The sequence below is a fragment of the Bacillus litorisediminis genome (assembly GCF_022808645.1).
Lineage (GTDB): Bacteria > Bacillota > Bacilli > Bacillales > JC228 > Bacillus_BF > Bacillus_BF litorisediminis.
This window is the reverse complement of sequence record NZ_JAKZKT010000035.1, coordinates 1-47,788: the sequence shown is the minus strand read 5'-3', so window position 1 is coordinate 47,788 and position 47,788 is coordinate 1. Positions and strand designations below refer to the sequence as shown.

The 47,788-nt window shown below is 37.6% G+C and carries 49 protein-coding genes and 2 pseudogenes; 13 read left to right on the top strand and 38 right to left on the bottom strand.

The window, feature by feature from the left end; all coding sequences use genetic code 11:
• Nucleotides 1-167: 167 nt before the first annotated feature.
• The 18 genes and pseudogenes from MLE14_RS16425 to MLE14_RS16340 all read right to left on the bottom strand — a co-directional run bounded on the left by MLE14_RS16425 (nucleotide 168) and on the right by MLE14_RS16340 (nucleotide 21,251).
• A complete protein-coding gene (locus MLE14_RS16425) occupies nucleotides 168-494 on the bottom strand; it encodes an antibiotic biosynthesis monooxygenase family protein (protein ID WP_243299497.1) in 327 nt (108 codons plus the stop codon).
• 23 nt (nucleotides 495-517) lie between these two features.
• Complete coding sequence (locus MLE14_RS16420) at nucleotides 518-1,222, bottom strand: Type 1 glutamine amidotransferase-like domain-containing protein (protein WP_243299496.1); 705 nt, start codon at nucleotides 1,220-1,222, stop codon at nucleotides 518-520.
• A gap of 87 nt (nucleotides 1,223-1,309) precedes the next feature.
• A complete protein-coding gene (locus MLE14_RS16415; protein WP_243299495.1) occupies nucleotides 1,310-1,816 on the bottom strand; it encodes an NUDIX hydrolase in 507 nt (168 codons plus the stop codon).
• A gap of 119 nt (nucleotides 1,817-1,935) precedes the next feature.
• Nucleotides 1,936-3,441 carry a sodium/proline symporter PutP gene (gene putP / locus MLE14_RS16410; RefSeq protein ID WP_243299494.1) on the bottom strand — a complete coding sequence of 502 codons (1,506 nt, stop codon included), beginning with the start codon at nucleotides 3,439-3,441 and terminating at the stop codon, nucleotides 1,936-1,938.
• Nucleotides 3,442-3,669: 228 nt separating this feature from the next.
• Complete coding sequence (locus MLE14_RS16405; RefSeq protein WP_243299500.1) at nucleotides 3,670-4,644, bottom strand: proline dehydrogenase family protein; 975 nt, start codon at nucleotides 4,642-4,644, stop codon at nucleotides 3,670-3,672.
• A gap of 122 nt (nucleotides 4,645-4,766) precedes the next feature.
• A complete protein-coding gene (locus MLE14_RS16400; protein ID WP_243299493.1) occupies nucleotides 4,767-5,756 on the bottom strand; it encodes an acrylyl-CoA reductase family protein in 990 nt (329 codons plus the stop codon).
• A gap of 267 nt (nucleotides 5,757-6,023) precedes the next feature.
• Nucleotides 6,024-7,394, bottom strand: coding sequence for an MATE family efflux transporter (locus MLE14_RS16395; protein WP_243299492.1), 1,371 nt, complete (start codon nucleotides 7,392-7,394; stop codon nucleotides 6,024-6,026).
• A 108-nt stretch (nucleotides 7,395-7,502) separates the two neighbouring features.
• Nucleotides 7,503-8,120: an NUDIX hydrolase gene (locus tag MLE14_RS16390; protein ID WP_243299491.1), complete on the bottom strand. Its 618-nt coding sequence runs from the start codon at nucleotides 8,118-8,120 to the stop codon at nucleotides 7,503-7,505.
• A 164-nt stretch (nucleotides 8,121-8,284) separates the two neighbouring features.
• Nucleotides 8,285-8,623, bottom strand: a complete 339-nt coding sequence (locus tag MLE14_RS16385; RefSeq protein ID WP_243299490.1) for a zinc ribbon domain-containing protein — start codon at nucleotides 8,621-8,623, stop codon at nucleotides 8,285-8,287.
• 245 nt (nucleotides 8,624-8,868) lie between these two features.
• A complete protein-coding gene (locus tag MLE14_RS16380) occupies nucleotides 8,869-9,132 on the bottom strand; it encodes a hypothetical protein (RefSeq protein WP_243299489.1) in 264 nt (87 codons plus the stop codon).
• 114 nt (nucleotides 9,133-9,246) lie between these two features.
• Nucleotides 9,247-9,869: pseudogene (gene cdaS / locus MLE14_RS16375) on the bottom strand (sporulation-specific diadenylate cyclase CdaS).
• A gap of 90 nt (nucleotides 9,870-9,959) precedes the next feature.
• On the bottom strand, nucleotides 9,960-10,964 hold the full coding sequence (locus MLE14_RS16370) for a DUF3231 family protein (RefSeq protein WP_243299488.1): 1,005 nt from the start codon (nucleotides 10,962-10,964) through the stop codon (nucleotides 9,960-9,962).
• A 224-nt stretch (nucleotides 10,965-11,188) separates the two neighbouring features.
• Nucleotides 11,189-12,160, bottom strand: a complete 972-nt coding sequence (locus MLE14_RS16365) for a DMT family transporter (protein ID WP_243299487.1) — start codon at nucleotides 12,158-12,160, stop codon at nucleotides 11,189-11,191.
• Between the two features lie 205 nt (nucleotides 12,161-12,365).
• The gene (locus MLE14_RS16360) at nucleotides 12,366-17,126 is read right to left on the bottom strand and encodes a pullulanase X25 domain-containing protein (protein ID WP_313897771.1); all 4,761 of its coding nucleotides are present in this window, start codon (nucleotides 17,124-17,126) and stop codon (nucleotides 12,366-12,368) included.
• 1,430 nt (nucleotides 17,127-18,556) lie between these two features.
• Entirely contained in the window at nucleotides 18,557-18,907 is a 351-nt protein-coding gene (locus tag MLE14_RS16355) for a cytochrome C oxidase subunit II (RefSeq protein WP_243299486.1), read from the bottom strand.
• A 37-nt stretch (nucleotides 18,908-18,944) separates the two neighbouring features.
• Nucleotides 18,945-20,594, bottom strand: coding sequence for a b(o/a)3-type cytochrome-c oxidase subunit 1 (locus MLE14_RS16350; RefSeq protein WP_243299485.1), 1,650 nt, complete (start codon nucleotides 20,592-20,594; stop codon nucleotides 18,945-18,947).
• Nucleotides 20,595-21,062: a cytochrome c oxidase subunit II gene (locus tag MLE14_RS16345; protein ID WP_243299484.1), complete on the bottom strand. Its 468-nt coding sequence runs from the start codon at nucleotides 21,060-21,062 to the stop codon at nucleotides 20,595-20,597. It abuts the gene before it with no gap.
• A gap of 21 nt (nucleotides 21,063-21,083) precedes the next feature.
• On the bottom strand, nucleotides 21,084-21,251 hold the full coding sequence (locus tag MLE14_RS16340) for a cytochrome c oxidase subunit 2A (protein WP_313897770.1): 168 nt from the start codon (nucleotides 21,249-21,251) through the stop codon (nucleotides 21,084-21,086).
• Nucleotides 21,252-21,496: 245 nt separating this feature from the next.
• Between MLE14_RS16340 and MLE14_RS16335 the strand changes: the two genes are divergently transcribed.
• Nucleotides 21,497-21,763, top strand: a complete 267-nt coding sequence (locus MLE14_RS16335; RefSeq protein ID WP_243299483.1) for a hypothetical protein — start codon at nucleotides 21,497-21,499, stop codon at nucleotides 21,761-21,763.
• Nucleotides 21,764-21,806: 43 nt separating this feature from the next.
• On the opposite strand, the gene MLE14_RS16330 is transcribed toward MLE14_RS16335, so the two are convergent.
• The 5 genes from MLE14_RS16330 to MLE14_RS16310 form a co-directional block, all read right to left on the bottom strand.
• Nucleotides 21,807-22,529 (bottom strand): Crp/Fnr family transcriptional regulator, encoded by a 723-nt coding sequence (locus MLE14_RS16330; protein ID WP_243299482.1) that lies wholly within the window; start codon nucleotides 22,527-22,529, stop codon nucleotides 21,807-21,809.
• A gap of 179 nt (nucleotides 22,530-22,708) precedes the next feature.
• Nucleotides 22,709-23,347 (bottom strand): DsbA family oxidoreductase, encoded by a 639-nt coding sequence (locus MLE14_RS16325; protein WP_243299481.1) that lies wholly within the window; start codon nucleotides 23,345-23,347, stop codon nucleotides 22,709-22,711.
• 140 nt (nucleotides 23,348-23,487) lie between these two features.
• On the bottom strand, nucleotides 23,488-25,032 hold the full coding sequence (locus tag MLE14_RS16320; RefSeq protein WP_243299480.1) for an ABC-F family ATP-binding cassette domain-containing protein: 1,545 nt from the start codon (nucleotides 25,030-25,032) through the stop codon (nucleotides 23,488-23,490).
• 486 nt (nucleotides 25,033-25,518) lie between these two features.
• Nucleotides 25,519-26,664 (bottom strand): hypothetical protein, encoded by a 1,146-nt coding sequence (locus MLE14_RS16315; RefSeq protein WP_243299479.1) that lies wholly within the window; start codon nucleotides 26,662-26,664, stop codon nucleotides 25,519-25,521.
• A complete protein-coding gene (locus MLE14_RS16310; protein WP_243299478.1) occupies nucleotides 26,661-27,170 on the bottom strand; it encodes an RNA polymerase sigma factor in 510 nt (169 codons plus the stop codon). Before MLE14_RS16310 ends, MLE14_RS16315 begins: the two co-directional genes overlap by 4 nt.
• Before the next feature lie 192 nt (nucleotides 27,171-27,362).
• Here MLE14_RS16310 and MLE14_RS16305 point away from each other — a divergent pair, with 192 nt between their 5' ends.
• Complete coding sequence (locus MLE14_RS16305; protein ID WP_243299477.1) at nucleotides 27,363-27,764, top strand: cytosolic protein; 402 nt, start codon at nucleotides 27,363-27,365, stop codon at nucleotides 27,762-27,764.
• Between the two features lie 207 nt (nucleotides 27,765-27,971).
• Here the strand turns inward: MLE14_RS16305 and MLE14_RS16300 are convergent, their stop codons facing one another.
• Together MLE14_RS16300 and MLE14_RS16295 are read right to left on the bottom strand one after the other, a co-directional pair.
• Nucleotides 27,972-28,274: a hypothetical protein gene (locus MLE14_RS16300; protein ID WP_243299476.1), complete on the bottom strand. Its 303-nt coding sequence runs from the start codon at nucleotides 28,272-28,274 to the stop codon at nucleotides 27,972-27,974.
• A gap of 303 nt (nucleotides 28,275-28,577) precedes the next feature.
• Nucleotides 28,578-29,444 carry a DUF2268 domain-containing putative Zn-dependent protease gene (locus tag MLE14_RS16295; RefSeq protein WP_243299475.1) on the bottom strand — a complete coding sequence of 289 codons (867 nt, stop codon included), beginning with the start codon at nucleotides 29,442-29,444 and terminating at the stop codon, nucleotides 28,578-28,580.
• Between the two features lie 152 nt (nucleotides 29,445-29,596).
• Between MLE14_RS16295 and MLE14_RS16290 the strand changes: the two genes are divergently transcribed.
• From MLE14_RS16290 to MLE14_RS16265, 6 genes are all read left to right on the top strand, one after another.
• Nucleotides 29,597-30,442, top strand: coding sequence for an SPFH domain-containing protein (locus tag MLE14_RS16290; protein ID WP_243299474.1), 846 nt, complete (start codon nucleotides 29,597-29,599; stop codon nucleotides 30,440-30,442).
• Between the two features lie 6 nt (nucleotides 30,443-30,448).
• Nucleotides 30,449-30,628: a toxin-antitoxin system HicB family antitoxin gene (locus tag MLE14_RS16285; protein ID WP_243299473.1), complete on the top strand. Its 180-nt coding sequence runs from the start codon at nucleotides 30,449-30,451 to the stop codon at nucleotides 30,626-30,628.
• 203 nt (nucleotides 30,629-30,831) lie between these two features.
• The gene (locus MLE14_RS16280) at nucleotides 30,832-31,035 is read left to right on the top strand and encodes a DUF1657 domain-containing protein (RefSeq protein ID WP_243299472.1); all 204 of its coding nucleotides are present in this window, start codon (nucleotides 30,832-30,834) and stop codon (nucleotides 31,033-31,035) included.
• Nucleotides 31,036-31,073: 38 nt separating this feature from the next.
• A complete protein-coding gene (locus tag MLE14_RS16275; RefSeq protein ID WP_243299471.1) occupies nucleotides 31,074-31,280 on the top strand; it encodes a DUF1657 domain-containing protein in 207 nt (68 codons plus the stop codon).
• Between the two features lie 19 nt (nucleotides 31,281-31,299).
• Complete coding sequence (locus MLE14_RS16270) at nucleotides 31,300-32,157, top strand: DUF421 domain-containing protein (protein WP_243299470.1); 858 nt, start codon at nucleotides 31,300-31,302, stop codon at nucleotides 32,155-32,157.
• A 229-nt stretch (nucleotides 32,158-32,386) separates the two neighbouring features.
• Entirely contained in the window at nucleotides 32,387-33,730 is a 1,344-nt protein-coding gene (locus tag MLE14_RS16265; protein ID WP_243299469.1) for a sodium-dependent transporter, read from the top strand.
• A gap of 270 nt (nucleotides 33,731-34,000) precedes the next feature.
• Here MLE14_RS16265 and MLE14_RS16260 read toward each other — a convergent pair whose 3' ends face one another.
• Together MLE14_RS16260 and MLE14_RS16255 are read right to left on the bottom strand one after the other, a co-directional pair.
• Nucleotides 34,001-34,369 carry a hypothetical protein gene (locus MLE14_RS16260; protein ID WP_243299468.1) on the bottom strand — a complete coding sequence of 123 codons (369 nt, stop codon included), beginning with the start codon at nucleotides 34,367-34,369 and terminating at the stop codon, nucleotides 34,001-34,003.
• Nucleotides 34,370-34,502: 133 nt separating this feature from the next.
• Complete coding sequence (locus MLE14_RS16255; protein WP_243299467.1) at nucleotides 34,503-35,084, bottom strand: lysophospholipid acyltransferase family protein; 582 nt, start codon at nucleotides 35,082-35,084, stop codon at nucleotides 34,503-34,505.
• A 169-nt stretch (nucleotides 35,085-35,253) separates the two neighbouring features.
• Between MLE14_RS16255 and MLE14_RS16250 the strand changes: the two genes are divergently transcribed.
• Complete coding sequence (locus tag MLE14_RS16250; protein ID WP_243299466.1) at nucleotides 35,254-35,727, top strand: hypothetical protein; 474 nt, start codon at nucleotides 35,254-35,256, stop codon at nucleotides 35,725-35,727.
• Between the two features lie 63 nt (nucleotides 35,728-35,790).
• Here the strand turns inward: MLE14_RS16250 and MLE14_RS16245 are convergent, their stop codons facing one another.
• From MLE14_RS16245 to MLE14_RS16235, 3 genes are all read right to left on the bottom strand, one after another.
• Nucleotides 35,791-36,435, bottom strand: coding sequence for a response regulator (locus MLE14_RS16245; RefSeq protein WP_243299465.1), 645 nt, complete (start codon nucleotides 36,433-36,435; stop codon nucleotides 35,791-35,793).
• The gene (locus MLE14_RS16240; RefSeq protein WP_243299464.1) at nucleotides 36,410-36,901 is read right to left on the bottom strand and encodes a sensor histidine kinase; all 492 of its coding nucleotides are present in this window, start codon (nucleotides 36,899-36,901) and stop codon (nucleotides 36,410-36,412) included. The genes MLE14_RS16245 and MLE14_RS16240 overlap by 26 nt, the downstream gene beginning before the upstream one ends.
• 72 nt (nucleotides 36,902-36,973) lie before the next feature.
• Nucleotides 36,974-38,266, bottom strand: a complete 1,293-nt coding sequence (locus MLE14_RS16235) for a histidine kinase (RefSeq protein WP_243299463.1) — start codon at nucleotides 38,264-38,266, stop codon at nucleotides 36,974-36,976.
• A 553-nt stretch (nucleotides 38,267-38,819) separates the two neighbouring features.
• Between MLE14_RS16235 and MLE14_RS16230 the strand changes: the two genes are divergently transcribed.
• Together MLE14_RS16230 and MLE14_RS16225 are read left to right on the top strand one after the other, a co-directional pair.
• Entirely contained in the window at nucleotides 38,820-38,957 is a 138-nt protein-coding gene (locus tag MLE14_RS16230; protein ID WP_243299462.1) for a hypothetical protein, read from the top strand.
• A gap of 294 nt (nucleotides 38,958-39,251) precedes the next feature.
• On the top strand, nucleotides 39,252-39,902 hold the full coding sequence (locus MLE14_RS16225; RefSeq protein WP_243299461.1) for a glycoside hydrolase domain-containing protein: 651 nt from the start codon (nucleotides 39,252-39,254) through the stop codon (nucleotides 39,900-39,902).
• A gap of 61 nt (nucleotides 39,903-39,963) precedes the next feature.
• Here MLE14_RS16225 and MLE14_RS16220 read toward each other — a convergent pair whose 3' ends face one another.
• From MLE14_RS16220 to MLE14_RS16190, 7 genes and pseudogenes are all read right to left on the bottom strand, one after another.
• Entirely contained in the window at nucleotides 39,964-40,392 is a 429-nt protein-coding gene (locus MLE14_RS16220) for an NUDIX hydrolase (RefSeq protein WP_243299460.1), read from the bottom strand.
• Nucleotides 40,393-40,851: 459 nt separating this feature from the next.
• On the bottom strand, nucleotides 40,852-42,264 hold the full coding sequence (locus MLE14_RS16215; RefSeq protein ID WP_243299459.1) for a hypothetical protein: 1,413 nt from the start codon (nucleotides 42,262-42,264) through the stop codon (nucleotides 40,852-40,854).
• A complete protein-coding gene (locus MLE14_RS16210; RefSeq protein ID WP_243299458.1) occupies nucleotides 42,239-42,775 on the bottom strand; it encodes an RNA polymerase sigma factor in 537 nt (178 codons plus the stop codon). Before MLE14_RS16210 ends, MLE14_RS16215 begins: the two co-directional genes overlap by 26 nt.
• Before the next feature lie 191 nt (nucleotides 42,776-42,966).
• Nucleotides 42,967-43,599 carry a LysE family transporter gene (locus MLE14_RS16205; RefSeq protein ID WP_243299457.1) on the bottom strand — a complete coding sequence of 211 codons (633 nt, stop codon included), beginning with the start codon at nucleotides 43,597-43,599 and terminating at the stop codon, nucleotides 42,967-42,969.
• Nucleotides 43,600-43,774: 175 nt separating this feature from the next.
• Nucleotides 43,775-44,301, bottom strand: a pseudogene (locus MLE14_RS16200) (GNAT family N-acetyltransferase).
• A 3-nt stretch (nucleotides 44,302-44,304) separates the two neighbouring features.
• Nucleotides 44,305-44,487 (bottom strand): hypothetical protein, encoded by a 183-nt coding sequence (locus MLE14_RS16195; protein ID WP_243299456.1) that lies wholly within the window; start codon nucleotides 44,485-44,487, stop codon nucleotides 44,305-44,307.
• A 129-nt stretch (nucleotides 44,488-44,616) separates the two neighbouring features.
• Complete coding sequence (locus MLE14_RS16190) at nucleotides 44,617-44,946, bottom strand: class I SAM-dependent methyltransferase (RefSeq protein ID WP_313897631.1); 330 nt, start codon at nucleotides 44,944-44,946, stop codon at nucleotides 44,617-44,619.
• Between the two features lie 355 nt (nucleotides 44,947-45,301).
• On the opposite strand from MLE14_RS16190, the gene MLE14_RS16185 reads away from it, so the two are divergent.
• Nucleotides 45,302-46,123 (top strand): dimethylarginine dimethylaminohydrolase family protein, encoded by an 822-nt coding sequence (locus tag MLE14_RS16185; RefSeq protein ID WP_390629056.1) that lies wholly within the window; start codon nucleotides 45,302-45,304, stop codon nucleotides 46,121-46,123.
• A 195-nt stretch (nucleotides 46,124-46,318) separates the two neighbouring features.
• On the opposite strand, the gene MLE14_RS16180 is transcribed toward MLE14_RS16185, so the two are convergent.
• Nucleotides 46,319-46,978: a Type 1 glutamine amidotransferase-like domain-containing protein gene (locus MLE14_RS16180; protein ID WP_243299453.1), complete on the bottom strand. Its 660-nt coding sequence runs from the start codon at nucleotides 46,976-46,978 to the stop codon at nucleotides 46,319-46,321.
• A 118-nt stretch (nucleotides 46,979-47,096) separates the two neighbouring features.
• Here MLE14_RS16180 and MLE14_RS16175 point away from each other — a divergent pair, with 118 nt between their 5' ends.
• Nucleotides 47,097-47,621 carry a YfiT family bacillithiol transferase gene (locus tag MLE14_RS16175; RefSeq protein WP_243299452.1) on the top strand — a complete coding sequence of 175 codons (525 nt, stop codon included), beginning with the start codon at nucleotides 47,097-47,099 and terminating at the stop codon, nucleotides 47,619-47,621.
• The last annotated feature ends 167 nt before the right edge of the window (nucleotides 47,622-47,788 follow it).

The following is a 47,788-nucleotide window of genomic DNA, read 5'->3' as shown; positions in this document are numbered from 1 at the left end:
AAGAAATGGGAAGGTGGACACATCCAACAATGGGCCATGATCATGAATCAACTATTAGTTCACGACCACCTGAAGAAACGTGTGAAGAAATATCTAGAATAACTTACACACTTTTCTTGACAAGCCCTCCTTTTCTTATTTGTACTTTGGCATCATAAAATGATTGTCTATATTTCAAAAAAACTCTGCCGTTCTACTTTACAAACTCTTAAGGAATAACTTTGATACCACTCTGTTTTACCTTTGTCTTGTGCTAATTTATGAACTGAGTGTTCTTTCCAATTCCTGATGGCTTCTAGTGATTCCCAATAGGAGACAGTTATGCCTAACTCATTGTCACGTGCGCTTTCTATTCCCAAGAACCCCTTTTGTTGTGAAGCAAGCTCTACCATTTTTTCAGACATTTTACCGTACCCTTTATCACCCTCCGTACGCTGTGAAGAGAAAATGACAGCGTAATAAGGCGGCTCAGGTGTTTTAGCGATCTTTCCCATACATATCCCTCTTTTATATTTTTTTATTGAGAGGAATTCCCCAAAAACTCGGGATGTAATATATCCTCTCTGATCCCATTATCAAAGTAAACCTTATAAGCTTTTGCATTTGGCCGCGAGCTAACAATCTTACTGATATCCTGATCCATATAATGGATCGCTACCCCATCATCAGCAGCTATGCCGGGCAGTATTTGCTTAGCTTTGATGAACTTTTGATAAGCTGGTCGTCTCTCTGCTTCCCCATCATAATGCGGGCAGTTACTTCCCTTTAAAAAACCTAAACATTTAATGGGTTCAAGCCTATCACCAAATGAATCAGTAATCCCATCTTCGAACCAGCAAAGTGAACCTGCGCTAATTCCCGCTAATAAAACTCCTTGATCCCATGCTTTTTTAAGGAATGAATCTAACCCCCATTCCTTCCATAAAGCCAACAGATTTTTAGTACTCCCTCCCCCGACATAGATAATATCCTTCTCTAAAATAAAGTCTTCTAAATCTCTTGTCGGAGGTCTAAATAATGATAAGTGAGATGGCAGACATTGCTGTTTAGTAAAAAAGGAACAAAACCTTGATATATAGTCTTCTGAATCCCCGCTTGCTGTTGGGATAAAACATATTTTGGGGTTTTCCTTTTTGGATTGATTTAATATATATGTATCTAATAAAGGGTTTTCCGATTCCATTGAAAAACCTCCGCCACCCAGTGCAATGATTTGTCTCACGCCGATTATCCTCCCGTTAAATCCTATTTATCTGGAGTGGAATATAAAGACTCAATTCAGTTACGATCGAGAATGAATACCTCGTTATCATTTTATTAAACTACCACCTTTGTCCATGTTTAAAGTTAAAGCATCAGCTAAAATTAATTGCGAAAGTTCATGGTCATGAATCACATATTGAACTTCACTAGGTTCTACCCATATTCTCGTAACCGATTCGTGTTCTCGCAGAAAAGGGTAACACTCTGTGATATTCATTCGGTAAAACGCCTGATAGCCAATTAAAGGATATTGTCCATTAGGATCAAATGCGGGGTTTTCCTCGTGGTTTACTTCAATAGCACCGATATATTGTATCGATCCTTTAACATATCCTTCTTCATATGCTTCACGTAGTACGGCTTTTTCTAATTCCTCTCCAGGGTCCACATGTCCGCCAGGATAATTAAATCCTCTATTTTTTATGTGAACTAACATAACATTACCATCAAGAATACAAACTGCATGAACACTTGTTGATTCTGTTATTTTCATTGCAGGAATCCAAGTTAGCTTTACAAAATGTTCTCCCCAATCAGCAAAAATACTTGCCATATTAAGCCCTCCTGTAACTCTACTAACCATATTCAATTTAACTGCTTCATTTACCTTCTTAAGGACCTTCAAAAATTACAAATACAGCCCCAGCATAGACTGGGGCCAATATAATATTCTTATTTTTTCAGACTAACAGATTCTTTTTCCTGTTGTAAAAGCTCCATGGTTTCATCAAATTCTTTTTCGATTTCTTCATTTCGTTTATAGGTTAACTTACTTACAGCAACAGTTACTAGAAGACTTAAAATAAATCCAGGGACAATTTCATATAAAGATTTTGTAAGTACTTCTATATTACCCCAGATCATGACAGTTACGGCTCCAGCTACCATTCCTGCCAATGCCCCGGAAGCCGTAATTTTTCTCCAATACAATGAAAGAAGAATGACCGGTCCAAATGATGCTCCAAATCCTGCCCAAGCAAACGATACGAGATCTAATATCGTTTCATTTTTGGTCCACGCAAACACCATTGCTATAATGGAAACCACCAAAACGGAAAGTCTCCCGAGGAATACGTATCTCGCATCGGATGCATCTGACTTAAATACAGCTTTATACAAATCTTCTATTAATGCAGAAGACGTTACAATAAGCTGAGAAGAAATCGTACTCATAATGGCAGCAAGAACAGCTGCCAGCATAATTCCTGCAATAAACGGATGGAAAATAATCTGTCCTAATTCAATAAATACAGCTTCTTCATCTACAAGGGTTGCACCTGGGTTTTGCTGAAAATATGCAATTCCGACTAATGCGGTTGCAATTGCTCCAGCTAAGCTTAAGATCATCCACCCGATTCCTATTCTTCTCGCTTGTTTGGTTTCTTTGACCGATTTGATTGCCATAAATCGGACAATAATGTGAGGCTGACCAAAATATCCGAGCCCCCATGCAGCCGAAGAAATAACACCTGCTACTGTTGCACCAGAAACCAGACTTAAAAGGTTAGGATCGACTTCTCTGATAGTTTGAGCTGTTTCCGAAAACCCGCCTGTTAAAAAGACACCCACTAATAGCACTAAAATAAGTGCTAAAAACATAATAAGACCTTGTACAAAATCAGTGTAACTAACGGCAAGGAATCCGCCAAAAAGCGTATATGCGATTACCACCGCCGATACAATAAGCAGACCAGTATGGTAGTCAAAACCAAAGGAACTCTCGAAGAACACTCCGCCTGCAACCATTCCGGATGAAACATAAAATGTAAAGAAAATTAAAATAATTGCACCGGAAGCGATTCGCAATATTTTTGAATTGTCTTTTAATCTATTATCCAAGTAACTAGGAATCGTAATAGAGTTATTAGATACTTGCGTATACATCCTTAGACGCGGAGCAACATATAACCAGTTTAAATAAGCACCAATTGTTAAACCAATGGCAATCCATGCTTCTGCGAGACCCGATAAATAGATGGCTCCAGGAAGACCCATTAATAGCCAGCCTGACATGTCGGCAGCTCCCGCACTTAGTGCTGTTACCGCAGGTCCTAATGATCGCCCGCCAAGCATATAGTCGGTTAGATTAGTTGTACGCCGATATGCATACCATCCTATAATGAGCATCGCTGCCATATAAATGACAATAGCAATTGCTGTGTAAACATTACTTGTCATCCTTTTTCCTCCAATTCGTGTTTAATTTTAAGAATCTAGTATCGGTTCCCAGCCTTGCCTGCTTATTCACGCTTCCCCATAAGCAGAAAGAACCATTTTATTATATCAAAATTCTGAAATAATTTGAAATTCAATTTCTATTCTGGTTTTACATAAATAAAGAGGCGCCCAGTTGGCTGCCTCTTTTGAGGTCTATTTTGTTTTAAGAATATGCCTAAAATCACGTACTTATTTATTTCTTTTCTTACTCAATCTTCCTAGTAAAAAGGCACCGGCTGCAACTCCAAGAATCGCGTTGGTCTTTTTAGTAAATACTTGCTTTGCAACTAGATTTATGTTTTGAGGTCTCTCTGCAAGACGACGCATAAAATATCCATACCAGTCACTTCCGAATGGTACATAAGTGCAGAAATTGTAGCCTTCACGTGCTAATTGCAGCTGAAGATCTTTCCGAAAACCAAATAGCATTTGAAATTCAAATTTGTCATTTGGTATATTGTGTTCTTTGACAAATTTTTTCACATGATTAATGATATTATGATCATGTGTTGCGATGGAAGTGAACTTTCCATTTAACAAATGGTACTCAATCAATTTAACAAAGTTCGCATCTATATCCTTTTTATCTTGATAAGCAACCTCTTCAGGTTCCTTATACGCACCCTTCACGATTCGCAGACGATAATTTCTATATTTTTCAATGTTTTCTTCTGATTGATAAAAATAAGCCTGTATTACGGTACCGACATTATCGTATTCCTTTGAAAGTTCATCCAAAATATCGAAAGAAGGCTGAAGTCTTGCATAATCTTCCATGTCAATATTGATAAATATCCCATATTGATACGCCTTACTTACAATTTCTTGAAGGTTGTTTAAACAAAAATTATAGTCTATGTCTAATCCTAATTGAGAAGGCTTTAGGGAAATATGGGCATCTAGTTTATTGGTATAAATAGCTTCAATGACTTCTAGAATCTGTTCCTTTGCTTCTAGAGCCTCTTCTTCTTTGTAGACAAACTCTCCAAGATTATCAACCGTACAGGAAATTCCATGCAAGTTTAGCTCTTTTATACTTTTAATCGCCTCTTCTAAATTGGTACCCGCTACAACACTTTGTGCTCCTAATTTTAATCCGTATTTCTTAGCTGCAGTGTTCATAAATTCATTCTTTGATAAGCCAATAAAAAGATTTTTAAGCATAGACATAAGCATTACTCCTAAGAAGTGATTATTTTTTAATTGTAGTTTATCATAATTTTGAAAGAATAGACTATACTAAATAGTTTTGGTATAAAATGAAAAAAATTGTTGCAGCAGATGGTTTATAATTTTACTAGAATTCTCCCTCTAACTTGCCCTTCTAATAAAGTTTGGAAAACCGAAGGCAGTTGTTCCAATGTTACTTCCTGATAAATAAAGTCTTCTAGATTCACAGGCTTATAGTCCGATGCCAACCGCTCCCAAGTGTGTAAACGCTCATCCATTGGACAATAAGCCGAATCAATGCCTAGGAGATTGACGCCTCTTAGAATGAACGGGAACACGTACGCCGGAACTTGTTTGCCACCTGCTAATCCACTTACTGCCACTGAGCCGCCACGCTGAATTTGACTTAATATAGAGGCTAGCGGTTCCCCTCCAACCGGATCCACAGCAGCTGCCCATTTTTGTTTCCCTAATGGTTTAATTTCACCATCATAAATTTCTTTCCGCGAAACAACGGTTGTGGCTCCAAGTTTTTTCAAGTAATCATATTCTGTTACTTTTCCAGTACTCGCTTCCACTTCATACCCCATTGCGGATAAGATAGAGACAGCAAAGCTTCCAACTCCACCGGTTGCCCCTGTAACCAGGATTTTTCCTGTTTCCGGTGTTATATGATGCTCTTGAAGGCGCTGAACCGACAAGGCAGCCGTAAAACCAGCAGTTCCGATAATCATAGATTCTTTTAAGGTGAGTCCTTTCGGCAAAGGTACCACCCAATCCGCAGGAATTCGGGCATATTCACTGTAACCGCCAAAATGGGATGTCCCTATTTCATAGCTCGTTGCAATGACTTCATCTCCTTCTTGAAATCGCGGGTCTGATGATGCAACAACGACGCCTGCTAAATCTATCCCCGGAATGAACGGATAAAATCTGACAATATTTCCATTTGGAACAGTAGCAAGACTATCTTTATAGTTTACTCCGGAATACGCAACACGAATGAGAACTTCTCCCTTTGGTAAATCATCAAATGTTAACTTTTTTAATTCAACCAATACCTGTTCATCTACTTTGTTAACCATGAGGGCTTGAAATGTTGTCATTTTATATCGATCTCCTTCCTGCATTTAGTAATGATGACTTCAGCTATTTTATTTAATCATTGGCTCTTGCAGTAGTAAACTTAGTTTATGGCTGATGACAGGCACTATATATCCCCCTTATTTCCTCTATCCTCATATTCGATACAGCCATACTCACATTCTTTTTTCTATATGTATCACCGTAATTCCTTTAATTTACTTTCACTTATAGCTTAAAATATAGCAAACTAAAAAACCTAGTTCGGTGTACACCAAACTAGGTTAACCTTACTCCCCAGAGACAGAAACTTGCGGATTATACTTTGTCTTTTGAATATAAAGGAGCCTGGACGACAAACCTAAACCCGCAGCAAGTAACCCGATCGTTAATCCGAGCCAATATCCCGTTGCCCCCATTTCAGTAAAATTAGCAAGTACGTATCCAACTGGCAAACAAATCGCCCAATAAGCAATCAAGGTCATAATAAAAGCGATATTAACATCTTTATACCCTCTTAGGGCAGCTTGAGCAGTAACCTGCAACGCATCTGAGATTTGGAAGAATAAAGCATAAATGAGAAAATGAGCAGTGAGCGAAATAACAGCCGCTTCATCTGAATAAATACCTGCTACTTCATCACGGAACAGTACAATACAAAGTCCCGTAACAAGCGCAATAATCATTGATAAATAAATTCCTAACCAGCTATAAATCTTTGCATCTTTATAACGTCTTGCCCCAACCTCATATCCGACTAAAACAGTAAGCGCCATTGATATACTAGTTGGTATCATATACAGGAAGGAAACAATATTTAAAGCTGATTGATAGGCTGCAATCGTTGTAACACTGTATTGACTTAAAAAGATTGTCACCACTGCAAACATACTGGTCTCAAAAAATGTGGACAACCCCATCGGTACTCCAATTTTTAATATCTCCTTACATTTAGCAAGAGAAAACTGAAGCGAACGGGAAAACACATGAAATGCTGCAAATGGTTCCTTCGTTTTAATAATAAAAATCGTGACTCCCAGTATGAACCAGAATGTAACAGCCGTTGCATATCCGCCGCCAGCTCCGCCAAGCTCCGGAAATCCAAGGTTTCCGAATATAAGAGTATAGTTTAAAAAAAGATTTAAAGGTAACGCAGAAAGCAAGATGACCATGACTACCCGCGTCTTCCCTAGTGCATAGATAAATGATCTCAATACATTATAGACAAATAAAGGAATAATCCCAAAACTAAGACCAACTAAATAATTATAAGCGGGCTCTCGTACTGCATTCTCTAGATTCATCTGATCAAGAAATGGATTTAAAAGAAACATTCCCAGGATAATAACCATTATTCCAATTAGAATCGCTAAAATCACTCCATTCTTAACAACTGCTGAAACATCCTCTTCCTTTTTTTCACCAAAGCGCTGAGCTACAATCGGCGAGACAGCGAGTAGAATGGTACTTAAACCTGTAAAAATAGGGTTCCAAATCGATGATCCTATGGCTACTCCCGCCAAATCGGAAGAATTATATTTTCCTGACATAATTGTGTTAAAAAGAACCATCGAAAACATTCCGAGCTGGGTTATTAAGATAGGTACTAATAATATAAAAATGAGTTTCGTTTTCTCTCGTAATGTAAAGGTTTGTTTCATATTGTTCCTACTCCTTACACAAAAAAAGCACGCCCTTTAATAAGGACGTATTTAAACTCTTATTATCTTACAGCAAAAAATGGCAGAAGAGAACCGAAATCATAAGTTTTAGTCAAAATATATAGGGGCATGAGGATTTTTCAAGTGCTCAAACGCAAGTTCAATTTGGTTTTTTGTTATCCTGTGAATTGATAACGGAGGCAATTGATGTTTATCGAAGAATTGAACGTCATTTGTCTCAATACTGTTTTTTGCATTTCCTCCACTTAATTCACATAAGAACATGATTTTATAAACATGGTAAGGAGATGGCGGATGAGGGTGACATTTCTTGTCAAACACAGCAATCAGCTTGATTGGTTTTACATCATATCCTGTTTCTTCTTTCACTTCTTTAACTGCTATTTCAGCAGGTGAATAGCCAATATCGGCCCAGCCTCCCGGCAATGACCACTTGCCATCAGATTTTTCTTGAACCATTAGGATTTGTTCCTTATGAAAGACAGCTGCGCGAACATCTACTTTAGGAGTTGGATACCCCGTTTCATTAGCAAATAAATCTTTGATTTTATTTACTTCCATGTCCGTATGCCGTGATAAGATTTCTAAGCTTATGTTTCGTATCATTTTAAACCGTTCAATATCAAATACATCTTTAGAATAAGCTAATCCTGCTTGTGCAATAGCTTGAAGCTGCTTAGCCCATGTAAGCCACTGTTCTTCCAAAGAAGCACCCCCTTTTGTTCAATGCATTTACATCATACTTTCGCCAGATACTTGTTCGTAGCATTCTATGTATAAAAATGATCCATGATGTAGACGATTCATCTATTTTGGTAAAAACTATGTCGTTTTTTAAGTATTGTGTATCTATCAGGAAAAGTAGAACTTTACTGGGGATTCCCACAAATAGAACAAAATTTTGCTTGTTTTTCAATCAAATCTCCACAATTCGAACAAAATTTTTTGTTATCTTCATAGAATCCTTCTCTGAATGCCTCACCCATTATTTTCATTTGTTCGCGCAAGATCTCTTCATTTTGTTTCAGATATTTTTGCTTTATAGCAGGCATGCTCAAGACGGCTCCTATAAAGATAACAGGCATTGACGCAAAACCGACCCAAAAATATTTAGGTTCTTCAAAAAAATCTGATGACGCGAAATCAATTAAAAAAATAACAAAACCAGCTAAACCGATAATTAAAATAAGGGGACCAAATTTTTTCATCTTATCTCTCCTTATTTTTTTAAGAATAATAATAGTGCGAAAAATATAATGATGAATCTATGGAGAGTTTAGATTAGAACTGCTTGTGACACCCAGCCATTATGCCTGCAAAAAGCAGAATGATTCGTTTTATATTCACTCCCCCTTACATTTAGACGTTTCATAACAAAAAAAGTTCCAGGATTTCATGAAAAAAGCGATTCTTCAATTGCAAGAATCGCTTAATAATGAAATTATTTATAATGTTAATGATAGTGTGATTGAACCATTTCTAAATCATTTAAAAACAATCGAATTTCTTCCTGACTTAATCTTAGCGGGATCTGATCATTAAGAACGATTACCTGTCCATCTAAATCATCCTGATGCTTTATCAGATACTGATATAGCATCTGTAATTGCTTTTCTTTTATAGTAGATTCTATTGTCAAATGCTTCACTTCTTGGAGCGAGAATTCATTCATTTCTTCATCAAATTCACCAGAAATTAGGTTCCCTTTGAGAATCATTTGGATCACCTCTAGGATGTAAAAATTTTAATGATTTCTTAGAATATGGCTAATCTGTAATATGCCTTTATTCAAATTTTTTAAAAGGTATCACCCCATTCCATCTACACACTGTTATACGGATGAACTGGCCGTTGCTATTCGGTAAAGGTTCCCTCCCATCGCAAAGGAAACTCTCCCTGTTTCTTCAGATACAACCAAAGCTAATGCATCGCTTTTTTCGCTAATTCCTAAGGCAGCCCGATGACGCGTTCCTAGTTTTTTTCCGAATACAATTCGTTCTGATAAGGGAAGAACATTGGCTGCAGAAACAATTTCATTACCGCGAACCAGTACGGCTCCATCATGAAGAGGATTACCCGGATAAAAGATGGATTCTAAGAGAGAAGAAGTTAGAGTTGCTCCAACTGGGGTTCCTTGGCGGATTATAGAATCTAGGCGAATTCTTCTTTCAATCACAATCAAGCCGCCATGCTTTTGATGCGAAAGGTTTTGTACACATGTCGATAAATCTAAGTATTTTTCTGTAAATGGGGACAAATAACAATTTAAATAAAAGGAGGCTGCTACTGTTTCGATTTGTTCAAACTGTTCTTTAAGATCTTCTAATTTTCCTAAACACATTCATTATCATTCTGCAAGGTTCTTAATCCCTCATCTATTTCAGAAGAAATCGTTTCAAGACGTTTGATAATGTCCTGTTTTAAAGAAGAAAAATCACATGTTGGCTGAAACACACTTAAGTCCCCCTATTTTAACCGTGTCAAGTGAATGTACATTTTATATCATTTCATTTTATTCCATCTTTACCTGCAGAATCAGTCAATCTAATTCATAGCCAAATCATCCCGATCTGCAGCTAATGGAGGCTGTTCTAACCATTCTTCATCGATTAAAATATTTAATCCGTCTTCTGCATACTTCATTATTTCTGCCGTTAATCCTGAGAAACTAGCAACTAAATCCCTGCGCTGGCAAGATGAGATCGCCACTCCATAATTCCCGATTCCTGAGTAATTCATAAGTCCGAAATGATACATCATCAATTTATCTGAAAATGGAGCTGCCTGCCTAACGGTAATTTCATGATCCCAAGTCATCGGAACAGGCAAATTTTCTTCTCGTAAAAATGAAGAAAAGATTCCAATATGTTTCTCTGCAATTTCCTTTCCTCTTAAAAAATAGTTTCTGACATTTTTATTTTCAGTAACTTGAGAAAATGCAATAGCTAAAGATTCGCCTAACATATTTGTTTGTATATTTGAATAGAGTTGGGTAATTTCGATGCCGGTAAGCGGTCGCTTTTCACCTAAAAAGCCCTTTAAAAAAGATTGCTTGCGAACAAATTCAATTTGCTGCGGATAAGGAATATAAGGCGGCCTTACGGCTAAGCCCTTTTCTAATAAAAGTTCAGTAGACACCTTATTTATTTCCATTGTAGAAGTGAGGGATTTGTTGTAAAAGGCAAGGATATCCTCCCTGAAAATTTGCGGGAGAATCAATCCATAATTGGATAAACCGCCCTTTGTCATGTTTTTCAGATAATATAAGCAAAAGGTATCCGAAAATAAACGTTCAGCATTAAGGTTTACATCCTGTTCAGTAAAACCCAATGGAATGGGAAGTGATTCTGCTTTAAAAATACTCCTTATTATTTCAACATGCTGATGCGATACATCTAAGGCATGTTCAATTACTTTTTTGATTTCTTGATCTTGGATAATTTCTTTCATATATTGAAAAACACAAATAGACATTGTATCGTTTAAGTAATTTTGGAATAAGGCTGAAATTTCGGCAGATGTTAACTTAATATTATTATTCCTTTCCATTGCAGACCTCGCTATTCGTAAAGATTTACTGTTAGGTTCCCCTTGCTTGCCCAATTTATTAAGAAATACGTTTTTGCAGAAACAAAAAAAGCCTCTTAGAAGGCTTTCTTGTAAAGCAATTTCATAACTGCTAATTCGTTATCTGTTCGGTTAACCAGCAAGGCATAGCATAAAGGAAGAAAAAAACGATACAAATCCGCATCATAGCCATGCATGTTTAATTCTCAAACACCCATTGAAGATTGTTCTTTTAAGTCTTGTTTTTGGTTTGACACATAACTATGGAGAATAATTCCGATAATTACTGTAAAGATACCAAGCCATGATAGGGTTGTTGGCAAGGCAATGGATAAAACGATAATTTCCCCAACTAATGCAAACAGGACTTCCATCGATTGGGTTGCTTCAACTGCAGCTAATTTTTGCATATTACCCCTAACTAAATCAGTGGCTTTAAAAAACAAAACAGTAGCTACTACTCCAGAACATATAGCAACTATCAATGATTGAAATCCCTGTCCTGTACTAGGCGGTCCAACTGTAAAAAGCCCATATACAGATAGAAAAAACCAGAGCGGAAGACTTGCTAGTGTCATACCAAGCACCCGCTGATACGCATCTAAACGGCCTTCACATACTTCCATCATTTTTCGGTTTCCTAATGGATAGGCAAACGATGCAACTAGAACAGGGATAAAGCCGAGTAAAAACGAATTTATCGTCAGCTTTTCAGCATGTTCAAATTGCATCAGCAGGATTCCTAACAGAATAATCATTGACATCAGAAGACCTTTAAAAGGAATTTTACCTCTTACTTGAATTGGACCGTTTTTGGTATCAATTGTTTCAAAAAACAAAGAGGATAATAAAATCCCGGATACAATGGTAATTTGCCATGTCCCTGCAATTAACCACCCAGGTGAATAGGCTGCTGCAAAACATAATGGTGCATAAAAAAGACCAAACCCTACAAAGCTCCATAGCATCCAAGTTCCTGGCTTTTTTCTCATTTCAAGGAAGAGCGATTTTAAATTTCTCCTGGCTATCACAATACATAGGAGAAATGGAATCATAAAAATATATCTAAGGGATGCGCTCCAAATCCAGCTGCCACCCGAAACCTCCATTGAAGCATTCAGCACAAAAGTGAACGCGAAAAAGAAGGATGCCAAAATACCAATTAAAATAGGGCGCACGTGAAGTCACCTCAATTTATGTGTTATTCACCCTAACACATGTTAATTTTTTCACATAACTTTAAAAAGATGAATGAGTTTAATAACTATTGTGAGATAATGAATCCATCAGCTCTTCTTTTCTAAATTATCAAAATGTTGGAAAGTCTGTAAACCCTTTTTTATAACTCATACAAATTAGAGGCGTGCATGGCACGCCTCTATTCTAATCTTCTATATTCCCCTTTACAATGATCGTTACATTTTCTTTCGTCAAAATGAGAGTTTCATTGTTTTTCCGATTACCAAGCTGAAATTCATTTACACCGAAGTCGACATATTGTTCTGCTAGCTGAATGCGAAGAATGGCTTCTTCATTTTTCTCTTTGAGCATTTGTAAAATTTCTTGATGGATGTTTAGTTCTACTAGTTCTTCCTTATTTGCAGTACCAACTGGGAAGATGAGCCAATCTATTTCTTCGGCTCCCTCAATTGATGCTTTAACGAGCCCATTCTTCAAATGAATTGAATAGGTTTTTTGCCCATCCTTTGATTGCTTTTCACTTATGTTTAAAGCTTTTTTATCTAGTGTAATCAATGATTTTGCATCGTAGTTAACAGTGAAAGAATATTGCTTTGTACTTTTGGCAATAGCTTCACTGTTATTGTTAAAAATAGTTTGCTTCACTTCGTCTGATGGTTCAATCGAAACTACAATCGTATTTTCACCTTCTTGCAGCTTCACAACATGTGCAAAACTCATATCTTCCCGGACCGTTACTTGTTCTCCATTGATCATCAATATTCCGCCTTTGATGGCATTCCCTTTTACTGTTAAAGCATCTGTATCAACAGTTGCTTTATTTTCAGGTGTAGTTATCACAACAGGCTGATCAATCCAGCGGAAAATTTCATCATTGACGATCATTTTATTGTTTCCTTGATTAGTAACTGTAATTTTCAAATCCGTTCCAATCGCTCCATACCCATAATAACTAGTATCGTCATCTGTTTTGTCATTTGGAGTATGATCTGGAAGTCCTTCCCCTTCCCAAGATCCATTCTTTACATATTTATATGTGATCTCGGTTCCTTCTGGGAATTCTTTTGTAAAGGTCCAGTCTGTTGTCACAGCACCGTTCCGTGACATTTCCCACGCCCCTGTATTCCAGCCATTCTCACTGCTTGGAATGGTTATTTTAGTATCCAGTGGTGTGTATGCTGGCGCATGAACAACAAAGGTGACTTCAACCATGACAATATCCGGGGTAATTGTAATAGGATTAGAACTTACCTTGTTTCCGAAGCGGTCATAGTATGTCACTTTATACGTATAGGTCGTGCCGTTTTCAACATTCCGGTCGATAAAACCAGTTGCTTCAGTATCATTTAATATCATTAAAAGTTCTCCATCACGCTCTATAGCAATCAGATAGGCGTCAGCCTCAACTGGATTGATGACGCTCCATGTCAGATTGACTTGACCAGATTCAACCAACGGCTGCGCTAATGTAACTTTTTCTGCCGGAGGAATTGAATCTTCCGGATTCGGGGCAAATTGTATCTTCACTTCATTTGTATATTTCCAGGTAGCGCCTTGATCCGTTGTAAAAGCGAATCGATAGGTGTACGTCCCCGATTCTAAAGGACGGAATGATGATTGAAAAATATTATTATTTCCTGATTGGCCAGTGTAAGATGCCCGATAAGATGTCCATTCAGGATCACCTTCTTTTTTCACTTCAAGTTTACCGGTTAGTCCTTCAGCATACCCGCTTTCGGTTGCTCCTTCGATCCAAACCTCTGCCCGAATCGTGTGTGAAACTGATAAATCAAGTATCTGGTCTGCTATTTCAGTTAAACCGCCAATCCAATATTTCGTGTCAATCCATTCATAATGTGGGACCATAGCTGAAGTGGTTTCTGTTTTTTCCGATTCATTGCCTTCTTCGTCGACTGAAACAACTGCAAAGTAGTAGGATTGCCCATTGGTTAAACCACTGACCGTAAAGGTTCTATCAGTTGTAGTCCCAACCTCTTCATAAAGAGCCCCTTTTAAAGTTGATTGGTAGATTTTATACGAGCCTGTTCCGCCGGTCCAAGATAAAGTCACCTGACCTTGCCCTGCTTCGGCTGAGAGGTGAGAAACCTTTTCTGGGAAAGCAAGATCCTGTCCTGCTTGGCTGACAAGCATTCGGCCTGACATGGCAGGAAGTACAAGCGTAACTTTTCCGTTTTCCGAAGTCACTGTAGACGAAAGATCTATCTGGTCAGTTAGTGATATCCCATTTTTCAACAATTCTTTAACATCAATTTCTATCGTTTTTTCAGAAGAACTTCTATTAATAGCAATGATTCCAAACTTATCACTTGTGATACGTGCAAATGCTAAAACATCTCCATTTGCATAGATCGTTTTCATGTCTCCATGTGCAAATAGATCACTGTGTTTGGTCCGTACTTCACCAATCGTTCGGTAATGATTGATTAAATCCTGATCTTCATTTCCCCATGGATAAGTCCTGCGGTCATCGGGGTCGTGAGAACCAGTTACTCCCGCTTCGTCACCATAATAGATGGTTGGTGCACCAGGGTAGCCCATTTGGATAATAGAAGCTAATTTTAAGCGTTGTACACCGAGTTGATGATTATAGTTTGGTTCCTGTTCAGCAATCGTGGTTGCATCTGAACCGCCTCCTAGCAGAAAAACTGCACGGGCCGTATCATGGGATCCCATTAAATTCATTAGTGCATAGTAGGCCTCAGCAGGGTAATCTTCCTGAACGGCTGTTAGCTGAGCTGCAGCATTTTCTGCATTGCCATTTGTCAGGAAATCTAAAATGGCACCTCGGAAACGGTAGTTCATAACGGAGTCATATTGATCCCCTAAGAAATATTTAGAAGCATCATCCCAGATTTCACCGAGAATTAGCGGTTCTTCACCTTCCTGTAAAGTTGCACCCGTTCCGGAAAATTCTGAAGACTTTAGTTGCTTGCGAAACTCCCGCCAAAATTCCATATCAACCTCGTTTGCCACGTCTAATCTCCAGCCGGAACCGCCTTTTTTAATCCATGATTTAGCCACAGAATCCTCAGCATACATAATGTAATCGGCAAACTGTCCATTATTTAGTTCACTATCGTAGTTTACGGCTGAACCAGGGATACTTTTTATTTCAGGAAGAGAATCAAATCCCCACCATGCCTGGTATGCATATCGTTCTGTCAGTAAACCCTTATCGACTTTTTCATTCCTGATATTAAACCAATTGTGATACCCAAGCACATCATCAAACACTTGTCCCTCTGCCTCTAGCTGATTGCGTGCCTCAACCTTTGCTTCTTCTTCGGGTAGCCCTTGTTCGTTCATTAAATCGTAAATACGTGACCAATATTCATAGGCCCCAACTGTTTTATATTTTCCGTAACGGTCAAAGTAAATCGAGTCATCCCCAGAGTGATTAAAGACCCCATCCAAAATTAAATGCATGCCTCTTTTAGACAATTCGTTTGTGAAAGCATAAAACTCTTCAGGCGTTCCAAACATTGGATCGATTGTTTTCCAATCGGAGGCATCATATTTATGGTTGGAGGCTGCACTGGCAATTGGATTGAGATACAAAGTATTAACACCGAGAGATTGAAGATAGTCTAATTTTTGCTGGATTCCTGCAATATCTCCTCCAAAAAAGTCATTACTCCAAATTCCATCCCCATCATAATCGGCACTGCCGCTTAAATCCGGATTATCTGGGAGCTCATTCCACTCCTGATGTTCAATTGGCTCAGAACCTCTAGCATTTGTTTTGGCCGTATCGTTTTCCTGATTCCCATTGAAGAATCGGTCAGGAAAAATTTGATAGACAACGGCCTCTTTCATCCAATCCGGAGTTTTAAAGGATGGATCAAATACGGTTAACTGGAAAAGATCGGCATTAGCAGCTACAGTTTTACCAATGTGGCCTTCTTTTGTGTCTTCGCCATACTCAGCACGTGCTGTTTGGTCTTCAGCAATAAATTTATAGCCGTAAACTCCTTTTTGCGTCGGGGTAAAAATAGCTTCCCAGTAGTCTTTTCCGTTGGCTGTTCCTGCTTTAGTCATTGAAACAACCTTAGAAGTTCCGGTGTTTTGATTTCTTATGAAAAGATCAGCACCTGTCAAATCCCCTTCTTTGGAAGCAAGACGTAGAGTAACTGGTGTATTCGTTGAAACGGCTCCAAACGGTGAGCGATACGTTTCATCCCAGGTATCGTGAAAAAGATTATCCCAATGGACGTTATTATCCGATCCTTCTGGGCTATAGTCGGTATAGACTTCTTTGGTATTGTTGTTGTAAAAGAAGGTAATTTCGGATTCTGCTAATACATGTAATGTGGCATTGGTGTTTGGATATTCTTGTCCCCAATTACTTCCAAGGACAATTTTATATTCATAGTTTCCTTGAGGAACGGTAGTTTTGTAAGTATAAATATTGTCAAAATTGTCATCCAGCAGAATGGCGGTTGATGTGCCAGGACTCCATTCATTTCCTGCACCAATTGCAGGTTGAATCGTTCCTGCAATACGAGGCTGTTTCTCTTGCGGGATTGCTTGATACCAGGTTGAGTCGGCAATTGCTTTTGTTCCATCATGGAAGTGGAAAGTTATATTTGTCGGTTCTTGCAGAGTGAATGTAAGGTTTTCTCCGTTTCTTCCCCCGTATCCATAATTTTCTTCCCAGCTTCCGTTAATCGCAATTTTATATTCATAAGTACCAGCAGGCAATTCACCCGAAAATTGATAGAATCCATTTCCTATTGGAGTCATAATCGTTTCAGGTGCAGACGGGTTCCATTCTTCGCTTGCACCAAGTTCATCTTGCAGATTTCCTACTAATGTAACAACTCGCTGTTCTGCATGTGAAATTGGAATTATTCCGCTAAAAGATTGAAGAATCATGGCAAAAATCATACATATTGAAACTAGTTTAAATTTATTCCTTTTCAAACAATTTCCCCCTTTGCTCTGTCCATGACATAATAGATTCGTATAAAAACAGCTTTGCGAAACCGTTTGCACAAATCTTTATAAGAAAATAAAACTCCTTTTACCTTATATCCCTCCTTGCCAAAAATTTGTTTCCTAACAATTAATGCAAACGCTTTCATATTTACTTTATTTTTACACCAAGATTTAAACTCTATCAATAGCTTCGACAAATAATACTACCATTTTCCTATATTCGCCATATCACGTGAGAAACATGAGTAATGAAAGAACAAATCCTACATAACCTAAAAACATTAGACATTCACTTAACTCAAGATGATTGGAAGTTATTCTGACAGCTTTGCGGAATTCTCAGCTATGCATGTCCGAATCTCGGGCCTATTCTGACAGCTTTGGAGAATTTCCAGCCATCTGTGTCCGAATCACAGACCTATTCTGACAGCTTTGCGGAATTTCCGGTTATTCGTGTCCAAATCACGGGCCTATTCTGACAGCTTTGCGGAATTTCCAGCCATTCGTGTCCGAATCTCGGGCCTATTCTGACAGCTTTGCGGAATTTCCAGCCATTCGTGTCCGAATCACGGGCTTATTCTGACAGCTTTCCTGAATTTCCAGCCATCTGTGACAGAATCACGGGCTTATTCTGACAGCTTTGCGGAATTCTCGGCTATGCGTTTCTGAATCACGGACCTATTCTGACAGCTTTGCGGAATTTCCGGCTATTCGTGTCCAAATCACGGGCTTATTCTGACAGCTTTGCGGAATTCTCGGCTATGCGTGTCCGAATCACGGACCTATTCTGACTGCTTTCCGGAATTTCCAGCCATCTGTGTCCGAATCATGGGCTTATTCTGACAGCTTTTCCAAATTTCCAGCCATCTGTGTCCGAATCTCGGGCTTATTGTGACAGCTTTGCGGAATGTCCAGCCATCTGTGTCCGAATCTCGGGCTTATTCTGACAGCTTTCCTGAATTTCCAGCCATCTGTGTCCGAATCACGGGCCTATTCTGACAGCTTTGGAGAATTTCCAGCCATCTGTGTCCGAATCACAGACCTTTTCGGACAGCTTTCCGGAATTTCCATCCATCTGTGTCCGAATCATGGGCCTATTCTGACTGCTTTGCGGAATTTCCATCCATCTGTGTACGAATCATGGGCTTATTCTGACAGCTTTGCGGAATGTCCAGCCATCTGTGTCCGAATCTCGGGCTTATTGTGACAGCTTTGCGGAATTTCCATCCATCTGTGTCCGAATCATGGGCCTATTCTGACAGCTTTTCGAATTTTCCAGCCTTCGTGTCCGAATCACGGGCCTATTCTATTACTTATACCTAATAACAAAAAAATAGGAACAATTATCCACAAGTCGAGAATTTTATAATTTCCTAAACAATAAAAAAAGGGACGTGACATGCACGCCCCCAGTTTTATTCGACAATAAGTTTGGCAACCATTTCTGCGTGTCCTTCTCCGCATATGACACTGCAGCGGATAGTGTATTCTCCGGCTTTAAGATTGGCTGTTGCTTTTCCGTCACCTTCAATGCTGATCTCTGTTCCTTCAATGGTAATGCCGTGGAAACCATCCGCATTTTTAAGATTAACGGTCACATCCCCAGCTGGTACGGTATACTCAGTTTTATCGAATTGCCAGTTAGATGCCTCAATGGTGACGGTATTTCCGCCCGTTGATCCCTCATCGGCATCCCCCGCTCCTCCACATGCTGTTCCTATAAGCATTACCAAAAGAACCATAATTACAAAAAATGTTTTTTTCATTGAAAATTCCCCCAAAGAATTCATCATTTTATTGTTATTACCATAGCTTAAATCCAGGTGATCCTGGAGGTGCATGCTGAATCATGTCTATTACTGGAATGGTATAAGCCACTAAAATCAAACCTACCGTAATCCCAATCCAAACCTTCCAATTCTCAAAAATTTTAGGAGTAGCCTCTGAAGCATCAGCTACCTCTCCAACAGGAAATTCTTCTGCGCCTTTTGGTGCAAAGAATACTAGTCTAATAAAGATGTAGATTAATAAAAGAATCGCGATGAATAGGATCGTTCCCCCGATAGCCATTGCAGTTTGATAAGGAATCCATCCAAGGGCATCTGGGTGATCATTGTACGTTGTATAGGCTGTTCTTCTCGGAGCGCCAAATAATCCCACTGTATGCATTGATCCTGACATAAAAAACATTCCGACTGCCCACAGAATCGTTTGCGTAATTCCAAGCCTGTTCAATTTTGCTGTTAATATACGGCCGGTTAAATGCGGCACTAGCCAGTATGAAATTCCAAAAAAGGTTAGTGCTACTGAAGTCGCCACTGTCAAATGAAAATGTCCTGTTACCCATAGGGTATTATGAACGACTTGGTTTAATTGGTTGCTTGCATTAATAATCCCGCCAGCACCTGCTGGAATAAAGATGAGCATCCCAACCATTGGCGCAAAGAAGCGAACATCTTTCCATGGCAGTTTTTTAAACCATCCGAATAACCCTTTGGCTCCTTTTTCACGACCAGCTAGCTCAAACGTTGCAAATAAAGAGAAAGCTGTCATTAGGGATGGAATAATAACCATAAAGGTTAAGACCACCTGCAAAAATTTCCATCCAGCTGAAACGCCTGGTTCTAAAAGCTGATGATGGAACCCAACGGGAATTGAAAAGAGTAAAAATAAAATAAATGCTAATCTTGCAAGAGAGTCACTGAATACTTTGCCTCCTATAATCTTTGGAATCACCACATACCAGCACATGTACGCTGGAAGCAGCCAGAAATAAACGAGTGGGTGACCGAAATACCAAAATAGAGTCCGACTTAATAATATATTAATCGTATCTACCCATCCAAAGGACCAAGGAATAAATTGAACGAGAACGGCTGCAGCAACTCCTAATGTAGAAATGAGCCAAAGCAACATCGTTACGACTGCCATAAAAGCTAACAATGGTGAAAGTTTTCCTTTGTTTGTTTTTTTCCAAAGGTAATACTGCCGAAAGATTCCGAACCCGCTAATCCAACTCCCTACAACTAGTAAAGTCAGGCCAATATAAAACCAAGGTGAAGCTTGAAGCGGTGCGTAGAACGTATACAAAACTGTTGCCTTATTTAGCAAAATCATAATCACTGTTAATACAGTTCCTGCAGTCATCAGGATAAATCCAAGCCAGCCCAATTTCCTAACAGCATTGTTCATAATGCCAGTAGTACGGCTCATCGCCGCAAAAAGAAAACCAATGATAAAAAATGTCGTAAAAACAAGACCAAGCAATACTCCATGGGCTGTTAGCAATTGATAATACCCGATTCCTGCAGGTAAAGTGACGGTTCCGCTTCGAACTAACGTTTGAAGCAAGCCTGCAATAGCTCCCAGGAATAAAGCGGTAAAAGCGACCCATATATGGGACATACTTAATTTTGCATCTACCCGGTCGACGAGAGTTATAGAATTATTCATTTACATCACCTCGATGGTCGTGCCCATGGCCTGGTGCCCGACACCACAGTATTCATTACAAAGAACTAAAAAGCTGCCTGTTTCACTGAATGTATGAGTTATTCTGCTAATATGACCAGGTGTGATCATCATATTGACATTCGTCCCGGCAATTTGAAACCCATGAACTACGTCCTTGCTTGTAACAAGGAAATGAACCGTGGCTCCCTTAGGAATCTCAATATTTCCGGGAGAGTAGGCAAACGCCTGCGCAACCATCACCAATTCATATTCATTTTCGCCTATCTGCTTTAAGCCTGGCTTATTAAAAGGTGCGGTTTGATCGACCTTATTCGGGTCAATCGTTTCCTGATGACTTGGCGGTGCCATCCCCATCGCAAAAGTTTGAATACCTACCAGCATCAAGAAAATAATGAGTGTTCCCCCGCCAAGCAGGAGCCAAATTTTTTCATATTTATATAAATGCATCTCCTCACCCCCAACCTTCTGTCATAAACGATTCATAAAAAGTAAATAGACTCCAGCCCACGATAGAACGATGAAACCTCCTACAAGGAGAACTGAGATAAACGTTCCCTTCAGATTTTTTTCTTTTTCAGCATTTTGTTTAGTTTCAAACGTAGAAGGAGTCTTCATTTGTTTAATGCTGGTACTCACTTCACCTTCCTCCTTTCGGTTATTGCTACAAATTCATTCTAAAATGTGAGGAACATCACATCTGTGATAAATGTCACACTTTCTAAGTAATCTGTGTCAGATTAATGAACTTACGGTTGGGGTTTTCAGATAGGATGAATTTAAAGTTTGTAAGATTTTTTTGGAAAAATGTACGTTATGGTTGGAATGGAAATGAAACTCTATCGGATCAATAGAAGTCTATTATTTAAAAAGGGGGAATTTATTTGATTGACGTTAAAAAAGGTCTTTACGCTATATTCGTTTTCGGTGTCACTGGACCAGTCTTTGTACTATTATGCGCCTTGAAATTATTAATTTTAAATGACTGGGAAGGGGTCAGTTTTACTATTATGGGCTTCTTATTTACTATGTTTTATATGAATTATCTAGAAACAAAAGCAGGTGTTGGCAAAAGAGTAATTTGGGTCAGATCTATCATTTCTTTGGTACTCTTTTATTTAATCGCTTACCTTTTTCTCAATTCAAACTAAAAAAAAGAACCTAGTAGAACCAGGTCTTTTTGATAACAGTCTCTTATAATCGGCATATATGTCTCGGACATCCCTCACAGTGACAAATCTGCCGCAGATATCCAATATCTAAAATTACAAGTTTGCCATTTTCATAGTGGATAATATCGTCTTTTTTCAGCTGACTAAGCATTCGATTCACCGTTTCACGCGTAGCACCAATCATACTGGCCAGTTCGTGATTTGTAAATTTTTCGTAGATATAGATTGCATTTTCTTTTTCCTGTCCAAACGTATTTGCAATCCGAATTAGAGTCGAAGCTAACGCACCTAATTTTCCAAAAAACATTAAATCTCGCAGCTTCAGCTGCGTAAACCGATTCATGTGGCTAACCCAATTAATGAAATCAATACCTAAATCACTATTTTGCCATATCGCTATTTCTAAATCCCTTCTATTCAAGACTCCAATTTTACAATCACATGTAGCTATCGCACTATATGTTTGATATAAAGTCGGTGTATCCCCGAAATCACCAAATATGTCTCCAGTCTGATAATAATAAAGAGTTAAGTCCTTCCCATCATCAGTCACTCTTGTTAACTTAACGGCCCCATCTTTAATAAAATAAAGAGAATCTGATTTGTCGCCTTCATTAAAAAGATAGGAATCTTTGGCAAGCTCCTCATCTATCATTAGATCCTTCAAACGATCCATGTTTTCCTGCGAAAATAAAAAAGAATTATAAATTAAATGATCATTATTGATACAGCGGTTCTCCAGCATATGAACCCCTCCATCTCTTCTTCTAACCTCATTATATAGTTTTTTGAAGAAAGGTTTTTGTGGCATATTTGACAAATTATAGAATCATGAAACAGAGGGACGGTTCTTTTGTTTCAAATTATACTTCTCCATAAAACAAGAAAATTCGGATGGTGCCAGGCACGACCCGAATTTCAATATCATGCTTCTTCCTGCCATACTTTTTCTAAGGTTTCCACAAAAACTTCAAGTGGTTGGGCTCCCGAGATGCCGTATTTGCGGTTTATCACAAAGAAGGGGACTCCTGTAACACCTAACTGCTGGGCTTCCATTTCATTAGAATGGACCTCATTTGAAAAATCATTGCCTTCTAAGACGGCTTTAACACCTTGTTCATCTAAACCTGCTTCTGAAGCAAGCTGAACTAGAGTGTCATGATCACTCAAGTGCTTTCCTTCTGTAAAGTATGCTTTGAACAAGAGTTCCACCATTTCTTTTTCTTTACCTTGTGATTTGGCATACTGCGCCAGACGATGAGCTGTAAAAGTATTAGTCGGAATAGCCATATCAAGGTTATAGGTTAATCCAACTGTTTGGGCCATTTCGGAGACATTTTGATTCATTGCTTTCGCTTGCTCAATTGAAGTTCTATACTTCTTAGCCAACACCTCATGTAAACTGTCTTTCTGATCTTTTGGCGCGTCTGGATCGAGTTCAAAACTTCGAAATTCTACTTCCACCTGATCACGATGCGGAAATTGTTCAAGCGCTTCTTCTAATCGTCGTTTTCCTATATAACAAAATGGACAGGCAAAATCAGACCAAACTTCAATTTTCATTTTTATTCAAAGCTCCTTCTATATCTAATTTCCCACATCTTATCAATATTGCTTATTTAAAGCAAAGAAAATTGACTTATCAAAAAAGGAACAGACTCAGGTTAAGCATTAAGCAATACTACCTGAGCCTGCGAAACTTATTATCTCCATTGTTCCATATTCCACACTTGCGTTACCCAGTTTTTATAAAAGTCGGGTTCATGAGAAACAACAACTACGGTTCCCTCATACTTTTCAAGTGCTTCCGAAAGGGATTCTTTCGCTTGAACATCTAAGTGGTTTGTGGGTTCGTCTAAGATAAGCCAATTGCTTTTCTCCAAAATAAGCTGGCATATTCTGACCCTGGTTTGTTCTCCCCCGCTCAAAGACTTTAGAGGCTGGAAGATGTGCTCGGTTCGCAGGCCAGCCCGTGCTAAAGCCTGCCGGACTTCTTTTTGTGTCATAGACTCGTGTAAAGACCAAATGTAATCGATAGGTGTTTGTTCCGATGTAATACTCCACTCTTGTGCAAAATATGCGGGTTTTACATATTGGCCGAATTTAATGTTTCCGCCTAAAGGCTTGATCTCGCCCATTAATGTCTTTAGCGTAGTCGACTTTCCAATCCCATTATGTCCGGTAATCGCGACCTTTTCCCCGCGTTTTAAGGTAAATGAGAATGGTGAAAATAAAGGTTCTTCATAGCCCACTACTAGCTGATCTACCTCTACAATTAAGCTGGCTGGACGTGCAGCAACGTGAAATGAAAATCTAGGTTTTGGCAATGTAAGCGGTTTGTCAATCCGTTCGATCTTAGCCAATTTTTTCTCACGTGCTTTTGCCTGCTTAGAAGTCGAAGCTCTCGCTTTATTTTTGTTAATGTAAGTCTCGAGTTTCTCAATCTCAGCCTGCTGGCGATTATAGGCAATGTGAATTTGCTGCTTTCTAAATACATAGGCTTCCTTGAATTTTTGATAGTTGCCAATATATCGGGTTAAATTTTTGTGCTCTAGGTGATAAATTACATTTACAACTTCGTTCATAAAGGCTGTATCATGCGAAATAAGAATGAACGAGTTCGGATAGTTTTTTAAATAACCTTTTAGCCATTCAATATGTTCATAGTCCAGATAATTGGTTGGCTCATCTAAAAGCAGAACATCCGGCTCTTCTAATAAAAGCTTTGCCAAGAGAAGCTTTGTTCGCTGGCCGCCGCTTAACTGACCGACATCAGTTTCTAAACCAAGTGCACTAATTCCTAATCCATTAGATATTTCTTCAATTTTCGGATCAACCTGATAAAAATCATGCTGTTCTAATAGTTCTTGCAGCTTAGCAAAGCGATTCAGTGCATTTTCGAGTTTTTCCTCACCATATTCCCCCATTTTATTTGAAAGCAGCAGCATTTCCTGTTCAGCATCAAATAAAAATTGAAACGCACTTCGGAGATAGTCTCGAATACTTTGGCCGTCCTTCAAATCTACCTGCTGCTCTAAATAACCGACTTGAATGTTTGGTTGCCACTCAACCATTCCCTGGTCAGGTAAAATATGACCTGTTAATATTTTCAATAAGGTTGATTTTCCGGCGCCATTGGGGCCAACTAAACCAACTCGCTCTTTATTCAGTAGCCGAAAATCTATATCTTTAAAAACTAATTTATCCCCAAAATAATGGGTCACTTTTTCTACATTTACAATACTCATGATTTCGTCACTCCTTATCATTGGTGAATCCGCCAATCGTAAAACAAGGAGTACGTGCCCTGCCCTACATCTTATATTTGATTCTTACAAGAAATTTCCCAAAAGTCAGATCATTCGTAAATTGCGCAATGGAATCCAATAATAAAAAAATAGGTAGGGCAAACACACCCTACCTATTCCTGTCTGGATAAAATAATTCCGATTAAAAATCGATATACCAGCCAAAACACGAATATTTAATGAGGAAAGGGCCTGAATTGTCCGTTGTTTTACGATTGGTTTTGCTAAAAATGGGCAGACTTCTCCCGCATTAAGCTAAAACCATTTGAAAAACAACAGACATACTCATTAGCCTTATTTCCTCCCTAATGTCAAAAATTAGTATCTACCCTTATATTTTACAAGAAGAAAAAGGTAAATGTAAAGAAACTTTTCCCATCTTAATAAAGATTTTAACTCGCAAATCGCCTCTCTGAATACTATTCATTAAATCGTCCATTCATCATGTACAATTGCGACTAACTTCAATCCACCACTTGCATCCCGTTCAAAAACAAGATTCAAACTTCTCCAATCCATTCCGCCATATTGTTCTGTTCCTTTAATGTGAAATTCTACTACAGTGGAATCAGGGAGTTTTTCTTTAATATTATTAATCGAATTTCCTCGATGCTGGATGGAATCAATATTCATTTCGTGAGCATTTAGATAATCCTGATCATATACAAATCGACTATAGTATTGTTCTGCCGTCATTTCCATGGGTTCCCCGCTGCCATCAAACGTTCCCCACAAATAGGTATCCGAATTACCTAATAAATTGGCTACCTCTTCTTCTTCAAATACTAATGCATCGTCTTGAATATAAACGTAAGGTGAGAACAATAATCCTTTTTCCGGATGAACATGCTGTGCAAGGATCGCTGTGTCTTTCTTTGCTAACGCCTGAATAATTTCCCGGGCCAGTTCCTGTACACTTGATTCAGGATTATTAATTTCTGGATCTGCCTTATTGTCCTCGGTAAAGAAAATTTCTTTAAACTCATTTAGTTTTGCTTCATCTGTTTTGTACCTCTCTCCGTTTATGCTGACAATATTCTCTCCTGTAAAGATAATCTCAGCTATTAATTTTTTCGAGGTATCATATAATTGAAAGTTTGTATTAAATACAGAACTGGTTTCCTCTGTTTTTTCGTAAGGCATAGCAGCTATAGTCTTTTCAAATTTATGAATGATGTCTGAATCCTTAGACGTATAAACGGTTTCATCACCTGTTACTTGATCAGTACGAGCTACTAATTTGTGAAAATCAGCGTCAATGATAAACTCTATCGGATTAGTAGGTTCTTGTGGATTAGGCTGAACCTCAGGAGTTTCAGCAGGCCGGGTTCCCTCATTACTATCAAAAAAATAACTAAATCCCAAGAACAAAGCTAAAACCACGACAGCTACACTTGAAAAGCCTACAGCCAATCTCCTCAGCCATCTCCCTTTTTTATTTTTCATCTCCCATTTAGTCGCCTCCTCCATTAAAATTTGATGTATTTCAGTTTGCTTTCCTTCTTTAAGCTTAAAACTTGGAAATCTGTTTAATTCTTTTTCAATCTCATGTAAAGGCTTTTGTAATCTCATAATTCATAACCTCCTTGCGTGTTGCGAAGTGCTTTAAGGGCTCGGTGATAAGTAGTTCGAACTTTTTCTTCCTTCCAATTTAAAATTGCTGCTGTTTCTTTTGTATCAATTTCTTTTATCCCTCGCAAAAGCAGCACTTCTCTGTAGTTATCATGCAGGTCCTGAATGGCTTTGTACAAATCCTGTCTGGTTTCGTTATTTTCATAAATCTTTTCAGGTGTATTTGGATCATTTGCTTCAAACCTTTTTGATAATGAGATCGTCTTACTCCACCCTTTTGCCTTTTTTCTGCGGTACTCATCAAGCGCCACATTACGGGCAATCTTCATCAGCCAGGTCTTGGGTGAGGACTCTCCTTTAAAAGTATGCAGACTCCTCATCGCTTTAATAAACACTTCCTGAACCATATCTTCCACATCGGTACTCCCCATGTAATACACAAGGTAGTCATAAATCTCATTGCTATATTGATAAAACCATTCTGAGATAGTTTGTTTTGTTGACATGGTGAAACCCCTCACTCATTGTTTGTATCTATCTATTTAGACGTAAAGTATTGTCAGTTATGACACTTCATTTGAATAATTTTTATAAAAATGAGTCATTCGCACAGATAAAAGTGATTCATTTAAAACCCATTGTTTACTTCCAACTTTTCCGGTACATCCTATAGAGGAAATAAATTAGGAGGTGATCCGATGAAGTCGGTTACAGTGAATTTTCATGCTGAAGATTCAGTCGAAACAATGAATGTAAAAATTATGGATGAAGAAGACTTTCATAAGGTTACAGAAAATGGGACGCGGCATTTATTTGAATTAGACACGAATATCGGCTTTTTTGTCTTTTTTGATGGAGAGGATGCAGAAGGAAATTTGCATTATTTATGCCTGCTTTATGAAGAAGAAAACGAAGATCCAACCTATTGTTTTTCTTTTGACCTGCAGGACTTCTATGAATTCTTGGCTCTGTATCTAAACGACCTTGAATTCCAGGAAGAAGAAGCAGTTGATGACGAAGAAGAGGAATATGGTCCTATTCATCATTTAGCCCACCTGTTGCACCATATAGTAGATGACGCCAGACAACTGGAGATGTGATCATAGATAAAAAATGCACTCTCATGGGAGTGCATTTTAACGTTTACATAATCCTTCAAACAAAACTAAAACAGAGCGCTAAAGACGATTTGTTTGCTAGTTCTTCTAAATGTCAATGAAGCTTTTTTCACTTTAAACTGTTATAAAAGCTATCGACAATCGGTAATATCTCTGGTTGTGTGTGATAGTAATTTTCGTTCACTTTACCTAACGAAAATGAAATGTGGCTTCATCATTCACATAAAGGGAAATCGCATAATTGAATCCATTTCGTTGCTCCTGATTTTCAACTGGTATAAATTTAATGTCCTTTATCTTATTTAGGAAAGCTTTAACTAATTTTTCATCCGTAACTGTTTTACTGTATCCTGAATTGCCATCTAAAATCCTTATCTCAGTTACATCATTTAAGTCACCTTTGTAGAATTGTTCCAGGGTTTTGGTCTCCAATCGAAAAGTACTAAGGATCATAATTAGAACTAAAACGATAACCCCCACAATTATCTTCAATTTTCTCCCCCTTTAACTCGCTTAAAATCGATACATGTTTCTCATAGGATAAGACATCCTATAGTTAAGCTGCATTTTAAACCATTTATAAAAAACAGGTGATTACATGCAAGACGAAAACAATTCAATTGAATATAGTATCTGGAATACTCGAATTGACCCAAAACATAAATTATCAAAGGAAGCCATACAACGTTCATTCAAATCAAAACCCAAAAAGCAAAAAGACCAATTATAAGCAACCTGAGCAGGGTTGCTTATCACTCCTTTCCTTTAACCATTTTTACTTCTGGACTTAAATAATCACAACTTTGATGGACCGCTTGTTTCTTGTTCCAAATATTCATGTAACAGTTGTTCTATGTACACAGGAATGTTTTCTTCTTCTATTTCAGCTAATGCCCCTAATGTTGCCCCCTTCTTCAGAGCGTAATCCACAAGTTCCCAGCCTGCATAGTATCCTTCTCGTTCGATTCCGGTTGTACCTTTCTCAAACGTAAATTTATAAAGGAATTCTGATTTTGATTCAAATAAATAAGGTTTAATTCCCGTAAGAATATCTTTTCTTTTTTGGTTACATTTTTCAAACCAACCAGCCCTATGTTCAATATAATCTTTATCCTGTAATCCAGGAACTAAAAGCTTACTCGCTTGAGTAGCAATTCCTTCTTCCAGAATAAGAGAGCCAATCGTCCTTTCCCAGCCCGATGACTGTTTCGCCTTTATACCATGAACAACATGTGTAAGCTCATGGGCAAGAATCACCTCAGGAATTTCAACCTCGATAGGTATACAGATTACTTTTCGGTGCTCATCATAAGGAGCTGTGAAGCAATTACCCTCAAATCCACCTACGAAATGAAGAATTACCAAATCTATCGATTGATTATAGTCGAGTGCTTGTTTCACTTTCGTTAACACAAATTTGATTTTTTCCTCGTCTGGACTCCAGCTCTTCAGTTTTTCTATCATTTCTGGATAACGATTCCATGCTTCTTTTAACAGCTGTCTTGCTGTTTCCTTTCCCTGATCTCCAGGCGGAACTGCCGCAAACCCATATAGCTCCTCCCACAGCTCCCATCTTTTAACTTTAGTTACATCAGACTTGCTTGCCTTATTATAAAACGATAAAAACTTTGGAATAAAATTGACAAATTCTATACGATCCATAAGCAAACTCCCCCTTTTTATTATGGTATTCATACGAAGACAGGAAAATATTGTTTCATTTTTAAAAAATTTCTTATTTGCGGTTTACATATCTTTACAAAAGTGATATCATATTAGTATCAAATTGATTTACATTTTAGGGGGAATGTCAAATGAAAGAAAATAATGCTTGGCATATCAATGGTTTTTTAGGGATCCTGCTTTTTATTGTATTTACTGGATTAGCTGTATTTTCACTAGTTAATCAAATCATCCCGTTTGGCATTGCGTTTGTATTACTCGCTGTACTTGTTGTAAGCGGAGTCACTGTTATACAGCCTAACCAGGCTGTTGTCGTTACCTTTTTCGGCAGATATTTAGGAAGCATTCGCAGCAGCGGTTTGTTTCTTACCGTTCCGCTTACCTTAAGAAAAACTGTTTCCTTACGTGTCCGAAATTTCAACACAAAAAAGCTTAAAGTCAATGATGTAGAAGGAAATCCAATTGAAATAGCAGCCGTTGTTGTTTTTAAAGTAGTCGACTCAGCCAAAGCCGTTTTTGATGTAGATAACTATGAAGAGTTTGTCGAAATTCAAAGTGAAACAGCGATTCGTCATGTGGCAACCAAATACCCGTATGATACCTTTGAAAATGTTGAAATTACGCTGCGCGGAAATGCAGAAGAGGTCTCTAATGAACTTTCTGTGGAATTACAGGATCGTCTTGAAGTTGCTGGAGTTAAAGTGATTGAAGCTAGACTCACACATCTAGCATACTCCACTGAAATTGCCAGTGCCATGCTGCAGCGTCAGCAAGCAACCGCGATTGTATCTGCAAGGCAAAAAATCGTAGAAGGTGCTGTTGGTATGGCACAAATGGCAATCAAGCAGTTAGAAGAAAAAGAAGTGGTAGAATTAGATGAAGAACGGAAAGTTGCGATGGTCAATAATTTGATGGTTGCGATTGTATCAGATCGTGCTGCCCAGCCGGTTATTAATACAGGAAGTTTATATCAATAGGAACATATGGCTAAGAAAAAGAGCTTCCCTTTACGGATTGACCCGGACGTGTATAAGATTATTGAAAAATGGGCAGCCGACGAATTTAGAAGTGTTAACGCACATATCGAATTCTTATTAAGAGAATCCGCAAAACGCGCTGGAAGACTTCCTTCAAAAATTAAAAAACAAGAAGATGAAGAATAACCAAAACCCTGTATCGACCGATACAGGGTTTGTTTTTCATGCACTTATTTTCTGTCTGATTTCGTCCATTTTTTCTGTTTCTCTTAATTATTTTACATGGAGATCTATTAACAAATTTTTCAATCGTATATTTTGGTCCAATTCAGTCATACTACCATTGTAGAAATTTTAATACAGAAATTTAGAAAGAAGGAATGAATGAAATGACAGTAGGAAGTCAGGTTAAACAAACAATTGCTGGATTGAAAAGTGCGCAAGCAAGCTTAGAAACCTTTGCATTAGGAACACAAAATAAACAGGCTAAACAGCTTTACCAAACTGCCGCACAACAAACTCAAGCAATTATCGATTCGCTTGAGCCAAGAGTTCAGCAAATTCTTCAAGAAGAACCACAATACAATCAATAATAAGCTAATCCATCAAAAGGATTTTTGGAGGATCTTTTATGACTATAGCCTCTAATGTAAAACAGTGTCTTGCAACGATTAGCGGAATCGAGGCACAATTATCAACCTTAGCTTTAAATTCCCGAGACCCAAATGCGGCTAAAATTTTTCATGAGTCGATGCTTGTGGTCGAAGAAGTCAAAAAAGATTTAAACCAGCGGTTAATGAAAATTGAAAATGAGGAGCCTCAATATCGGGGCTCCTAATTATAAAGGGTGAAATCAATTGCCTGAACACATTGAGATTATTTTACGTGCACTCTTTTTTGTTGTTATATTATTTCTTATCACAAAAATGATTGGAAAAAAGCAAATCTCACAGCTATCCTTTTTTGAGTATGTCGCTGGAATTACAATCGGGAGTCTGGCCAGTGAGGTTATTCTAAAATTGGAAACCAATATTCTAAATGGTGTACTTGCCATTTTTGTATTTGGCGGCGTTGCCTGGTTAGCTGACTATTGTTCTCTGAAAAGCAGAAGTGCCCGTGAATTTATAGAAGGAAAAAGTACGTACCTCATTAGGAACGGAAAAATATTAGAAGAAAATTTAAAAAAGGAAAAATATTCAATCGATGACCTATTAAGCTTGCTTAGGGAAAAAAATGTGTATAGCCTTTCAGAAGTTGAAACTGCGATCCTTGAACACGATGGAAAACTAAGTGTTTTTCTAAAAAAAGAAAATCAGCCTCTTACTGCTAAGGACTTAAATGTTAAAGTAGCAAATGTCAAAGAACCTAATGCTGTCATAATGGACGGACAAATTCTTGATGACGGTCTTCAAAGAGCTGGTAAGACAAGAGAGTGGCTTAATATTCAGCTTGAAAAATTGGATGTGCTTCCTGAAAATGTCTTTTTTGGTCAGATCGATTCATACGGGGAACTCACAGTAGACGTCTATGACGACAAAAAACAAGTACCAAGTCCTCAAGAGCGTCCTCTTTTACTCGCCATGATTAAAAAAGTTCAGGCGGATTTGGAGCTTTTTGCCTTAGAAACGGAATCTAAAGAAGCTAAAGATATGTTTAATAAGAATGCTCTTAAATTGGATGATTTAAAGAAGAAGCTCACACCTTATTTAAGCTAAATCGCTTCTGAAAATAGTTGACAAGCTTGGATTGGAATGATAAAAATGAATAATTGTATATGGTTAACATTATGGGAAATTTAAGTCTCATCATTAGGTGTTGCCGTAATAATCGTCCCTACACGAGTAGGGGCCATTTTTATTTAGTACGTTTTTTGGTTGCAAGTGGTTTAAAGGTCTGTATAACGGGTATTCACATTAATACTTTTATTTTGAGGAGAATCTATTTATGTCTGAACGAGAACAATGGTCCTCTAAGCTTGGGTTTATTTTAGCTGCTGCAGGTTCTGCTATTGGCTTAGGAGCCATCTGGAAATTCCCTTATATTGCTGGTCAAAATGGCGGAGGTGCTTTTTTTCTTCTATTTATTTTATTTACCCTGCTGCTGGGACTTCCGTTATTGTTAGCGGAGTTCGTGATTGGAAGAACTGCTCAGGACAATGCGGTTCAAGCCTATAAAAAAATAGCACCGGGCACAAATTGGCACTGGGTTGGGGTTTTAGGGATGATTACGTCTTTTGTTTTATTATCCTTTTACGCCGTAATTGGAGGATGGATTCTGATTTATTTATTTAAGGCCATATCCGGTCAATTAGATGGATTAACATCTGAAGAATTTGCGGTTGTATTCAGCAATACTATCGCGGATCCTCTGCTAAGTGTGGGATTCCAGCTTATTTTTATGCTTCTGACCATTATTGTGGTTTCAAGAGGAATCCAAAAAGGAATTGAAAGTGCGAGCCGGTTTATGATGCCTGCGTTATTTCTGTTATTTATCATATTAGTCATTCGTGCTGTGACATTAGAAGGAGCTTTGGAAGGAATTCAGTTTATTTTGCAGCCTGACTTTTCCAAAGTAACCTCACAGACATTGTTAGAAGCCATGGGCCAATCATTCTTCACTTTAAGTGTAGGAGTATCGGTTATGGTAACATATAGCTCCTACTTGCCAAAAAACCAGAGTCTTCCTCATGCTGCCGTTTCGATTGTCAGTATGAATATATTTATTGTACTGTTGGCTGGATTAGCTATTTTTCCTGCTGTATTCGCCTATGATTTAGAACCGAATGCAGGTCCTGTTCTTTTATTTAATGTGCTGCCTACTGTATTTAATCAGCTGCCGTTTGGAATGTTGTTTTTTATTGCATTTCTCATATTATTTTTGTTTGCTGCCTTAACATCAGCTTTTTCTTTATTAGAGATTATCATTTCAGTAATCTCTAATGGAAAACCAGAACATAGAATTAAATGGTCGTGGATTATTGGTCTGGCGATTTTTATTCTAGGTGTCCCGTCAGCCCTATCATTCGGGATATTAAGTGATGTACAAATATTTGGAAAAAGTATTTTTGACTTCGCCGATTATACAGTGAGCAATGTGCTGCTTCCGTTTGGAGCTCTTTTAATCTCTATTTTTGTACCGCTAAAAATGAAGCGTTCACTTCTTTACAGTGAAATAAAAAAAGGAAATTGGATAAAAAAAGGCATATTTGATGCCTGGTATTTTACAATTAGATTTATTGCTCCTCCCCTCATTATCCTTGTTATGATGGATGTATTAGGAATTTGGTAGAATGACGATTTTCTCTAAGTCTCCGAAGCATATTTTCGATGTGGACGAATATATATTTAGTGGGGAAACGTAAGTCCTTTTCTATGAGTAGAGAAGCCGGGGGATGAGCTTCACTTATGAAGAGGAGGCGGCTATCGATGGATGTCGAAGTTACCATCCAGTTGCTGGTGCTCATTGTGATGATCATAGGGCTTACTCAAAAGTAGGAAGGCAAAACTGCCCAAAGAAAAAAAGAGAGCCACGGCCAAAAGGCTTTTGCTCTCTTTTTCATTATGCATACCATTTAACAGCATTATCAAGTGCCTTTTGGTCTTTAGCAGATAATTGGGAAGGCTGAATAGGAGAAATAACTGAGTGCTTATCTGATTTTTTTATAGATAAGATTTGCAGATAAAATGCATGTGATTCTTGGTCACCATTCAAATAACCCTTTAAGATCTTTAGGTTACTGGATGTTCCTGTGATTTCTCCATCATAGTCCCATTCAATTTTATGATTATATTGACCATCAATTTTTTTCTTTAAGGCAAATGCCTCAGTAATAGCCTCTTTAGGAGAACTAAAAAGGGAATCAGTTCGCTTTATTCCCTTTTGTTTAATCCCATCTCCAACTTTTGCTTGGTATAAGGAAGAAGTCATATTGGTCATCCTTTCTTTGTTTACTCGGGTTGCCTTCTGTAAGCAATGGTAAACAACAGAAGACCAGGTGAACCAAAACCCTTATGTATAGTATACCCTTAAAAGCTAGCAAGCACTACCACTTCTGCCTAAATTATTGTAATTGTTCTTTTAAATATTGTATTTGTTGATTTAAATAGTCTGTATATTTTTCAAAATCTTCTTTTTGTGTAATATTTACATAGAAAGGTTCCCCAAAAATGATTGTCGGTCTTTTTCTGCTAAAAATAAGTTCCTTTAAATAAAATGGCCCCTGATAATACGCTGGGACAATAGGAGTCTGTGCCAGATTTGCGATCGTCACAGCCCCTCTTTTTAAGGAAACATCCTCGCTTGTTCTCATTCCGCTTGGAAATATTCCAACAACTTCACCCGCTTTTAATAACTTGATCGGTTGTTTAATACTGCTTGGTCCCGGATTCTCGCGATTTACCGGAAAGGCATTTAGCTTTTTGAGAAAAAAATCAATAATTCTATTTTGAAAAAGTTCCTTCTTTGCCATAAAATGAATCGGTTTTGGCAAAACAATTCCTAACGCCACTATTTCAAGCCAGCCTTCATGTGTACAGGCTACTATATATCCTTTATGATCCGGGAGCAAGTGTTTATTTTTCGTGTGAATTCTTCCAAATATACGAAACAAAATAATCGCGATTTTCTTTGCTGCCTGATACATGTTCTCACCTTTTGACTGTCAATTGATGTTAAAAAGTATAGATGGATTATATGAAAATAGCAAATAAAATTCCAATTTAATAGACCAATATAGCATATTCACGCTCCATAGGCTTTTATCATACAAATAAACCATTAGGATAAAAATTTACACACAAGGGGTTGGTCCGATGTATCCTTATTATTACTATTACCGTCAAAATAATTGGGAACCTATTTTAACCTTATTGCAGCAAAGCCTATATGCAGAAGAAATGGTCTGTTCCATGAGCAGTGAACTATATCATATTCCGCAAACAGAGAATCTGGAAGGCAATAATGAGATGCATAATCATCTTGTTCCTGCATCTTATCATCGCGTCACTACTGTTGGTTGTGCGATCAGACTCGTCAATGGCGAAAGACGGGAATCTATTATTGACACGCTTGCTGCCTGTATTCTAAATGCACAGAGACAAGACAGAGGTGTCAGACAATGGTTACAAGTAATGGAAGAAAACGCTAGTTCTGAATTCAAAGGCTTTATTCAAATGATCTCCAGATGGCAAAACCAAGCAGAGTCTACTTTACAGCAGGCGAAAGAATCAGTGCAAGCAATGGGTGTTCAATTTCCTGCAGAAGGCCAAGAGGGAGCTTCTTACTAAGCCAACAAACGAAGAATATAAAAAGGTTTGAGGAATACCCTCCTCAAACCTTTTGTTATGTACCTAATTAGAATCAGGCAAAGGTACCAGCTGATGCTGGACTGCATATATAACTACCTGGGATCGGCTCTTCACGTTTAATTTTTTAAAAATTTTACTGACATGAATCTTTACGGTTTTATCACTGATATACAGCTTTTCCGCAATTTCTTTGTTCGAAAGTCCTTCAACGAGACACTGCAGTACTTCTTTTTCCCGTTCTGTCAATACTGTACTATCTTTTTGCCACTTCTGCTGATGAAAGTTGAGCAGTTTTTTTGTCATAGATGGATGGATGACTGATTCACCCTTTGCCACTGTCCGAATAGCATTGATGACTTGATCAAATGGAGCATCCTTTAATAAGTATCCGTCAGCGCCTTCCCGAATCGCTGACATAAAATATTCGTCGTGACTGTGCATTGTTAAAATCAGTACTTTTGTTTCCGGATACTGTTTTTTTAAAAGCCCCGTTACCTCAACACCGTTCATGTTCGGCATATTGATATCCATGAGAACAACATCAGGTTTACAGTTGTTGATTTTACTGAGGGCATCCTCTCCTGAAACAGCTTCCCCCACCACTTTTATATCATCTTCTACTTCTAATAAGTTTCGTAACCCATCGCGAAGGATGGCATGGTCATCCACTAACATAAGCTTGATCATGATCGATTTCCCCCTCTATTCCCATTTTTGGGACAGTCATAATAATTTCAGTTCCCTTACCGGGCTTACTGTCAATTTGAAGGGAAGAGTCTATCTTCTCGGCTGCGTCATTCATATGCAAGATACCAAAATGGGGCTCTTTTTGCGCTTTTAACATCGCTTCTAATAAAGAAAATCCAATCCCATCATCTTTTACTTTTAGAATAATGCTTTCTTTTTGATAGCTTAAAAGTATCTCAACTTTGGTAGCCTGTGCGTGCTTGATGATGTTTTGAACACATTCCTGAAAGGTTTCAAACAAAATTTTCTCAACCATTGAACTTAACTGTTGAATTTTGCCGCGCTGCTCATATGAAAAGGAAAGACCTGTCTCTTGTTCAAATACCTTTATTTCTTGCTGAATCGCCGTATGCAGACCAACACGCTCCGTTGGGTTTGGTCTTAATGCATAAATTGACTGTCGCACTTGTTTTAAACTTCCCCGCAATTTCTCCATACTATCCTTCACAAGGAACATAGATTCTTCTGGTGACCTTTCCTATTTCCTCTGGGCTGTTTCCAGCTTCATTAGTGCACCAGCTAATGTTTGGGCTATGCCATCATGGATGTCACGGGCAATTCGATTTCTTTCTTCTAATAAACTGCGTTTTTCTTTGTCCAAAATTAAGATTCTTGTTTTTATAATAACTGCCAGCTGGTTAGCCAGTGTAGCAATGGATTGAATTTCTCCATTGTTAAAGCTTTTGGTCCGACTTCTAGCTACTGCTAATATACCAACTGTTTCGTTATCCACTACAAGGGGAGAAAATACAAAACTTCTAAGCTCTTTCCCAAAGTATTCATTGGCAGGAACCATTTCCTTATGACTATCGAATATAATTAAAGGCTTTTTTATTTGTTCAAACAAATCCACGACTTCATCGGAGAGCAGTGAAATCGAATATACCTTTCCATCTTTATAACTAATTTTCCATCTTCCGTTTTCAGTCGTCCACAATACAAGTGCTTCAACATCAATTAATTCGTGAAAACTGGATTTTAAGGCTTCAATCCATTCTTTTGTCGGCATCAATTTATTAAGGGTTGTTGTTAAGGAAACCAATGCATTCAGGCGATTCCGTTCTATTTTTAACCGAGCAATTACTGAACTGAAAAGTGCAATTGCTACCAGTGGTGAGAAAAAGAAAAAAAACGAAAACATATCAATCTGACCGCGGTTTTGGCTCCCTAAAATAAAAAATAAACAACCGTAAGCAAAAGAGATCATTCCACTATTTATCTCAGATAAAAGCTTTTGCTTCCATAATTGAAATGGATATTTCTGCGGCCTTAGCAATAATACCAAATCTATAAAAATATTATTTATCATATAAAAGAAAAACAATATAACAAATAGCTTAATGATCTGGGTTAATAGGATATTTTCATTATTAAAATAGAATAAAAATGAATCTGATAGAAAGACAGCCAGTGAAAAACTTATTACAAGCTGGGCAGGATTAAAGGAAACAATCCGGAATGGCCGTCGGTCTATTATGTTAACAATCAAAATGACAAGGGCATAACTGACCAACGCCAGCGGCAGTCCAACCATAATATATAAGGCGTACACAATTGGAAAACTTAGAGTGGTAAAGCCTTTCCAGACTGGAACAGGAAATAGCTCGCAAACCGCTAAAAAGATAAGGAGGATTGTATAGATCCAAGGATCGAATCCGCCCTCAATATGAATGAGCTGCGAACCTGTGTATAGCCAGCCAAAAATAGATATGATTAACAAATACATCCTTGCGGGTCTTTCTGTTTTTGGGGAAGTCAGAAGCTTTTTCATATAAAATCCTCCAAGGTTCATCATTCTTCTCTATTGTTCGAATTTTTTGTTATTTATAATCCTATCTTACTTTTTCTTGCATGATAAGAAAACCCTAACTGGTCCAATGCATAAGCGCACTAACCAATTTGGGCAAAACCTACGAATAGCAATGGCATATTTATTAATGCTTCCGCTTCCGATGCCAAGCCTAAATTTTGAACAAGCTATAAGCTAATTCATGAGTTTCAGTTGGTATTTCCGTTCCTTTAAAGGTAACCAGATGTACTATTTTCTATACAACTAAAGTAATATTGTTTAAATAAACAGTATATTTATCTGGCTGTTGAATTTGCATGCTGCACATGTTATAGTAGTTGAGCGATGAGCTGAATTGTGTAAGTCGATAGACATACAATGTGTAATGTGGGACACAGTCTATCGCCTCAATACGTAAAAGACGTCATATCTGGCGTCTTTTTTTATTTCTTCAATCAATAAGACCAACATGAATAATAACCTTTAAGCAAACCATACTAGTTACTGACATTTAAATGAAATGAGGTTGAGAACGTTGGGTCGTACAAAACGAGGAAATGCAAACGCGCAAAGAAATAACAACCGTAAAAAAGGTATGGAATTAAGCGAGGAACTTGTAAAAGTTATGCCAAGACAAGATGTGCCAGGCAATAATAAAAGAAAATCGGATTAATAGGTACAATGGCTGTGAAAAAATTACTGTTCACTTTTACTTCGTTACTAGTCATTTTTGCGGTCATGATTTCCCCTATTCATGCATCGCTTTTGAAGAAGGCGAGCTTCACATCATGAAACTAGCGGATGTTTTAACTGAAGGTATTCTCAAGCAATTTCCAGATAAATTCAATTAAATACTTTTTCTAAAAGTGCTTGTCCTTAGGTAAATTTACCTAAGGACAAGCTTTTTTAATTTTGAATTAATTTAAGTAAAGAATTCATACATATAAAAAATTGGAGGTGTTCACTGGTGAGTCCATTAAACTGGGGTGTAGATTCTGCTGCCATTGCTGATGAAGAATTATTATCCTGTGTTAAGAATAATTATGGCATGCCTGATTTTTGGGGACGATATTTATCAACTGTTCCAGGTGCAAGTGAGGGTCTCACTACTAATGAAATTAATTTTCTTAAAAGCAATGGAATTAAAATAATGCCCATATATAACAATTTTCGAAACACGGTTGGGAAACAACAGGGAATAGTTGCAGCCAGAAATGCTATTTACAGAGCAAAAAGATTAGGAATTAAAGATGGCACTGTATTGTTTGCCAATATAGAAAGATTTTTTGAGGTAGATGCCAATTGGTTAATTGGCTGGGTAGAAACCATGTTTTCTAGTACTTACCGACCAGGTTATTATCATGACCCGGTTCAGGGAAATTTTAATGAAGCCTATTGTCAAGCAGTGGCACAAAGTGAATTGGTAAAAAATCAGTCGATATTATGGAGTGCAGAACCTCAAACGGGAGTAAGCAGCAAAACAAAAATTCCCAGATTTAGACCCCAAAAACCTGATTGCTACGCAACTGTTTGGGCATGGCAATATGGACGAAATTCTACTGAATGCCCAATTGATACAGTACTCGCGGATCAAAAATTGTATAATTTAATGTATTAACAACATAATCAACCGTGCCTGCCCTAGAACGTGAACCTTTTTGTGCAGGCACCTGATATTTTTAAATGGCTCGTATACCATCCAATACTTTTATAAAATAAGAATCCTCATGATGAACAAAGTCTGATTTTGTTACATGCCTTTCAACCTTAACCATGTCACCAGCTCGGTTTACCACAAATCCAGAAACTGGGGCCTCTGATTGGTTTTTAAACCAAAGTCTATAAAATTGTGTTACCTCCATTTTTAGGATTCCCGCCACTTCTTCTTTTTGTAATTTAAAATCATCCCAAGCCTGATTCCATTCATAAATAAAAACATGTGCAAATTCCCTATCTATTATTTTATTATTTTCTAGACTATATGGAATCACTCCAATTGAGATTAATTTGTTCATCGACACATCGATTCCTAATTCCTCTTTAACCTCTCTAACTCCATCAATAACTGCTTCGTGAGAGAGAAGATGTCCTGCAGCTGTTATATCCAATTGGCTGGGGTAATCCTTTTTACAATCGCTGCGCAACTGAAAATATATATAAATTTTCCCCCTTTCCTTCCTCATAAACCAGCAATGAAACGTCTCATGCCAGTATCCCTTTTGATGAACTTCTTCCCTCGTTGCTTTTCAAGCGGCAAATTGTAAGATTGCCATGCAGTCTTTTCATTTAAAAGCACATCTTTTTTCTTTTCCGGGATGATTTTTAACTCTGGATTTTCAGGGTGCTTTTGATATAGTTTCACTAGTTGCGAAAACGAAGATTCAAACAACGTACTCTAATAAAATACTCAATAAATTTTACCAGTTTCTTCATACCTTTTCTAATATTTTTAGTAACAATCAAACCTCGATGATACTTTAATTAGTGTAAATGTATAAATAATTAAATAAAAATATCTTACTTGGCATAAAAAAAATCCCCCTTATTTTAAAGGAGGAGCATTGTTCCTATTGGTTATTATACTTCTCAATATGGCTTACACTAACCGCTTTAGTACTGTTCGCCTCAATTCCAAAATAGGTATTCGATAATTCACTGTGGAAAACGTGTACTTCTATTTCACCGACACCCTCATCAGATGAAGGCATTTGAACTGTGTCGATAAAGGTGATTTTATCTCCTGAGCCTTCATTACTCGAATATTGTATATACTCATCGGGTCTTAAGTTAATAGGTTCATCTATATAGCTTACTGTCTCCCAATGATTGATTTTCCAGCTTCCGTTTACATTTTCTACTGTGATATAACCAGTGTACCCGCCGTGCCCCAGCAGGTTTACAATACTGATACTTTTAATTACAAAATGATTTTCGCTTGACTCAACCAATTCCGATCTGATATGAAAATCAAATCCAGGCAAAGAAAATTTATCACAGTGGCAATAAAAATCCATCAAAATCTCTTGAAGGGTACCATCTGCAAATTCCTCAGTGGCAAAGTGTAACAAATGTGGTTTCGCCACCGAATAGTCTGGTTCAGTATACCCTGGAAAGTCAACTGATGACCACTGATATTCTTCCCCTAATTGTTTAAACGTTTCTTTTAATCCGGTTAATAATTCATTCGATATCCCAATTGCTTCTTCCAATTTAACAGGATCATTCGTAATGTTTTCTTCTTGCTGAGAGGGATTTAATTCATCATTATCTTCAGGTTGTTTTACTTCAACATATGGAATATCCCTCACTGTTCCGTCTGGAAAAACTCGGTATTCATATAATTTTTCGTCTTCTGGATTTACATATAGTGAAGAGAAACTTTTCACTTTTGACTCCTCATCCCATGCAACCCAAATTTGCATTTTTACATTTCCATTTAGAAGGCCATCCATATCAGCAAAGTCGTAATCTTCCGAATATTGATACCCCACTCTGGTTCCGATATCATATCGCCATTTATGTTCATTATCGATTTCTGAACTCACTTCTTCGTAGTCCGTACCGAATAACCCGCTTACCTCATCCTGTGTCATCCCGAGACGAAGATCTTCTTTTAAAACAGAAAGAGCTGTTGCTACATCATACTTTATTTCCCCATTTTCTTTTTCAGGAGTCTCATTATCTTCTTCTCGAGGGTTCTCAGTTACATTTGGATTTTGATTCGAAGGTGAATTGAATTCCGTTTGTTGGAAGAGACTGGATCCCGCTAGTAATACAAATAATAATCCAGCTAGCGATAATGCGGTATAGTACATAAAAGGTATCCTTTTTTTCTTTTCAGGCAGATTGACTGTTATCGCATTCATGTTTTTGTTAAGTTTAGTTTGAATTTCTTTTCTTTCAGCAGAGGTCATTGAAAATTTTGTTTGAAGAGATTCAAACTCTTGATTGAACTCATCCATTTCTTGAAAGGGTTTCATGCTGATATCCCTCCTTTATTAATTCATTTTTTAACTCTTTTAATCCCCTAAATAGGGTTGATTTTACTTTGGATTCATTCCAGCCAAGAATGTCTGCTGTTTCCTGAATCGAAAAATCCTTCAATTTTCTTAAGATAATGACATCGCGATATGATCTTTTTAGTTTTGTTAAAGCGGAATAGAGCTCTTTTTCGGATTCATTTAAGGTCACAATATGTTCTGGTAATAATTCATTTGTCTTCAGTTGTATATTGAAATTCATTAAATACGAGATTGGTTTCCTTTTTCTAATGAAGTCAATCGTAATATTTCTTGCAATTCGAAAGAGCCATCCTTTTTCACTGCCGCCTCTAAACGACAAATAATGATTATAAGAGCGAAGGAAAGTATCATGAACGAGGTCTTTTGCCTGTTCATGATCCCCAATCATAAAGAAAATATATTGATAAATATCATTGTTATACGTTTCATACCACTCATTCACTTTTTGCCTGATCACTTCCTGATCCAAAATTGCCCCTCCTTTCGAATCTTTCTCTTCATGCTTAACAACGTAATTTAAACGGAAAAGTTGCACTTTTTAAAAAAGTTCTGTTCAAAATAAAATAGCCCTCTCTTTAAAGAACAGGACTATTTCTTGATTTGCCATATTTTAGTATAACAATCTTGATCTTGAAATTGTGTATCGTTATAATTCAACTATTATTTTAGTAAAGACTGAATCCCTTCATATCCAAAATAAACACCAAATCCAACTAAAGACAAGCCTGATAACTTGGAAATAACCATCAGACTATTGGCTGTTAAAAATCGTCTAAACCCGCTAGTTAACCCAGCTACTAACAAATCCCATAGGGTTAAACCGAGAAATATCATAGAACTATAGAGTAAAAGCTCATGGGTGCCATATGTAACAGCTGTTTTGGCCAATACGGAACCGTAGATTCCCAGCCAAAATAAAATGGATAAGGGGCTCGATATTGACATTATAAATCCTGTAAAAAAACATTTTAGCAATGAATCTTTTTGACGGTTATCATTCAATGAAAAATTATTCGCGCCTAAAATACTTTCAATACCACTATATATGAGGACGAATCCGCCAAAGAGCCATAAGAAAGTTTGAACGGGCGGTGAATCCAAAAAATGTACGACACCTAAATACACAGTCAGCATAAAAATTCCATCAGCGATCATAGATCCTATTCCAACGACCCATGCATGCCAAAATCCATTTTTGATCCCTTTATCTAACCGAACGGAATTAACTGGTCCGATTGGTGCTGCTAATGTCAAACCTAATATAATATAGCTTACAAACACACTGACACTCATCTATCCACCCCAAACTGCGTTATTTAGAGATACGCTTGTACATTTTATGCAGCTCTCTATTTCTCTAAAACAACAGATTGAAGCAAAATATCACTTGCTAATTTTCGATACCATTTTGAAAATAGTGGATCCCGCGTGTTTCCTTTATGCAGTACGGTGCATCCCCCATTAAACTCTATATAAGATTAATCCAAAACCGGTGAACAACATTTCCATCTTCTTCTACAAAACTCACATCACGGACTCCGCCATTGGCTAAAATTACTTTTTCTGACCCTATATTATCCGCATTACAGCATACAAGAACCCGATTAATCCCAAGCTTTTTGTTTTTTCCAGTGATAATGCAAACAGTTGGGTTGCATAGCCTTTCTTTCTCTCACTTGGCCGGATGCCATAACCGATATGACCGCCAGTGTGAAGCAGCTTTTCGGTCAACGAATGACGTATATTGACAGCACCAAGTACTTTTTTATCATCTGAAACAAGCCAGTACGTACTATCAGGTACCCAGCCAGCAGGCAGTTTAATTCCTTTTTCAGATTCCAATAAAGTGTGTGCCATCCCTTTAAAATCTGAGGGATCCTTACTGATTACCCATGGTACCCTGTCTTCACCGCTCTCAACCCACTCCTGGTAAAATTCAAGATATGCTTGTTGTAACTCTACTGTAGGCTTGATTAAAAACACTGAAGTTCCCAACCATTAATCCCCCACTTTTATCCCTATCCAAATCGTCCATCGATCTCTTTCAATGATTTCCTTATTATGTCTATTGTATAGATTGCTTTTGATAAAATCTACCAGTCTTTTTATTTCAACATTATGTAATTCATGAAGAATCGATCTTCCCGTTCGATTCAGCAGGTCAAACTCTAATTCATCCAAATCTTGATATATCTTTCTTACTTCCCATAAATTCAGCTGTTTTATCTGAGTAAAACCCGGAAAGCATCGATAATCTTTCCGCTTTCATGTCTTCTTGCCAATTCGAAATCCTTCAGCCTCGGGAATTACTCAAAAAGATACCCTCTTAAATGTAGGACTTCCTTCCAATAAACAGTCTTCAGGTGTTCGGTCATGTATAATACAGGTACCACCTGGTTTCAATAACCTAAAAACTTCATTAATACAAGCTTGCAAATTACTAATATAGTGAACCAATGCTCTTTCCAAAATGATGTCATATTGGCTGTCAGGAAGTTTTGTATCCAAAGCATTTCCTATTACAAATGAAGCAGCAGGATATTCCTTACTATTTTCTTGTGCTGACACAATCATATTTTCTGAAAAATCTAGGCCAGTCACTTTTTCTGCTCCCATTTCAACCAATGCCCTTGTATAAATTCCTCCCCCTCACCCAATATCCAGGACAACTTTATCTGTTACTTCCACTACTTTGTTTATGAAATTGGTCCATGTGACGTCGGCTTTTCTTGATGTATAGGATCTTTTATTTTCATCACTATGAAAATGTGATTGGCATCCGCTTTCCTCTTTTCCATTTGTTATACTTTTATTTTAAATAATTATATAAATAAGTAATATTTTTTATATTTTATAATGGGATAAATATAACTTATTGAAGTCAATAGCTGTCCCATCTTAGTGGTATCCAACTCCATAAATATATCCATACTAATCGTTAGGAATATTCGCTAAAGGAGGAATTAGATTGCCGCAGACGCTAAAAACCTATTGTATGAGTGAATACGATCCACTAAAAAGTGTGATATTATGTGAACCTCAATACATGACCATTCGGCAAGTTATTAATGATACACAGAAAAAATTTAAGGATGTAGGCATACATATTGAAACGGCAATGAAACAGCATAAACAATTGGTGCAAACACTCCGAGACCATGATATTGACGTTACTCTCTTGCCCCCGCGAAGAAAATTTCCGGAACAGGTGTTTACACGGGATATTGGTTTTACCCTTGGCGGTATTATTTATGTAGCGGATATGGCACATGATGTCCGAAAAGGAGAGGAGCAAATGCTAAAGCATTGGCTCGAGGATCAGGAAATCTCTTATTTTAATTTAGTGGGAAACCATATTGAAGGCGGCGATGTCCTTATCGACCGCGAAACAATTTATATTGGAATTAGTAACAGGACGGATCAAGAAACCATTCAATATTTACAAAGTATTATCCGTGACTTTGAAGTAGTTGCAGTTCCGTTTACAGAAAAGTACTTACATCTCGATTGTGTCTTTAATATTATTTCGCCAAAAGAAGCATTGTTTTTCCCAGAAGCATTTACTCAAAAAGAAATCGACTTTTTAGCATCTCGTTATGAACTAATTGAAGTTAATGGCGAGGAACAATTCCAATTGGGAACGAATGTCCTTTCAATCGGAAATAAAAAAATTCTAAGCCTTCCTGTTAATACGGAAGTGAACAGTGAACTTCGAAAACGGGGATACGAAATCATAGAGGTAGATATTACGGAAATTATTAAATCAGGAGGTTCTTTCCGCTGCTGCACGATGCCATTGCTGAGGGTTGAAGCCTAATCATAACTTTTATAAAAATAGGGACATGCACAAATACAAATTGTGCTTGTCCCTTACTATGTGCCAGTTCATAGTGTTTATGTGTCATTGGCCGCGTTTGATTTGCCGATTTTCTCCAGTTATGTGCCATTCAATATAGTGTACCTGTCCAATTTATGTACCGTTGAATGCTCTCAGTAAATCGATTTTATTTTTCTATAGTAATCTTCGTAACAAACCATTTTTTATACTATAAACACCTTCTCCTTCCATCTCTTTTGGCTGGCCATTTAAAAAATAAACACCTGTTCTTTCATCAATTCCAAAATTTTTATAGTTTTTAAACTTACTGACTGCTTCCCGTAAATGCTCCTCATCACCCCATTGAGAAAAATGGACGGCAATGACAATCTCTGATACTAAGCCCAGACCCTTTCTCTGCTGAAATTTATGTTGTTCATTATCTTTCGGGGAAATTATGCAATGTTCTGGACTGATTAAGGCACCGGCTGAAAAACCTGCAACCGGGATTCCTTTTTCATAGCACTCCTTGATCTGTTTAGAAATCGGGGTTTCTACAATGTAATCAGCATATAAGTTCGTGTTTCCGCCTCCGATTATGATACCAGAACTATTATTCAGACATTGCATGATTTCCTCGATTGGCGACGTAGGGAGTGGAAAAAAGAAAAAATCAGTTACCCCTTGTTTTTCTAAAGCAAGAGTATACTTTGGCATATATTGTTCCCAGCCCTCTCTCTCCACAATTAATACAGATACGGGCTTACTACTCTTCAATGCTATTTTGACAAACCATTTTGCCAGCTTATTTGTAAATGGAGGACTGCCCCCAAAAAGAAAAAGATGTCTATCCATAAAAACGCCCCCCTTTTAATGATAAAAACCTTCATTTTACTCCTATTGTTTGGATATTAATGGTAACATAAATTGTAACTATTTGAGATCTCTTAAAAAAATTTAGGATGTGGATTTCATGGACCCAAAATATCCGATTGGAAAATTTGCGTTTAATGGAAATATTACTGAGAAAATACTGGAACAATGGATTCAGGATATCGAGGAGTTACCTTGTTTAGTTCGGGAAGCAGTTCAAGATTTAAATGAAGAGCAACTGGATACTCCTTATCGGAAAGGCGGCTGGACAATTAGACAAGTAGTCCATCATTTGGCAGACAGTCATTTAAATGCTTATATACGGATAAAACTTGCCTTAACAGAAGAAAATCCAACGATTAAACCTTATAATGAAGCTCAGTGGGCCAAGCTTCCTGATTACCGATTACCTATTGACGTCTCCTTATCACTGCTAGATTCTCTTCATCGGCGCTGGACACATTTATTAAAAAATTTAAAACCGAATGAGTTGGAAAAGAATTTTTATCACCCGGATTCAGGTAAACATTCTGTATATTTATGTATAGGAACCTATTCATGGCATGGTAGACATCATCTTGCCCAAATTATCAATTTACTCCTTACTAAAGGCTGGAAAAGTTAAGTTTGATAGAGAAAATGAGCTTGGAGTTGACTCCAAGCTCCAGATTGAAGACAAAAGGCATTTGGGAATGTTTTTATTCCCAAATGCCTTTATGATTTTAAGAATTTTTCTCAGAATCCATCTTAGAAATGAGTGTGATTTGTCTATTATTCTTATTCTTTATGCCA

What these genes read in the sequence shown, in the direction of transcription:
- MLE14_RS16425 (WP_243299497.1), bottom strand. Translation starts at nt 494, where the DNA reads ATGGGAAAGATCGCTAAAACACCTGAGCCGCCTTATTACGCTGTCATT.
- MLE14_RS16415 (WP_243299495.1), bottom strand. Translation starts at nt 1,816, where the DNA reads ATGGCAAGTATTTTTGCTGATTGGGGAGAACATTTTGTAAAGCTAACT.
- putP (WP_243299494.1), bottom strand. Translation starts at nt 3,441, where the DNA reads ATGACAAGTAATGTTTACACAGCAATTGCTATTGTCATTTATATGGCA.
- MLE14_RS16405 (WP_243299500.1), bottom strand. Translation starts at nt 4,644, where the DNA reads ATGCTTAAAAATCTTTTTATTGGCTTATCAAAGAATGAATTTATGAAC.
- MLE14_RS16400 (WP_243299493.1), bottom strand. Translation starts at nt 5,756, where the DNA reads ATGACAACATTTCAAGCCCTCATGGTTAACAAAGTAGATGAACAGGTA.
- MLE14_RS16395 (WP_243299492.1), bottom strand. Translation starts at nt 7,394, where the DNA reads ATGAAACAAACCTTTACATTACGAGAGAAAACGAAACTCATTTTTATA.
- MLE14_RS16385 (WP_243299490.1), bottom strand. Translation starts at nt 8,623, where the DNA reads ATGAAAAAATTTGGTCCCCTTATTTTAATTATCGGTTTAGCTGGTTTT.
- MLE14_RS16380 (WP_243299489.1), bottom strand. Translation starts at nt 9,132, where the DNA reads ATGATTCTCAAAGGGAACCTAATTTCTGGTGAATTTGATGAAGAAATG.
- MLE14_RS16370 (WP_243299488.1), bottom strand. Translation starts at nt 10,964, where the DNA reads ATGGAAAGGAATAATAATATTAAGTTAACATCTGCCGAAATTTCAGCC.
- MLE14_RS16355 (WP_243299486.1), bottom strand. Translation starts at nt 18,907, where the DNA reads ATGAAAAAAACATTTTTTGTAATTATGGTTCTTTTGGTAATGCTTATA.
- MLE14_RS16350 (WP_243299485.1), bottom strand. Translation starts at nt 20,594, where the DNA reads ATGAATAATTCTATAACTCTCGTCGACCGGGTAGATGCAAAATTAAGT.
- MLE14_RS16345 (WP_243299484.1), bottom strand. Translation starts at nt 21,062, where the DNA reads ATGCATTTATATAAATATGAAAAAATTTGGCTCCTGCTTGGCGGGGGA.
- MLE14_RS16330 (WP_243299482.1), bottom strand. Translation starts at nt 22,529, where the DNA reads ATGCTGGAGAACCGCTGTATCAATAATGATCATTTAATTTATAATTCT.
- MLE14_RS16325 (WP_243299481.1), bottom strand. Translation starts at nt 23,347, where the DNA reads ATGAAAATTGAAGTTTGGTCTGATTTTGCCTGTCCATTTTGTTATATA.
- MLE14_RS16320 (WP_243299480.1), bottom strand. Translation starts at nt 25,032, where the DNA reads ATGAGTATTGTAAATGTAGAAAAAGTGACCCATTATTTTGGGGATAAA.
- MLE14_RS16315 (WP_243299479.1), bottom strand. Translation starts at nt 26,664, where the DNA reads ATGAGATTACAAAAGCCTTTACATGAGATTGAAAAAGAATTAAACAGA.
- MLE14_RS16310 (WP_243299478.1), bottom strand. Translation starts at nt 27,170, where the DNA reads ATGTCAACAAAACAAACTATCTCAGAATGGTTTTATCAATATAGCAAT.
- MLE14_RS16305 (WP_243299477.1), top strand. Translation starts at nt 27,363, where the DNA reads ATGAAGTCGGTTACAGTGAATTTTCATGCTGAAGATTCAGTCGAAACA.
- MLE14_RS16295 (WP_243299475.1), bottom strand. Translation starts at nt 29,444, where the DNA reads ATGGATCGTATAGAATTTGTCAATTTTATTCCAAAGTTTTTATCGTTT.
- MLE14_RS16290 (WP_243299474.1), top strand. Translation starts at nt 29,597, where the DNA reads ATGAAAGAAAATAATGCTTGGCATATCAATGGTTTTTTAGGGATCCTG.
- MLE14_RS16285 (WP_243299473.1), top strand. Translation starts at nt 30,449, where the DNA reads ATGGCTAAGAAAAAGAGCTTCCCTTTACGGATTGACCCGGACGTGTAT.
- MLE14_RS16280 (WP_243299472.1), top strand. Translation starts at nt 30,832, where the DNA reads ATGACAGTAGGAAGTCAGGTTAAACAAACAATTGCTGGATTGAAAAGT.
- MLE14_RS16275 (WP_243299471.1), top strand. Translation starts at nt 31,074, where the DNA reads ATGACTATAGCCTCTAATGTAAAACAGTGTCTTGCAACGATTAGCGGA.
- MLE14_RS16265 (WP_243299469.1), top strand. Translation starts at nt 32,387, where the DNA reads ATGTCTGAACGAGAACAATGGTCCTCTAAGCTTGGGTTTATTTTAGCT.
- MLE14_RS16260 (WP_243299468.1), bottom strand. Translation starts at nt 34,369, where the DNA reads ATGACTTCTTCCTTATACCAAGCAAAAGTTGGAGATGGGATTAAACAA.
- MLE14_RS16255 (WP_243299467.1), bottom strand. Translation starts at nt 35,084, where the DNA reads ATGTATCAGGCAGCAAAGAAAATCGCGATTATTTTGTTTCGTATATTT.
- MLE14_RS16250 (WP_243299466.1), top strand. Translation starts at nt 35,254, where the DNA reads ATGTATCCTTATTATTACTATTACCGTCAAAATAATTGGGAACCTATT.
- MLE14_RS16245 (WP_243299465.1), bottom strand. Translation starts at nt 36,435, where the DNA reads ATGATCAAGCTTATGTTAGTGGATGACCATGCCATCCTTCGCGATGGG.
- MLE14_RS16235 (WP_243299463.1), bottom strand. Translation starts at nt 38,266, where the DNA reads ATGAAAAAGCTTCTGACTTCCCCAAAAACAGAAAGACCCGCAAGGATG.
- MLE14_RS16215 (WP_243299459.1), bottom strand. Translation starts at nt 42,264, where the DNA reads ATGAAACCCTTTCAAGAAATGGATGAGTTCAATCAAGAGTTTGAATCT.
- MLE14_RS16205 (WP_243299457.1), bottom strand. Translation starts at nt 43,599, where the DNA reads ATGAGTGTCAGTGTGTTTGTAAGCTATATTATATTAGGTTTGACATTA.
- MLE14_RS16185 (WP_390629056.1), top strand. Translation starts at nt 45,302, where the DNA reads ATGAGTGAATACGATCCACTAAAAAGTGTGATATTATGTGAACCTCAA.
- MLE14_RS16180 (WP_243299453.1), bottom strand. Translation starts at nt 46,978, where the DNA reads ATGGATAGACATCTTTTTCTTTTTGGGGGCAGTCCTCCATTTACAAAT.
- MLE14_RS16175 (WP_243299452.1), top strand. Translation starts at nt 47,097, where the DNA reads ATGGACCCAAAATATCCGATTGGAAAATTTGCGTTTAATGGAAATATT.